The sequence below is a fragment of the Planococcus sp. SSTMD024 genome (assembly GCF_041320495.1).
Taxonomy (GTDB): Bacteria; Bacillota; Bacilli; order Bacillales_A; family Planococcaceae; genus Planococcus.
In genome coordinates this window covers 862546-918804 of sequence record NZ_JBGGNS010000022.1, presented here as the reverse complement: position 1 = coordinate 918804, position 56259 = coordinate 862546, and the positions used below count along the sequence as shown (strand labels likewise).

Here is a 56259-nt window from a genome sequence, read left to right as displayed (position 1 = left end):
CTACTGGGAACATAATAGTATCCCCTTTCAATTCTGATTAGCTGTTGCTTGTAACAAGTTTTTTGCTTCAACATTTTTACGATTGGCTAGTCCTACCAATAATTCTTTAAGCTCTATATTGTTCATTTCATGCAGCTTCTCCATTATATATTTGAGCTCCAATTCTGCTACTGGATTTGCTACACCAATAAAAATTTTAGGGAAAACTTGGTTATCCTGTATTTCATCAGAATCAAGTAGTTCCTCATACATCTTCTCACCTGGACGAATTCCTGAGAAATTAATTTGAATGTCTTCTTCGGAATAACCAGATAAGCGAATTAAGTTTTTTGCTAAATCGACTATTTTTACAGGCTCACCCATATCAAGAACAAATACTTCTCCCCCACGTGCTAATGTTCCAGCTTGGATAACCAAGCGTGAAGCTTCTGGAATTGTCATAAAGTAGCGAGTCATATCTGGATGCGTTACTGTAATAGGTCCACCCGCTGCGATTTGTTTCTTGAAAAGAGGAATAACCGATCCCCGAGAGCCAAGTACGTTGCCAAACCTTACTGCTACAAAGGTTGTTTCACTCCGCTTAGCCAAGTTTTGGACAATCATCTCCGCAAAACGCTTCGATGCTCCCATGACATTCGGAGGGTTAACTGCTTTATCAGTTGATACCATAACAAAGTTTTTCACTCCAGCCATGTGTGATGCTTCTGCAACGTTCTTCGTCCCGTATATATTGTTCTTCACAGCTTCCATTGGGTTTCCTTCCATTAAAGGAACATGTTTATGAGCTGCCGCATGGTAAACAACATCCGGTTTATATTCGTTCAGAATTCCGATAATTCGTTCACGATCCTGAATGTCGGCGATTAGAGATATAATTTTTGTTTCGTTTCCTATGGCTTTACGTAGCTCCATATCAATTAAGTATATGGAGTTTTCGCCGTGGCCAAGCAATAGAAGTTGCCTTGGACCGAAACGTGCGATTTGACGACAAATTTCGGATCCTATTGAACCGCCTGCTCCGGTCACTAAAATCGTTTTGCCTGTCAATTGATCAGCAATTTTGTTCATATCAAGCTTCACTTCTTCACGACCGAGAAGATCCTCAATTTTCACGTCTTGAATATCGGTAACAGATACTTTTCCGGTCATGACATCTTCAATAAGGGGTATAGTCTGCGTCTTTATGCCGGTATCCATACAATGCTTAATCAATTCAGCTGACTCTTGCTTACCAAGTGATGGTATAGCGACAATAATTCGTTCAATGGCATTGTCTTTAGCAATGGAATCAATTTCTTTTGTTTCACCGTGTACAACACGAACATCATAAATGTCCAAACCATGCTTATTCTTATCATCATCGACAAATAGAACCGGCAAAAATCCATTCTCAGGATTATTCAAAAGCTGGCGCGCGACGAGTGTACCGGCTTTTCCAGCTCCAATAATCATTGTACGTTTAAGTACTTGATCCGGAGATTTAAACTTGAAAGCTTTACTACGCATCATGCGCCAAGATAACCGAGATCCTCCAATTAAAAGTACGTGAAGCATCCAAGTGATAGCTAACGCACGAACTAAAATGTCACCACGATAGATAAATTGGACCAATGCAATTGCAACTATGGATAAGCTGACCGCTTTTACAATAGATGAAAGTTCGCCAATCGATGCGTATTCCCACACTTTCCGGTAAAGTCCGAAGTACATGGCAAAAACATGATGGGCGATGAAGATAGTTAACGCACTTGCTAAGAGGAATTGGTTCTGGAAAATATCTACGTATGGGTAGAGGATATAGTAGCCTACGAAGATGGAGAAAAATACTATTAACGAATCGACTACTATGAGTAAAGACATTCTGTTTTTCAGTGACATTTGGGTCCACCCTTTCACGAGGCATTACTATTTACACAAGTACTGGAAATCTGTTGCTAATTTTAACATGCATTTTCCAGTAAAGATAGAGTAGAAATGTAAAATTCATACTAAAATATTAGGTTTTAAGCAAAGATATTCCACCACTTGCCCTTTTCTATGTCTTGTGGCTCAAGAATATACAGGTCTTGGTCCAGGAGGATGCGGTCATTGTTCTCAAGTAAGATGTCAATCATCTGGTGACGGTTCTTTTTCTCAAGTACATCTAATCCCGCATTGAAATGGAATGGTCTCACATTTTCACTGTGCACATCCGAACCGTATACATGAATCATATTCGCATCAATCAATTGAAGCGCCGTCTTTTGGATGCTCTTGCCGAAGCTCCCGGAGAGTGATCCTGCTGTCACTTGTGCCATGGCGCCGTGAATCAATAGTTTCTTTAATCGTTCTGGCTTTTGGATGATTCCCTGGTTGCGTTCTGCATGGGCAATGATTGGAATATAGCCAGATGTTATCAATTGTTGGATGACTGGCACTGTATAAGCCGGAATTCCGGATGAAGGCAGCTCTAATAACACATAGCGTGATTCCGCTAAAGTCAAAGCTTCGCCATTTGCGAGTCGTTCCGGCAGTTTATCCGACAAGCGGCATTCCTGCCCACTATAAATTTCTAATGGCAAATGTGCTCCCTTTACATATTCTTTTACTGCCTTTAATTGCATATGAAGTGCAGCGATATCAGTTTTGAAATTCGGATGGTGGCCATGTGGCGTCGCGATAATTCCCGTCAAGTGCTCGTTGACTGCCATATCCAATAACCGTTTCGTGTGTTCCATTGTTTCTGCACCGTCATCTAGCGCTGGTAAAATGTGTGAATGTGTATCAATCATGTTTAGTTCCCTCCTGTTGCTAGGCAATCATTTCTCAGGTCTAGTATTCATTTTCCCATAAGAGTGCTCTATGTATTAGTTTGTGATTGATAGATTTGACAATTATGGCTAACTCCAATTCTTTCTTTGAAAAAAATGGGTGTCGCACTTAAAAGAAAAAGCAAAAGGAGGAAATCCCCCTTTTACTCTTCAGCATTGCCGTAGTATTGGTAATAATAGCTGTCTTTTGCCAGCTCAAAATTGTTCAATACGGCGCCGATCAATTTGCTATTGGACGCTTCGATTGCTTCTTTTGCTTTGGCAGCCATTTCCTTTTCCGTGCTTCCGGAATTGACCACCAGAATGGCACCGTCGCATTTATTCGCTAGCACCTGGCCGTCTGTTACGGACAACACAGGCGGCGCATCAAAAATAACGACGTCATAACGTTTCTTCAAATCTGATATAAGCATCCCCATTGCCTTGGATGCCAATAGTTCTGCCGGGTTCGGCGGAATAGGTCCGCACGTCATCAAGTCCAAACGCTCAATCGTTGTTGGACGGATTGCGTCTTCCACTGTTGCTTGACGCGTCAAGACGTTCGAGAGGCCGATGGTATTCGGCATATGGAATGTGTAGTGTGTTGTTGGTTTGCGCATATCGCCGTCTACAAGAAGGACATTTTTGCCTTCTTGTGCGAATACGGTTGCTAAGTTGGCAGATGTTGTCGATTTTCCTTCTCCTGGTGCAGCGGAAGTGACAACGATTGAGCGAAGTTCCAAGTCGGGCGATGCAAAATTAACGTTCGTCCGCAAAGTACGGAATTGTTCAGAAACGACCGAGCGAGGCGTTGTGTGTGTAACGACTTTACGGGCAGTTGCTTGCAAACTCTGTTTTTTCTTAGCCATTCAATTCCGCCGCCTTTCTTCTATTACTAGTCGTTACTTCCAGCTCCGCTTTTTCCTTGATTGGCGAAATGACACCTAGTAACGGGACTCCAAGGATATCTTCAATGTCTTGTTCTGTTTTCATCGATGTGTCGAGGTATTCACGCAAGAATGCAATACCGACACCAAGCATCAAACCGACGACTGCGGCGATTGCCATGTTCAAGATCGGGTTTGGTTCCACCGGGCTTGGATTTGCTTTCAATACCGCAGGTGACAAAATCGATACGTTATCGACGTTCATCAATTCACGGACGTCGTTTTCAAATACTTGTGCGGTCGTATTGGCGATTTCCACTGCTTGTGCCGGATCTTCGTCGCGCACGACGACGTTTACGACTTGTGAGTTTTCTGCTGTATTCACTGTAATTTTTTGAGTCAATGCTTCAGCGCTCGTATCCAAGTTCATTTGTTCGATGACTTGATCAAGAATGGCTGGGCTTTTAATGATGACCGAGTATGTATTGATCAACTGCAAGTCGGTTTGAATATTTTGATTCGTCAGTTGTGATGCTTCTGTTTGTTCTTGGTTGACGAGAATTTGTGTCGAGTTCTCATAAATCGGTGTCAGGAATAAGAACGAAACTACTCCGGCGATGGTGATGGCCAGGATCGTCGTCAGGGCAATAATTCCGAGGTTCTTCTTTAAGGTCTTGAATAAATCCTGTAAGCTGATAGTCTCTTCCATGTAGTAAATGGCTCCTTCTATTTCAATTTCATTTTAAATAATAGACAAATTTAAACAACATAAGACAGTATAGCACAGGAATATACCATTTGGACTTCCAATTTTAAAAAGTTATATAGGAACAAGGATGGATTTATGCTATCTTTAATTTATAGAAATGGCTATTTTTGAAAGGAGCAAAATATGAAATTGTATAAATTAGGGGGGCTCGTCGCAGTCCTTGCCTGCCTAGGAATCCTTGTCTATTCTTACTTATCTTGGCAGGATAAATTGCAAGGTGCCGGTTTGCCCGAAGAGATGGCAAGTGCTGAAACCAAAAACACTGATTCTGAAACTCAAACTACCCAAACCGGATTAACAAGTGACAATCCTGTGAACACGGAATTGCTCGCGAATATGGATGAACAAGTCCAGGAACTCTTCCTTAAAAAGAACTCCGAAGGCGAAGCTCTCCAACTATTGATTGCTGGATCTGAAGCTCTCGAGTCCGGTGAACCCGGCTACGCAGAACGCTTGAAGACTTCTTTGGAAGACGCATATGGTGAATCAATTGAAGTGACGATTGAAGCAGTTGGCGGCACATCTGACTCACTTCAATCCGTTGATCTGTCGGCTGGCTATGACTTGGCATTACTCGAGCCACTCACATTGATGAATAACGACCGCATCTCCATTGAAGATGAACGCCAGGATGTTTTGGACTTCTCCGATCGTTTGGAACAGGAGAATTCAGACGCACTGGTCATCTTGCACGCACCGCAGCCGATTTACGGCGCCGGTTATTACCTTGCACAAGTACAGGCGCTCGGTGAATTCGCCAATATCTACAGCTATCCGTATATTGAGCACTGGGATGCATGGCCGGACACGGACGATATCATATTGAAGGAACATTTGACCGAAGACGCCGTCCCAAATAGTAAGGGCGCTGAAACTTGGGCAACCGAATTGACTAATTATTTCATCTCAAATTAATGGAGGATCAGCATGAAAAAGAAACGCAAATGGCCCAAGTATTTATTAATTGGATTTTTACTACTCCTACTCGCTGGCGGCATCTACGTCTATAGCGTCTACTCGAATTTTACGACCACACTGGACACGATGCACGAACCGATTGAACGCGACCAACCATCCGTCGAACGGACAGAAGTCGTCGAATTCGAACAACAAGATCCGTTTTCGGTCTTGCTGCTGGGTGTAGATGAACGCGAAGACGACCGCGGCCGTTCGGACACGATGGTCGTCATGACCGTCAACCCGGAAACGCAGTCGACAAAAATGGTCTCCATCCCGCGTGATACCTACACCGAAATTGTCGGGCGCGGCACGATGGACAAAATTAACCATGCTTATGCATTCGGCGGCATTGAAATGTCGATGGATACGACTGAGAACTTGCTAGATATCCCGATCGACTATGTCGTGCAAGTGAATATGGAAGGCTTTGAAGACATCGTCGATGCAGTGGACGGCGTGACCGTCAACAACTCACTTGCGTTCGATAACTTCCCGGAAGGCGAAATCGATTTGAACGGCGAACAAGCTCTCGATTATGTCCAAATGCGCAAACAAGACCCGCGCGGCGACTTCGGGCGCCAGGACCGCCAAAAACAAGTCATCCAAGGCATCATGAGAAAAGGCGCTTCCATCAACAGCCTCTGGAACTACAAAGACATCTTTGACGCACTCGGGCAAAACGTCCGGACGAACATGAAATTCGACGAAATGGTCGACGTGCAGCGCAATTACCAGGACGCGGTCACCAATGTCGACCAACTGATCGTCGAAGACGGCTACGGCGAAACGATCAACGGCATTTGGTACTATATGATGGACGATGCGGAGCTGGGTGAAATCCAATCCACGTTGAAAGAACATATGGAATTGGAAGAAACAAGCGAATAACAAGAAAAACTGCACCAGAGCCCGAGTGGCTTTGGTGCAGTTTTTGTTTACTTTCATATTGGAGCTGCAGTTATTTCTGTCTGTTGTTCGGAGTTTCTTCTTTTTCGCAAAATCTCATCCACCACGAAAAACACAATCGCTGAAATAATTGCGAAGATGACATAGGCCTGCAAGAATAAGTATGAAATAAGCCCAAATGCGATATGGATGAAGAAGGCCAACAGGACACGGAAATTCCCAGCACGCATAGTTGCCCAGTCGGCAATGAGCGAGCTGGGGATGCTGAAGACAAAATTGCCGAATAAAAACAACAGCAAGATGTGCGACGCCATAAACAATGCCCCTGCGTCTATCCCCTGTTGCTGGCCGATCATGCTCATCACTAAGGGCACCAAGACCAAACCAAACGATGTGTAAAGGGCTGCTTTCGCTTTTCGCTTCACCCGAGCCGGCTTGTGCAGTTGTTTGCTGATTTTTGGGATGAATGTCAGTGCGATCACACCGAGGGCTAGCATCAATTCCGGTAGCGCGATGTGCGCTATCGGCATATATAGTGCAAACAAGAAAAATGGACCGTACATAATCAATTTCGTCATCGTTTTCCTCCTTGCCTTTATGTTATCAAAAAGTATGGATTCATCGGACATAAAAATGGCCACCCTCAAAGGGCAGCCATCAATTCACCGGAGTTCAGTGCTTTTTTTTTAATGAGGTCGAACTTGGCCGCCTGCAGCTCGCATTGCTGCACAAAGTAGACGAATGCCCGGCGCGGGATCCCCAGTTCTTTTGCGCCGACAGCGGGCCCCAGGTCCTTCTCGATGTAGTAATCGTACATAATGTCTTCAATCGCTTTTTTATGATCTCTCTCTAATTGTTTTTTCACCAGCTCGTAATCCTTCATGCCCCCGGACACTCCTCCCGCGATGTGCGTTTATATGCTTGCGTTCTATAAGATGTACCTATTATATCCCTTTTAATCCCTTTTGACTAGTTGTTTTTGGACATTTATACCCATTAATTTAAACTAATCAATTTATTTCTTTTTAAACCGGTTCATAGCTCCTCATTATTGAATGTTTTCGTTACATCTCCTAGCATTCTTGCTAATTTATTTGCAAAGAAAAAACCGCCCACTGAGGAAATGGGCGGTTTGTATAATCACAGGCGCTGCAACTTATCGGGTTTTAAATTGTATTCGTGAACGAAATGCATAAACACTTGCCTGGGGATCCCAAGTTCCTGGGCGCCAGTGGCGGGGCCGTAATCTTCATCGATGTAGATGGTGCGCATGATTTGCTCAATCGATTTCCCGTGTTTTTTCTCTAAGCGGTGTTGGTATTCAGCATAATCCATCCTGCTCCACCTGCTTTCTGCTTATTCAGGGAGTGACTGGAGTCCCTTCCTGTATTATCTAATTTTTAGTATACAGCAGGATTTCCGCAATTCCTAGACCAAATGATACAAGCAAACGATAAATATTTTCCATTTCCATCGCCTTGTCTTGAATGACGCTCTTTAAAGCGAACTTTCAGACAAATGCTTCTTGGCACTATTAGCCCTCTCCTTTTCTCTCCTGCGGCAATTTTCCATTCGCCAGCTCGATAAATTCTCTCATCACCGCATCGATTTCGAATTTGCGCGCTTTGTGCTTGCAGCGTTCCGCCACTTTTCGGTAGGCATTTTCCGAGACAAGGAGATTTTTCACCAGCTCGCCGATTTCATAGGTCTCCGGCGCTTCCCAGTATGATTCCCCTACTTCATAAGGCGGCAATTCATGGAAATAGCCTTCCGATAACGCTTCGGCATCATTCGTACGCGATGTGATGCCCGGAACGCCGGCGCCGCACGCCTGGATCATCACGGCGCCCGACCCGATAAAGCAAAAACTGTCTTTTAATACATCTTCCATACCTCCGCCTTTTGGCATCGAATGCAGGAAGATGTGTTCGCTCGCTTCGGATTCGGTGATGCTTTTGCGTAGGCGCGCTTCGTCTGGTCCTTCCCCGTAGATATGGTACGTGAACGCCGGATCGATCTGGATGAGCTCTTCCATCAATTCGATCACTTGCGCGTAATGGGTCGTAAAGGATTGAATCGCCCCGACCGAAACGATGCGCCGTGAATGCGGGCTGCCGAGCTGTTGTTCTATAGCGACTTGTTCCACAGGCGGCGGCATGAATTGTTCGGGCATTTCAGTTTCCAGCGCCCGTGCCGTATAGCGCCGGATGGTCGGGTTCATGAACACGAGTTTTTGATGGAAACCTTTGTCGAGCGCCTTCAGCGCGCGGATGATTTTTTTGTTGCGTTCGAGCTTATACAGTTCCGGCTGATAGACGCCGGATAAACGCACATGTGCCGGCAAGGCATACGACAACAACAAGCCGGACGGGCTGAACGAATAGACCAGGTCGTATTTGTCTGAACGCACGAGCTGATTGAATACAGACAAGTCGAGCGGCGGTTCCTTGCCGTTGTCGCGGACGATGAGCTCGAGCCCATCGATCTGCTGGAGGTGTTTGAGAAGCGGGCCGCCGCCGCTGTAGAGAAAGACGCTCACTTGATAGCCGTTGTCTACCAGCCAGCGCGACATGCGGACGATGAGCGCTTCGACGCCGCCCGCTTTCATATGTTTATGGACGAGGGCGATTTTTTGGACCTGGCCCCCCGACCTGTGATGGCTATCACTTTGAATCGTTTCAAATGGAATCATGGGACACCTCGTGGCAACTGTCGTTTGGTTTACGCGTTATACAACTTCCCATAGCCGCTTTTTCGAAAGCGTCCAGTCGATGGTTTCTTTGATGCCTTGATCGAAATGAGTTTCGGGAACGAAATCGAGCCGTCGTGTCAGTTTGTCGGTTGAAACGGCAAACCGGTGAGGCGCTTTGGCCCCGCCTGCCTGTTCCACAAAGCGGATGTAATTTTGATAGCTGTCATTTCCCGGGAAATGCCGGTCGAGCGATTCGCAGATCCGCTCCACGATTTCAAGCGTCTTGAGCGGCGTCTCGCCTCCCGCCAGATAGGTCTCGCCCGCATCACCTAAATGAAACACGGTGTCCGCGGCGCGCCAGAAATCATCGATATAAAGCCAGTCGTGGACATCTTCGCCGCCGGAATACACCGGGATGATGCTGCCGGACAGGGCTTTTTGCAAAATGATCGGGATGAGCTTATCGTCTTGCTGATGCGGACCGAACACATTCGTTGCCTGCAAGATGACCGTGTCGATTCCGTAGCTTTCGTGGAATCCTGAGACCATCAAATCCGAACTCGCTTTGCTCGCCGCATACGGGCTGATCGGATCGTACTTCAAGGTCTCATCCGCGAATCCTTTTTCTCGCGGCCCGTAGACTTGGTCGGTCGAGATGTGCAAAAAGCGCGAGCCTGCGTAACGCTCTTTCATTTCAAATGGGCCGTCCATCCATTGCTTGCGCGCGGCATCGAGCACATGGAACGTGCCGAGCACATTGGTTTCCGCAAAAATGCCCGGATTTCGCAGCGATTCGCCGACATGCGTTTTCGCCGCAAAATGGACGACATCGCTGATTTCGTAATGCTCAAATACCTGGGCGACCGCATCGCTATTGCGGATATCGATTTGATGAAAAGCATAGCGCTTGCTCGCGAACAAGGGCCGCAACAGTTCCGGCACATTCTCCACTTCCTGGTCGATCGCCACCACTTGATACGCCGGATATTTGATCAGTAGTTCATGGATAAAGCGCGAGCCTAAAAAGCCGTGCCCGCCTGTCACCAAAATCGTTCTCATATTAGATCGCTCCTCCTTTCCGTTCGGTTGGATTTTCGAACCCATTCCCATGATGCCCCCACCTCTTCTGCCGTTTTCTATAATTTACCGGCTAGAAGTTAAAAACAAGTTAAAACTTGTATTTAAAATAGTGGTTTAAGTATACAAAACTTTTAGGTATTATGGAATACTTTTGGTAAATTTAAAGTGACTTTAGAATTAATTATTGCAAGATATTATCCATTAATCTGTTATCTTGTAATCATAGGTCTAGCAATCCCTGCATTTATGTAATTAACTATTATTTCACCTTGAATTTAGCGAGTTAAATTAGTCAGAAAGGATGAGGATTCTGGTTTTCTGAAAGCGGGGCATGTGGCAGATGCGTGGAAGCAAGTGGATTAGGTATGGTATGGTGACTGGACAGAAAGGGGTTTTGGCATATCGACTCATCGATTGTTATGTATATTCTTTTCGTAGGTGCTGCGCTCGTTATGGGGGCACTGACTGCCATTATTTTCATGAACATTTACCGCAAGAGTAAACGCGGGGGCATTTTTGTTCTCGCATTGTTTCTTCTCTGGTTTGTTTATCAGATGTTCACGTTATCCAATATTTCCGTATCGCTCGCAGTGACGGTGTTGGTGATTTATCTGTTCTTCGGGATTGCGGCGTATCGGAAGTTGAAGGCTGAAGAGGCAGTGGGTTGAAATATAGTCTAGTTTGAGAGCATTTTTCTCCCACCACCCTCTAGATACAGTGAATGGGGAATGGGTTGCCATTTGTAACTGGTATTATTCGCAGTCGCCGCTTTGGGTTGAGCTCCCGCAATAAGTCAAGAAGAGCACTTGTCTTATTGCTTCGCTTCACCCGTGGCGCGGAACTGCTTGGAGATTTCTTTGTGAATTGTTAGTGAGATGTGAGGGGTTCTATATTTGGCGCATGACCGTATCGACGCATATTCGATGGGGTGACTTTCGAAAGTTTTCAAATCCACTGCACAAACAAATGGACGCAGATTGTTTTTTCATCTTTCATTACTAAATCTGATGATATAGCTACTCTATCAGTAGAGATGAAGCGGAAAGCCGCGACTCCGGGAGGAATAGCGAGGGAAGCGGCTGAAACCGGCCCCCGGGCAGCTGAAAACGCGACGTCCTGTCGCATCAGCTGCATGACCCGCATCCTGCGGGCCCAAAGCCTCGGCTTGAAGCGCAATCTCCCCCACTATCCTCTCCTATATAAAACAAAAAAACAGACCCAAGAGAAACTCTCTCGGGTCTGTTTTTCTGTTTACTGGATCGTGTAGCCGTATTTCGCGAAGCCGTTTTGCGTGACTTCGATGTACTGGATCGCAGGCTCATTCTCTGCCAAGGATTTTGCGGAGTTCGACGTCTCGAACACAAGGTTCGGGTCGCCTGCTACCGGCGCAAATTGCCAGTTGCCGTCTGCGGACGGGTCAATTGTGCCGACTTCCACGATGTAATCCTGGATCGCTTGGCGGTTCTCATACGCAAAGTCGATCGCTTCTGTCGCATTGCGGACACCCGGGAAGTTGCCGCTCGCACGGTAGTTGTTCGTCACAACTAAGAATTCCTGGTTTGGGTCGATCGCTGCGCCTTCATATTGAAGGTTCTCGATGCGTTCCGCGCCTTCGTTGACGACAGCGCCTTCGCCGTCGTATTTCGCCGGCTCGGTGATGTCGATGTCGTACGTTACGCCGTCGATAACATCGAAGTTATACGTACGGTAGTTGTCGTTGATGAATGTCTGCTCGCCCGATGCGTTCGGGTCGATTTGCTTGAACTGGCCGGCTGACATTTCGAGCCATTCCTTCAAATCTGCGCCTGTTAGTTTCAAGACGAAGACGGTGTTGTCGTAGACGTACAAGTCCGCGACATTTTTAATGGCGATTTCGCCGGTTTCGATGTTCGTGTAATAATCGCCGCCGTTGCGCCCGCCTGCTTTAAACGGTGCCGCTGCGGAAAGTAGCGGTAGATCGGCGTTCGCTGTGCCAGCGAGTTGCTGCTCGGCATACCAAAGCTGTGCATTATTGACGATCTGCACGGACGGGTCATCTTGCACGAGTGAGAAATAGCTGTTGATCGGCGCGGTCGTTTCGCCGACCGGGCTGCGGATGTATTCCACCGTGCCTTCGTGCGTTTCTTTCACGGCTTCGATGACTTGTTCTGCCACTTCATCCGTCGTGGAATCGATGGCGCGCAGTTCCGCTTCGCCGTTTACAATGCGCCAGTTCTTGCCGCGCGGCTCAAGCGTCAAATCGATGACGCCGAGATGGCTGCCGAATTTACCAGGCATGACGACCGGCGTGCCGTTGATCGTGCCGTTTTCCTGGTCGACGTTCGCCAGTTCGCTATACGATCCTGGGAACACGTCATGGTTGTGGCCCGTGATGATGGCATCCACGCCTTCCACTTCCGTTAATTGATACGTGACGTTTTCTTCGCCGACCGTATGCACTTCATCGCCCATGCCGGAGTGGGACAGAACGACGACGACGTCCGCTCCTGCTTTCTCGACTTCCGGAATGAATTTCTCGACCGTTTCGACGGCATCTTTGGCGATGACTTCGCCTTCAAGATGCGCGCGGTCCCATTCCATGATGCCCGGTGCGACGACGCCGATGACGCCGACTTGAATCGTGTGTTTCTTGCCTTTGCGGTCGGTCACTTCTTTATCCATGATCGTGTACGGTGTGAAACGGTTCTCGCCGGTTTCGGCGTCGTACACGTTGGCGTTGAGTACCGGGAACGGCGCTTCTTCGAGTGCGTTATCGAGATAGTCGAGGCCGAAGTTGAACTCGTGGTTGCCGAGTGTCGTGGCATCGAAATCCAGCGACTCAAGCGCTGCGAATGCCGGATGCAATTCGTCGTCTTCGAGCGGGTCGACGCTCACTTTGTAGCCACCGAACGGAGTGCCTTGGATCAAGTCGCCGTTATCGAACAACAAGGTGTTGTCGTTTTCTTCGCGCGCATCTTCAATCAAGACGCCGGTTTTCGCGAGCGACAAGGAATTGGATTTCGCGTCGCGGTAATAATCATAGTTGACGAAGTTTGTATGTAAATCCGAGGTGCCGAGAATCTGTAATTCGACTTCTTTCAATTTTCCTTTTTTGCCGTTCTTTTTCCATTCCTGGACGTAGTCTTTAAAGTTTTTCCCTTTGCTGTTCACGAATTTTGGCGCTTTTTCTTTCGCCATTTCGTGATGATCCCCCGCAGCAATCGCTGGTGCCCCTGTTGTCAAACTGCCTAGCGCAAGCACTGAAGCAGCGAGCGTCAAGGATAGTTTCTTGCTCATTCTTCCATCTCCTCTTAGTTCATAATGGTCAAGCAAAGTTATTATACTACTTCGGGTTTCGGAATAGAATGCGTTTACAAAAAATTGTGTCTATTGTAACAAGCTTTATTTGATGGATTTGTGTTGAAGAGAACGTGGAGTATAAATAGTCATGCGGGAGTTATAGCTAGTTGATAAGTTATGTGAGATGAGACTGACACATGATATATACATAGGATGGATTCGATTTTCAGCATGCGCTTGAGGAGTCGCAGTCGCCGCTTTGGGTTGAGCTTTCGCAATAAGCCAAGAAGAGCACTTGTCTTATTGCTTCGCTTCACCCTTGGCGCGGAACTGCTTTTAGATTTCGCTAATTGGAGATAGTCAAAAGTAAATAAATTTGTATCTCGCATCCGCCTGCTGATGAAGCTTAGTGTTTGCGGATTTCTAATCCATGAAAAAGAGCAGTCACTTGGACTGCTCCAAATCGTTTTGAGTTTTGCATAATCTTTCTATGATTACAGGCCGATAGTGTCTACCGCGTAGACGGCGTCAGCGTTGCTGAAGCCTTCAAATTCAAGCTGTTCGATGAGGCCGGCTCTCGAGAATGGCGTGTAGTCCAAGTAATCCTGCGCTTTTTTGACAGCTTGTTCTGTCCAGTCAACAGTGATGTTTTCCACAGCATACGCTGCGTCATCATTGCTGAAGCCTTCGAAGACGAGCTGTTCAATCAAGCCGGACTTGGAGAAAGCTGTGTATGCCAGGTAATCTTGGGCTTTCAAAACAGATTGAGCCCTCCAGTCAACATCGATTTTGTCGACTGCATATACAGCATCTGCGTTGCTATAGCCTTCGAATTCCAATTGTTCGACTAGGCCGCTCTTCGAGAAGGCAGTATAGCTGATGTAGTTTTTGGCGTGCTCGACCGCTTGCTGCTGGGATAGCGTTCCGGCTTCGGCAGCCGCTTTTTCGGCCGCTTCCTCTTCGGCCGCAACGCGCGCGGCTTCTTCATCAGCTTCACGGGCTGCAGCTTCTTCCGCTTCTCGTTCTGCTTCAGCCGCCGCTTGTTCTTCTGCCTCTTTTGCCGCAGCTTCCTCAGCTTCCTTTTTCGCTGCTTCTTCCGCTTCTCGAGCGGCCTCTTCTTCTGCTTCCCGTTCCGCTGCTTCTTCCGCTTCACGGGCTGCCTCTTCTTGTGCCTCGCGTTCTGCTTGCTCTTCTGCTTCGCGGGCGGCCTGTTCTTCCGCTTCACGCTCAGCATCTTCATCGGCGGCCTCTTCTTCAGGCGGCGCTTTAGCTTCCACTTCTTCCAAGGCTGCCAAGTCTTCTTCGACCGGATCCGCCGTAACTCCCACCATTACGAATGAAATCAATAACGCAGGCACAAAGTACATCACAACTTTCTTTCGATTGCGTCCGGATTGAGGCAGCCACTTCACAACAAGACCCGGTTTGATTAAGCCTATAACCAGAGCAATCCCAGAAAGCAAAAATAGTAGCAAGAATACATTGTCCATTCTTTTTCCTCCTCATTGAGTGATTGTATGGCAGAAAACTAGGGTTAACCTATTTGCACTTATTAATGCCCACTTAAATACTTATCTGATAGAACTTTTTAACTTAATTAATTATCTTAATTTTCATTATAATGAATAAATATTACTAAAACAATGTAAAAATCTATTTGTTGCAGTTTCAGGATTTCTTAAAACAAAAAAGCAGGCCGGAAAATTTTTTTCTCGGGCCTGCTTTTGTTCAGTTAAAGCATTTAGTTTTGATATTCTACATCCGTTGTATCCGCTGACAAAGCTTCAACAATGGATGTCCTCAAGTTTTTTGTCTATCTAGTACCAAGAATCAGGATCTCTGAATTGTTGGGTACCCCTGCTTATCCGTTTATGGAAAGCGTGGCTTAATTGTTTTGCATAAATTTGATACGTGCCACTTTCGTTATCGGGTGATCTGCTCCATTTGCCCAAAACAAAAGCCCCGCACCAGGCAGGACTTTTTGTTGTTCATACTATTCACTTTAGTCGCTATTGAAGGATCTTTTTCAATTCCTGCGTCTGTTCTGTTGTCAGCCTGAAGAATTCTTGGTCTTCTTTTGGGGACAAGACGTTGCGTTCATTGGACATGATCGCCCGGCCGCTGTCACGGTACCAGACGAAACGGCGCACTTCCTGCACTCCATCATCCGGGCGGTCAATGGTGAAGACAGCTTGCGGTTCGACCGACAGCCTGTCGAGCGATTCAAGCTCTGTTTCGTTTTTCAGGATTGTTCTGAGTGTCACGAGCGAAGCCCGGTCTTTGATGTCTTTTTTATAATGGACACCTTCTGTCAAGCCATCGGTAAACGGCACGCCGACCCGTATGACTTCATTATGTGTGCATGCCGATAGTACAATCGTCATCGCGATAATTATGCCCAGCCAAATCGACTTTTTGATACTATCACCCCTTTATACCCATAAACCCGCCTTTATTTACAATTAAATACAGCATATCATGGTATTCCATCCAATACGAGTTATTCTATCAAATCCATCAAATTCTTAATCAACTTCCTTAGCGAAGCACAGCCACATTATTCATCTCCCCCTTCACTCAATGAGTGAAACGGACCAACTGCTTCCAAATCCTAAGGGACCAGCCGCTTGACCACGGGCGTTTTCTGCATCAAGCGGATGACGATATACGACAAGATGAAGATGACGATCCACGACAGCGGAACGCCGACCCAGACGTTGATCGTCGTTTCATTGAAACCGAACAAGCGGTTCAAATAGGTCTGGATCAGCGGATGGATGATGTAGATGCCGAACGTGGCCGTGCTGATGCGCGTGATGAGCGGCGTCGATTTGAGATTCTTGCCGAGCTGCTGGAACGCGACGAAAACGAACAAGGAGATGAAGATTGCGTGAGGATAATAATGCTCGTAGAAAAAGTCATCGAAATCGCCTGCCTCACGCCCCGTGTTCGCGGAAACGGTGCCGTATAGCGTCACGGCGTAGCCGATGATCGCGAGTACGCCAAGCGTCGGAAGCCAGCGCTTCGGCAGCGGGTACATGACGAGATAGGCACCGAGCAGGAAATAGCCGATGTACGGCGCGAACATTTGCCCGGCGAACGCCACTTCATAGCCCGTCGCCCGGGTGATGATCGGCACGGCGGCCGAGAACAGGAACCAGAACGCAAAGAAATAATGAAACATCGTCTTGTCCATATGCTTGACGAGCAGACGCAAGAACGGCGCCATCAAGTACAGCCCCGTGATGATATAGAGAAACCAGAGATGGTAATAAATATCGTCTGAAATGAATGCACCGAGCATTTGCCCTGGCGTGTACTCCTCACCGAGCTGGAAAATATTATAGGCCATGTAGACGGCGCTCCAAAACGCAAGCGGCAACAACACTTTGCCGAGCCGCTTCCTAAGAAATTCGCCGATTGGTTCTTTCGAGTCGCGCGTCAGCAACAACGCGCCGCTCAACATGAAGAATATCGGCACGCACCAGCGAAGTGCGCTGTCGATCGCGTTTGCGTAATGCCATTCCCAATCGCCTGTGGTGTGGTTATTGATGATTTTCGAAACGACGTGGACGCCGACGACCGTAATGATCGCGACCACCCGCATCCAGTCCATATAGCCGTATCTTCGTGCCATTGGGTTGACCTCTTTTCATAATGATTCCTCGCTTATTTTAACTGAGCTGCCTTTGTAATTACCACGACAAACGCATTACACTTCGATGACAAGTCATAACAAACGGCATAATTTATCGAGTTCGTCGCTTTGCCTGTCGATCATGCGCTTCGCGACTTGCCGCAGCCGGGCGAGGTTTTCCGGCGTCACGCGGTCGAGCTGTTCGATGCCCGAATCGTCTGCGGGCAGTTTTTCCTGGAACCGGTAATAGCGCTGGTCGATGCCTTCGTCTTTCAACAAGTGGCGCAGCTGATGGTCGACCGAGTCGGAGCTGCCGTCCATCATGACTTTCAATAAGGAACGTGCCCAGCCGTAATGGAAAAAGGCCCGCCAGCCGGTCACTTCCACTTCGCGCTGCGCTTCCCCGGTGCCGAGCGACACGAGCAGAAAGTCTTCCTCTTCGTCGCCGTACAGTTCGAGCCCCTCGGTATAGGCGCTCATGCCAGGGTCATTGGCGAAGACGCCGCCGTCGATGAACGCCGCTTTCGGATAATCCGGAATCTTCGCCGGCGCGAAGTAACTCGGCGCCGCCGTCGCAGCCCGGATGATGTGGCGGATTTCGCTGTCGGGCTGGCGTTCGTTCAACTCAATGACGGTGCTTTTGAAGAAATGTGCGTGCCTTCCGTGGATGTCATAAGTCGGGATGACGGCCGGCTGCAGCAGGTCGGATAATTGAAGGCCGTTGAAGTAATGCTTGAGCACTTGTTCGAATTCGCGGTGATTGTATTGCGTGTGCAGGAATCGCCCGACGAGGCCGAACGAGCGGTGGAGAAAGGATTTCCGGAACATGCGCTCGGCTTCTTTTTCGTAGAGGCCAAGGATGTCGTTCGCCGTATAGCGCGGCTTCTTGCCGTCCGGGACCAGCAGGCCGAGTGCCAGGATGGCGCCGGTCGAAGTGCCAACGAAGATATCGAATTGTTCGGCGACGGGTTTTCCCGTCCGCCGCTCGAGCTCACACAGCACCATCGCAGGCAAAATTCCCCGTATGCCCCCGCCATCGATCGATAGAATCTTCTTCATGTGGACAGCCCCCCTTCTATAAGATATGTGTTTTGTTTCTTCTATTAGTAAATGAACGAGTAATAGGTGAAGTGAGAATGCTTGGTGTGGCATCCGGTGATACAGCGCTTGGCGCTTGGGGCATGGCTTTCGTGATGAGCCCGGGACATCACCGGTCTCCTCACTCCACCTAGCCCTTATGCGCGCCGGCGCTCGGGTCAGTTCATTGTGAAATGAGTCGATCGCTTGGATTTCATTGTTTTTATTTTGTGGTGTTACGTAGCATGTGAGACTGCTCCCAGCGCTTCACGCTGAGTCGCGGTGAGCGATTTGAATAGAAATGCACCGAGCAGCTTTTCCTGTATTGACCCCTTTTTCTGCGGTTACTCCGCTTGGCGCTTTGGGCATGGCTTTCGTGTTGAGCCCGGAACACCACCGGCCTCATCACTTCGCCTAGCCCTTGTGCGCACCGGCGCTCGGGTCAGTTCAATGTGAAATGACTGGATCAATTGGATTTCATGGTTTTTAGTTTGTGATGATACGAAGAATGCGAGACTGCTCCCGGCGCTTCACGCCGAGTCGCGGTGAGTTGTATTAAAGGTGAAGTGAGGTTTTCTAGACTCAACTTTTGATTCGTCAAAACTACTTTCTTCTATATAAGTAAGCAGAAATTCAAAAAGCTCTTTCTACCAGTAGCGCTTATCACTCAGTGAAATATGGCATTTACTGCCCCTCTAAAACTAGAGATGGAGCGTAAGGCGGTGACGCCCGAGGGATCAGCGGGTTTGAGAGACCCCGCAGGAACGGAGTGACGAGGAGGCTCGATTCCCGCCCCTGGGCAAGCTTCCGCCTGGAGCGCAATCTCCCCCACTCAAATACTTCTATTAATCCCCGTATACCCCTAACCCGCAAAAATAAAGCAATGAATGAATTGTTACAGTTGTGTAACAAAGCTTTATTGCTATAATTTTTGATTTTTCTAATAATTATATGATTAAATTGACTAAAAAACTGCTGTAAGGGGATTCCGAGTCCCGAATTGGAAATTAAAGGGTCTTAATTTTAGTATAGAATTTGTTCACCCGTAATATTCAGTGTATTCAAAACCGGAAAAAACACTCCTATTTCCCGTTTTTCAAAGAAATAAACATCCACTTCAAAATATTACCACCTTTAAAACCATTGGTATGACTGGGTTTATGAGCAGTCATTCACTTGTAATATTGCTGTAACCTAAATGAAACTGCACAGACATTGTTTTTATAGGGGGCAGTCTATATAGTAAGTGGCAGAGCAAATTAATGATAATCTTTATATCCACATAACATAAATTTAAAAAAACACTACTTCGGAGGTACTGACTAAATGAAAAAAGCATTCTTTACACTACTCGCAGCAGGCGCATTGGTCTTTTCTAGTTCAGCTACAGACGCACAAAATACAGCACAAGCACAGCCACAGACAGAAGTCGCACAGAAAGCATCTGAGCCAGCGATCGTTCAGGTTTCCAACAGCACGTATAAATTCAAATATGCAACAAACGTCCGCAGAGATGCCGGCACAAGCCACGGCGTCATCAAAGTCGCTCCTAAAGGCGCAACGGCAACTGTAACAAAAACTGCTACAATCGGCAGCGGCAAATGGTTCAAAGTCCGCACTAGCGGAACTCACGGCTGGGTACATAGCTCACTCGTGACAAAATCATCAGGATCTGGCGTTGTCCAGGCTTCTGCTAAAACAGCAAGCGTTTCTTCTTCAGCAGTCGTTTCTAAAGCACTAGCACTTAAAGGCATCCCGTACCGTTTCGGCGGCACGACGACAGCTGGGTTTGACTGCTCAGGATTCGTACAATACGCATTCAAGCAAGCAGGCAAAAGCGTGTCACGCACAACGCTTTCCCAATATGCACAGTCCACTAAAGTTTCAAGCCCACGCCCAGGAGACCTTGTCTTCTTCGCAAACACTTACCGCCCAGGGATCTCACACGTTGGGATCTACATCGGGAACAACCAGTTCGTCCACTCTGGCGGCCCGAAAGCAGAAGTGAAAAGCTTGAACGGACCATACTGGGGAGCTAAATTCCACAGCTTCAGACGTTTCTAAAATGACTATATGATTCAGGGAGTATCCGAAATCTCGGGTGCTCTTTTTTTGCGCTTTTTTTAAAATGGGCTCTATGTGTTGGACATAATTTTTCACTTTCTTCTATATAAAGTTTATAGCTATCCCTCTAATTCAAAATAAAACGAATATTAAATTCAATTTATATTGAATAATAAATTCCGTTCCTTTAGAATAAAGAAAATGCTTATAGGAGGTTGTTGTAATGAAAATCATGGATGCGGCGTTGCCGGAAGAGACGGTTCAATTGTCTATTGAGCAGTCGCCGGTGTGGGAATGGATTGTCGGGATTGCGGGCTACACGCATGGGCAATTGCGCCATACGTTTGAGATGGATCAGGAATGGACTAAGGATGCCGAAGCAATGCCTGCAACTTTGCTCGAGCTACTGGCGAAGATCGAAGAGACGAATCTGTGGTACGGCTTGCTGTTGTTGCAAAATGACTTCGGGGCCCGCTCGGTGGATGAATTTGCGGAGCGGCTTTCGGGCATGTCGGACGCGCGGTTTTACGACCGCCTGCTTCCCTATCACAGCCGGGCTGCGGAAGCGTTGCGCGGCGAAGCGGCACAGCGTCCGGAAGATGGCGGCCTGTGGGAGCCATATGCCGAGTTGTTTGAAGGGCACGCGTATCTCAGCAGCTACGTGCGGCAAGTTCACCGGCATTCACGAGCACAGCTGAGCGAGTTGTTTTTCACGGTGCTGAGTGAATGGCAAGACTGGATGGCCGAGAAGCCGTATATCGCAAAATGGCTGAAGGCGCTGGCGTTTGAAGAAAAGCAGCACCGCGGGCTTGATTCCGCGAATGCGGCGGACGAAATTGAACGCGTGGCGGGAGTCGCGTATGCCCCGGAGCCTTCCGTATGGTCGGTCAAGCTCATCCCGCACGTGTCGTACCGGCCGTGGGTGCTGACGATCCGTACGGCGGATGTGAAACTGTTTTTCTATCCGGTCAGCGAACAGCAGCTGCTCGACCCGGAAGTGCCGCCGAACGAATTGATCCAAGGGCATAAAGCGCTTGGTGACGGGCTGCGCTTGAATGTGTTGTTTCAATTGCGCAAGGCTCCGGCTTCCCTGCAGGAGCTAAGCATTCAGTTCAATATGTCGAAGACGACTTTGCATCATCAACTGGCCTTGTTGAAAGCGGCGAAATTTGTGAAAGTCGAGAAAGGCGTCTATTCGATCCGGTCCGAGAAACTCGAAGCGTTTTCCAGCCAATTGAACCGCTATTTGGGCTTATCTCAGTGACAGGCTATTCGCGGGCATTCAAGTCGCTATGGGCCGGTGAAGTCATCTCCGAATTCGGCGGTGCGGCCGGCGCCATCGTCAACGGATTGTTATTGTATGAGTTGACCGGATCGCGCGAATGGATGGGCGTTTTATGGCTCGTCTATTTCATTCCGTCTCTCCTGTTGCAGGGAGTGAGCGCGCCGTTTTTGAATCATGTGCGAAAAGACCGCATGCTGCGCCGCATCCAATTGATCCGTGCGGGTGCATACTTATTGCCGCTTGTTGGCTTTTTCATCGCCAGTGACATAGGCGTCATTACCGGGTTGGTCGCATTGCAATGCGTGCTCGGCTTATTGCAGCCAATTTTTGCGAGCTTGTCGTTTTCATTGCTCCCTGAACTTTGCACAGAAGACGAATTGGCCAATGCTAACGGGCTGCTCGACGGGACGCTGCGGCTTATGGGCTTTCTCGCGCCGGGCGTTACGGCACTGTTTTTACTTGTCTTACCGATGCAGTGGATTCATGGGGTGTCGGCGCTGTTGTTTTTCCTTAGCTTTCTCGCATTATCGAAGCTGCCTGCATTCCCGGAACAGCCACTGGCGCCTTGGACGAAGAAATTTTGGTGGACGGAATTGAAACAAGGCTACGCGAGCTTCTTTCGCCACCCTGGACTGTTCAAATTGACCGTCTTGTCAGCGACGGTGTCGTTTGCGGTCGGGGCAACGCTCGTGTTGAGTGTTCCGTTTATCCGCGGCGTCTTGGAAGGCGAAGCGTGGGAATATGGTGTTTTCAAAGGGGCGTTTCCAATTGGGTATGTAGCGGGGATGCTGCTGCTCACAAAGCTGCCGAAAAATGATCGGACGATGTATATCGGCTTGATCGGCGGCGGTTTGTCTTTTGTGTTGTTGTATTTCGTCCAATCGGTTCCGTTTGCCTGGCTGTGCGAAGCTTTCGGCGGTTTGTTGTTTCCTTTGTTCAACGCGCAAAATGCGGCGATCTTTCAGCGCGAAGCACCGCGCGACAGGCTTGCTCAGTTGAGCGCCGTGCGCCTCTTATTTTTGCGCAGCGCCATGCCGCTCGGGATCCTGTTTGCATCCGTGCCGTTTTTCGACTGGAACATCCGCTATAGCTATGTGGGGATTGGGTTGCTGATTGCGTTGCCCGGCTTGTACTACCTGTTCCGGGCTTTGCAGCGCGATAAAAGCATTGCCCTTTCAAAAAATGAAATCGGATGAACGCAAAAAGCAGCAAAGGCGATGGCCTTTGCTGCTTTTTGAGTGTTGAATAAGTCTAAAATCTACTAAACTTTTAAAAAAGTGACTGCGTTTTAACAGTTAAAAATCAAAAATCTAGCTTAGTATTTGGAGAAGCGTTCGCTCGTAAACCCTTCTGCTCAATAATGCTGCGCATTACTTCGCAAAGATAAGGTCTCACGTAGTTCGACCTCATCTTTCCTGTGGGAGCAGCGAAGCGACGGGTTTGAGAGACCCCGCAGGCAATGAATGAGCGAAGCTATTCTGAGCACATTCATTTGCGACGCATCTGCTTGCAAATCTTTTTTGCGATGCCCGAACATCGTGAGGGCTGAGCAGATGTAGGAGCACAAGGGTTTTCGATAGCGGCTGAGGAGGCTCGATTCCCGCCCCACGGAAAGCGAGCGATAAGCTTCGGAAAATACGACTTCTCACCTTTTTCAATAATCTAAAAGCAGCCGTCCTCGCCTTTGCTGCTTTAATAGATTCGGGTGAACAAGCCGGGGTAATGGATCACAAAGCCATCCTCATCCACTTCGATCAACGACTCGAAGTTCTCGGACTGGTAGCGAAAAGTCCGCGGATGGCTGGCTGTTACACAAGTATAGATTTGTTTCATCTTCCGCAGCTCCAGCGACGGAACCGCAATATAGACCATTTCAAATTCGCGTGTCTGCCCTTCATGCCAGCTTTTCCGGTTGATCGGCAAGGAATTGGAGAACGGCGTTGCGGAGATGTCGATATCGATGGCTCCGGATAGTTCCTCGAGCAATTGGCCGTCTTGACCGAACCATTGCCCTTCCCCTGACGATGTGAGCTCGAGTGCGTGGCCATCCCCGCTTTTGATGGCGAGTCGTTTCGTTGCCCACGATTCGTCCAATTCCAATTGATAGTGGGTTTTCACCGGGCCTTTTTCGTCCAAAAACAAGACCGTGCTATCAATACGGATTTCGCCATTTTCCACCGAGAGTTCCGCCAATTCACAACCGGCCGTTTCGTCATTCTCCCACATCATCTGTTTCTTCATCTCATCCACTTCCTTCCTGATTCCGGCACGTGTCTACAGTTTGCGCATATAGCGGACCGACATGTGTTCGGAGTCTTCCGGCATGCCATAAGCCGGTTCTTCGTATTGAAAAGTAAAGCCGCGCGTTTCGTAAAACGGAATCGCCATCCTGTTGCCTTTGGCGACCGACACCCATTGCGTATGAGCGCCGCGGGCTTTTTGGTCGTCGGTGATTGCTTCGAGCAATTGGGTGCCGATGCCTTGGTATTTGCGCGCCGGATCCAAATAGAGAACAAAGACTTCCGCCACTTCTTCACCTGTGAAACCGCCGCCTCCCGCTCCGACCACTTCGCCGTTCTCCACCGCGACAAACCAGCCATTCCACTCCTGACTGATGTTTTCGATTTCACTCAATATGCGTTGTTCATTATAGAACTTCTCGATGACACGTTCGATTTCATGTTGCGGCAATAAGCCGGGATAAGTGCTGCGGTTGCCGGCTGCGCAGACTGTTCGAATGCCTGCTGCGTCTTCGGCTTGTGCTTTACGAATTTCCATTATGTAATTGCCTCCTTATCTGAACAGAGATGACAAGATAAAACCGGTAATGATGCCGAGCGTAAAGAATAGAATGAGTTTTGGTGTTTTTTTCATCGGTCTCCTCCTCTTTTAGGCTTACTATGATTAGTGTATCAAACTTCAATGACTTGGATTGTGAATGTCCCATTTTTATGTAAAGATGGGATTTGTCACTTTATTCAATTGTGTTAGAAAATCGAGTCGACCAAGGAGTGATTGACCTGAATCCCTTGTTATTATCCAAGAAATTTGTACCGGTTTATTTTATTGCAGGCATTCTTTCTGCCTTGTTGTTCCGCTTCTTGGGCGCTTCTTGGATTGAAGTGTTTCTTGTAAGCTTTCCATGCTTTGTCGTCGGAATTCTTTCATTCGTCGAAAACTTCATCGTTTCACTTGGCTTAAAACGCTCCTCTTAAATGGCTGAAAGCTGAAAGGATTTTCCGTTTCCCCATCGAATTGTTATGGGACGAGAATCACTATTTTATCCGAAGGAGGAGACTCAATGATTGCAAAGATCGGACAGGTGATGGTGTATGTCCGCGACCAGGACGCGGCAGTCGCGTTTTGGACGGAGAAGCTGGGCTTTACGGTGATGCATGATGAGGATAACGACGGCATGCGCTGGATTGAGATTGCGCCACGGAAAGATGCGGAGACGAGCATCGTGTTGCACGACAAGAACTTGCTTGAGCAGATGGATACGGGCTTGAGTTTGGAGACGCCGTCGCTATTGTTTTATGCGAACAATTTCGAACAGCTGCGCAACGAGTTAGCCGGAAAAGGGGTGACGGTCGGCGATATTGTCGAGATGCCGACGGGACGCACTTTCAATTTTGCGGATGCGGAAGACAATTATTTCGCGGTGCGGGAAACGGATTAAGTCACGAAAAAGAGCTTGGAGAATCGCCTCCAAGCTCTTTTGTGTGTATTATTTTAAGTTTTTGCGGATGTACGCCGCGATCTTGCGCAATTCTTTTGCATGCGGGCGGCCGAACGGGCTCGTTTGCTGCTGCTGGTACATGATCTTGCCTTCTTCGTCGAGCAGGTAATACGCCGGCTCGCCGTGAATGCCGTGGTCTTCGTACGGTGAATCTTCACCGTGGTAATAGACGCCGTATTGGTTGAGCACGTCTTGTTTCGCATCCCCCAAGACCGGGAACGTCAAGCCGTGCTTTTCTTTCATTTCATTGAGATCTTGCTGGTTGTCTGTGGAAAGCGCTGTAAAATGGATGTCCTTGCTTTCGAAATATGACAGGCTGTCCTGGATTTCCTGCAACTCCTCGTTGCATACCGGGCACCATGAACCTCTGAAGAAAATGACGAAGCGCCAGCCTGGGCGTTCCGTTAGGTCTTGTTGAAGTGAATAGTCGCCGCCTTCCGCACGGGGCAGTAAGAACGACGGGGCTAAATCCCCTAATTGCAATCTATTCAAGTGAATGCCTCCTCTGTCTATCTAATAGTAGTTTACCCGGAATAATCGGGTTTAACCTTTCAGAGGAGTTACTCCCATTCCAATAAGCCATTCAAATCCTGAAAGATAAAATCCGGCGCCAGGCCGAGCTGTTCGACCGGTGCCCCTTTCCGGTTGATCCAGGCGGTGCGGAAGCCGAAATTCTTCGCACCCGAGATGTCCCAGCCGTTCGATGACATAAAGAGGATTTCCTCACGCTCGACCCCTAATTGATCCAGGACGTATTGATACGCGGCGGGTGCCGGCTTGAACTGCTTGATCTCATCGACACTGACGGCTTTGTCGAGCAAGTTTTTGATCCCTGCATTGTCTATCAGGGGATCAAGCATGTCGTGCGAGCCGTTCGAGAACACGACCAGTTTCTGATCCTGGAGTTGCTTCAATACCGCTTTCGATTCTTCGTAAAGCGGCAACTGCAAATAAGCGTCCATCAATTGCTGCTCGATGTCTTCAGACGATTCGAGCCCCTCGTCTTCGAGCGCGTATTTCAAGGCGCTCCGTGTGACTTTGTAAAAGCTTTCGTATTTGCCCATGAGCTGGCGCATCATGAAGTATTCGACTTGCTTTGTGCGCCAGGCCTGGCTGATGGCGTCGCCGTGCCCGGGAAACACCTCCTCGCATTGCTCTTTAATCGCGATAACGTCGAACAAGGTGCCATACACATCGAAGACGAACGCTTTGATCGATTTGTCCATACAATAGCCCTCCTCTGATTTTTGCTGAAAAATTTCGCTGCTTTTCTCTGTATCCCCTGTTAAGCAGAAAAATAACGGCATGAAAAAAAGCATCTTCTATGAGATGCCGCGGGAGTGCATTTAGTTTTCTCGTTTTTTGTTTTTCTCAAAGTCTCTAATAAACTTTTCATCCTTCTTCTTTTCAATGAAACTCCAAACGGCAAAAATCAATACGGAAATCCCGAGAACTAGAAGCGAGGCAGTGAAGACGAAATCGAAATCCATCTCTCCCACCACTTGGTCGACACCAGCCCTTTGGATGTGGTGTGTCCAGCTGCTGTCATACTCCATGACGCTGAACGATAGCATGAGCCCGAGGACAAGGCCGCCTGCTATCGATAAGAAAAACTTCTTCATCCCCCGGCCTCCCTTACTATCTTTTCCCATTCAATCAAGCAGATTTTCTGATGAAAGAAAAGTGTGGATGCGATCAGCGTCTTTCTCTTCCAAAGTATAGAGCGTATATGTATCTTCTACATCCATGACGGAACCATGACCTTCCGCTATCCATAAATAGAGTGCTTTATCACCGAACTCTACTTTGAAATCAGGGTCCGCTACATCCGCGACGCCCGCTACTTTATCGGCACGGGAAATCGATTCAGCGAATAACTCGATTGTTTGGTCATCCGTCACTTCGAACCGCGAGTTTTCTTTCACTTGCCCGAAACTTTCCATTTGATGCAAGACGATTTTGTCGGCAGGGTGTTGGCCGTCGCTCAGCAAACCATTCTGACACGCCGTTAACATGAAGGCCGTGACCAACAGCAGGGCCAGGACTTGCTGTTTTCTCATGCGCCATTCCCCCTAGCAGCTATTTCCTTGATTGCTAATATGGCCGCTTCTGCTTGCTGTTCATTTGCGACGCTAAACAAGTAATCCGCTTCACCTGGTGTAGGGATGACACCAGGATTATCGACAGATTCAGCCTGTTGGCGTGCGAGGACGTCTTTGAATGAAGAAATGGTGCGCAAGATGGCTGTACTGCGACCCGCCTGATCGATTCTTGCTCCCAAGATCTCATCGGCAATGTCGAAATGCACTAACACGGTCGTAAAGCCTTTTGCCCGGTAAAAATCCAGCAGCTTCAAACGGCCTTGCCGGTTGCGGTTGGCGTTCGACAGAATAATATGGCAATCGGTTTGGTCGACCGCATGATCGACGATGGTTTTCGTGAACGCGAATTTGATGGTATTCGGCCCTTCTTTTGGTATCAGTGCCGGATAATAGCTTTGCAGGATTTCTGCATGCGTGTCCTGATCGACGACGATGGCATTGCCGAGCCTGTTCTCGAGCACTTTCGCGAACGTCGTCTTGCCGCTATGTGTTTTCCCGACGGTGATGACCGCTATTCTGTTGATATGCATCGCCCTGTCCTTATCCAACATCGGCTCATTCCTCTATTCATTCGTCAATACGAATTCTTCGACTTGCCCGTCCCATTTAATCTCGACGTCTAGTTCTTCGTCCCGTTGGATGACCGCACAGCCCTCGCAGGCGCTTTTTCCGACCAGCACTTCGCCGTCATCGACCGTGACATTGCCGCTCGATGCGCCGGCAGTCGATTCGATTGAATAGATGATGGTCTCAGGGGCCGGCTCTTCGCCGGTGTAGACGATTTTCCCGGTCGCTTCCTTGCTGTCTTTCGAAGTGACGTCGACTGTATAGAAGACATCCCAATTATCGCCGCTCCCGTTGTAAATGTAGCGGTCGCCTTCCGCACAGCCGCTTAAGATGAGCAGTATTGCCAAAAGTGATCCGATTTTTTTCATGAGCTATCGGCCCCTCTCCTGATTAGTCGACGTGGCTTAGGAACAGTTCAAGTGTTTTCGCATGCAATTCCGCTTGTTCGGCATGGACCAAATGGGATGCAAACGGGATGGCCGACACATGGACATTGTCCTGCTTGGCCGGGTAATACAAGACGCCTTTCGTTTCGCTCGGGTTGCCTTCCCCTGCGATGTAGAGGATCGGCGCAGCAATGGCGGAAAGGTCTTTCGTTTCTTCGAATGGATACCAATCTTCATTCTGCCCCATTTCGATGAGTTTCCGCCAATCGCCTTTATGCAGCTGATCGAAATAAGCGTTTGTTTCTTCGTACTGGAAAATCTGTTGTTGGTTGCGCGCTTCCTGTTCGCGCAATTGCGCCCAGTTGTCCGGCTGTTCCGCCATGACGCCAGATATCGTCAGGCTTCTCACTTTGTCCGGGAAACGCTTGGCGAAAACGATTGCGACCAAAGCCCCGAGTGAAGCACCAACGATATGGGCCGAGCCAATTCCCATTCGTTCAAGTGTTTCTGCCAAATCCTTTGCATTGCCCTCGAAGATATCGCTAAGGTCTGTGCTGACGGAATTGCCATGCCCGCGAAGGTCCGGCACAATGACCTGGAACTGTTCCTTGAAATAATCGCGCTGGTATTCAAAATCGGTGAGCCCGGTCTGCAGCCCGCTGTGGAGGAATACGATCGGTTCCCCTTTGCCGAAACTTTCGCTGTGTAAAATCATTTTATCGCCCCTTGTCTGTCCATCCCTTGGCTATATCTCTAATTTTTCAAAATTAGATAATATTGAAAATATGGTTATTTCTAGTGTAACGCACTTTCACAGATTATTCAGTACAAAGGGGCAGTTTTTGTGCAGGAAAAATGATATAATGTAATCAATCACAAAGCGATTTCCCATGCCAAACGCCTTTGCGTCGCTATGCAAATCGGTTCATCCCTCCACGAAAACCTCTACATACTTTATAAGGAGGAGGTTCCGATGAAGCGCCACTTGTTCGTGCTGTTGCTAGCCGGTGCGTTATTGCTCGCAGGATGCGGCGAACAGAACAAAAAGCCGCAATATGAAGCGATGGAACCGGTGATTGCGGCAGGTGCCTGAGCCTGGACGGTGTGGTATTCCGATCCTCGCCGTCGAACGTAGAAAAGGGACAAAGCTGAAGCTTTGTCCCTTTTTCAGGCTGTCGAGAAAGGTAAGAAGTCGTATTTTCCGAAGCTTATCGCTCGCTTTCCGTGGGGCGGGAATCGAGCCTCCTCAGCCGCTATCGAAAACCCTTGTGCTCCTACATCTGCAAGCAGATGCGTCGCAAATGAATGTGCTCAGCATAGCTTCGCTCATTCATTGCCTGCGGGGTCTCTCAAACCCGCTGGTCCCACAGGAGTCGAGCAAACGCTTCTCCAAATACTAAGCTAGATTTTTGATTTTTAAATGTCAAAACGTAGTTACTTTTTTAAAAGTTTAGTAGATTTTAGACTTATTCAACACTCTGAAAAAGGACAAAGCCAAGGCTTTGTCCCTTTTTGTTTTGTTGTTTATGCTCATTTCAGCTTGTTTTATTTTGCATAGTTCCATAGACTCCGGCTTGTTACAATGAAAGCAGGGGGAATACGCATGTACAAATATCTATTATATATACCGGTTCTTATAATTCTGGGGTTTGTTATATGGACCAGTTTCTTAGCAACCGGACTGAAAATCGCCTTCAGCCTGATCATCTTGATATTATTTCTAACAATCAATAAATGCCTCTCCACTAAGAGTACGTTATTCCGAAAAGTTAAAGCAGCGTCTTTCGCTTCAGTTTCTCCGATTGTTCTCGCTTTCCTTCTAGATAACTTGATGGGTACTGACTCTAGTGGCACAGATTTGGCAGATTTGTATTTTATCGCTTCTGTGTTCTTAATTTTCTTATTTGGGTGCGTGGTTTACGGCATTCCTGTTTCCTTAGTGTCCGATTTCGTGACTTCCGGCGTGAAACGCTTTCGCTTTCCGCTCGCCTTTATTATCCATTTAGGATTCGGCTTATTCACATATCTATTCCTCGGAACGCTTATGTATTTCGCATTATTCGCAGCAGTGGTGTTCTTCCTGTTCGATGAATTCTTGCGAAAAAGGGACATTACGCGTTCGCTCAAGTCTTTGGCCTGACAAACGAAGCTTTACGGGCAGCCTCAGAAAGGTCGATATGCGGGAGTTCTTGATGGATCAGCTTAAAGGTTTCTTCAATGAGCGTTTCCAGTTCTTTCATGGCGTCAGACGGCTCTTGAAAAAACACCGCTTCCACGCGGGCGGCGCAGTTGTCCGGTTTGATGTCCATCAGTGCGAGTGAATTGCGCTGCCATTTGAAGCCAGGATGCGGGATGAATTGGCGATTTAAACCGAATAGCAGGCCCATGATATTGGTTTCCACAGAAACTACCACTTGATAGAACATGAGCCAGTCCTTCCGGTGAACGAGCGCTTCCCGGTTGTTCCAACGGCTTCCGAAATCGCTAAAGTGGTTAATCACCGCTTCTTGTAATTCCAGTGGATAATGCGAGACCTCTTTTTTCACTTGCTCGATGGTTGTTTCCCCATAGAGCGCCAGGCCGTGTTGGACGGCTGCGGCAATGCATTGCTTGTCTGGATCGACGTCGAGTTCCCGGGTCACTTGATGGATGGTTTGGCGAATCGTCTCGGTCAGGAAACTGCTGATTTCAAACTTTACGCCGTTTACGGTATAGGTTTCCGCCCATTCTTGGTCTTCGTATGGATGAAATTCCAATAATTTGCCGCCCAGTTGATGGATGGTTTGCTTACGTTCTTCGTCTGATGGCGCTTGTTTCCAAAAGATGAGCAACTCAATATCCGAAAATTCGTCCTGCCAATTCCTTGATACCGATCCCGCGAGCATGACCGCTTCTATAACAGGGATTTTTGCGTATTGTTCAGCCGCCCACACCGCTAATTTTTTTAGTTCCATTCCATCTCTCCGTTCGTTTCGGCTTTGGCAATCAGCCAAGTCTTGTTAGCTTTACTATATAAGTTTCTTTCCGCATTTCCTATGCTTATTACAGATGAAAAGAAAGAGCGTCCACTCATATTGAATGGACGCTCTTTTTAGTATTGCTGTTCATTTTATGCTTTCAGCAGCTTCGCATTGATCGCGACGATGACCGTGCTTAAGCTCATGAACACAGCACCGACTGCCGGGCTGACGACGATGCCCCATGGCGCCAGGACGCCGGCAGCGAGCGGGATGGCGAAAATATTATAGCCCGTTGCCCACCACAAGTTCTGGACCATTTTGCGGTACGTCTTTTTCGACAAGTCGATAAGCGCGACGACATCGTTTGGGTTGCTTTTGACGAGGACGACGTCTGCCGTTTCCATCGCGACGTCGGTTCCCGCGCCGATTGCGATGCCTAGATCAGCGGTCGCGAGTGCCGGGGCATCGTTTACGCCGTCTCCGGTCATGGCGACACGCCAGCCTTGGTCTTTGATTTTCTTGATTTGGTTCGCTTTATCATCCGGCAGCACTTCAGCGTAGACTTCATCAATGCCGAGCTGCGCGGCCACCCAGTTCGCGACTTTCTGGTTATCGCCCGTGAGCATGATCGAGTGGATGCCTTTTTCCTTCAAGGCCGCGACCGCCTGCTTCGCCGTATCGCGCACCATATCGGCAAGTGCGATCATGCCGGCAAGCTTGTCATCAACCAAGATGAAAACGACCGTTTTGCCTTGTTCTGACAAGTCGTTAAAGATTTGTTCATCATACGGCAAGTTTTCGCCTTTGATATAACCGGGACTGACGGCGTTGATTTTCCTGCCGTCCACTTGCCCCTGTATGCCTTTGCCGGTGATTGATTCGAAATCGGTGACTTTGCCGACCGTCAAATTCCGGTCTTTTGCCGATTGGACGATTCCCGTAGCAATCGGGTGTTCCGAGTTCTGCTCAATCGCTGCGGCGAGCTGTAACACTTGTTCTTCGGTATAGCCATCGCTTGCGATAATGTCGGTGACCCCAAACTCTCCCTTCGTCAAGGTTCCCGTTTTATCGAACACCACAGCGTTCAAATTGCGTGCGCCTTCAAAATCCGCGCGGTTGCGGATCAATAAGCCTTGCTTCGCTGAAATCGAGGTCGAGACCGCGACGACGAGCGGTGCTGCCAGACCGAGTGCGTGCGGGCACGTGATGACCATGACCGTCACCATGCGTTCGATGGCGATATCAAAGGCGTAGCCGAGTGTGAGCCAGGCAAACAGCGTGGCGAATCCGGCGACGAGCGCCAGGTAAAACAGCCATTTTGCGGCCCGGTTCGTCAAATCCTGCGTTCTCGATTTCGATTCCTGGGCTTCTTTGACCACCGTGATGACTTGGGACAAATACGAATCTTCCCCGGTCTTCTCGACTTCCACGATGAGCGAGCCTTCTTTATTGACCGAACCGCCGATGACCGAATCGCCGTCTTCTTTTTCAATCGGGATCGATTCACCCGTCAGCATCGATTCATCGACCGCGGAACGGCCTTCGACAATGACGCCGTCGACGGGAATCTTTTCGCCCGGCTTGACCAATACCCAATCCTTGTTGCGGATTTCGGACAAGGGCACATCTTCGACTTGTTTGTCGTCATTCAAGCGATGCGCTTCATTCGGCATCAATTTGACGAGCTGTTCAAGCGCGTTCGACGCCCCCATGATGGAGCGCATTTCAATCCAATGCCCGAGCAGCATGATGGTGACAAGCGTCGCAAGTTCCCAGTACAGCTGATTGCCATCCCAGCCGAATACGACCAGCGTGCTATAGCTGTAGGCAATAGTGATCGCAAGCGCAATCAAGGTCATCATCCCCGGCGCTTTGTCTTTCAATTCAGCGATGCCGCCTACAAGAAACGGCCAGCCGCCGTAGAAAAAGACGATTGACGACAAGACGAACAAGACATACAGATCGTTTTCGAAGCGCCAATCAACGCCGAGAAAATGCTGGATCATCGGCGAAATCGCAAGGATCGGAAGGGTCAAGGTCAGCGAGATGAAAAATCGCTTCTTGAAATCCTCCACCATGTCTTCGTGGCCGCCGTGGCCATGGTGGCCGTGTCCGCCTTCGTGACCTGCAGGCTCATGCCCAGTGTGCTCGTGTTCAGTGTGGGCATGCTCTTTCTGAACGGTCGAATCGTCTTTATGCATTTGGTAATGGCGAGTCCTCGGTGAATGATCGTCTGCATGCGGTTTCGTTTCGTCCTGTTTTGCCATGTGCTTTCACCTCTTGAATTGATTTTCGGTTCGCTTGACTGCATTATAAGCGTCAATTATCGAGAAATTATCGAGAACGGCCAGTCGCGACTTTTGGGAATTTGTGCAGTTTCTATGGAATTTCCATCGAGTTCGGTACATTCCGTTTACTTCCAGTTCGAGCGGGAAATTTCCTTACTGACAAGTTAAATTTGATAAGGAGGTTTTTGGAATGGCTCACGAACAACACCAGCAATTGCTCGAAACGCTGCACGATTGCATGGCGGCGTGCAACCATTGCTTCGATGCTTGCCTGAAGGAAGACGATGTCAAGATGATGGCGGAATGCATCCGTCTCGACCGGGAATGCGCAGACATGTGCGCGTATTTGGAACAGGCGATCACGCGCAATTCACCTTTCGTCTCCCAACTGGCGAAAGTGTGTGCGGAGATCTGCCAGGCTTGCGGCGAAGAATGCCGGAAACATGCCGAGATGCACGACCATTGCAAGAAATGCGCGGAAGCTTGCCACCACTGTGCAGAGGCTTGCCGTTCAATCGCATAAGACAAAGCAAGCCAGCGGGAATATTTTCCGGCTGGCTCTTTTGTGCGTTTATTCGGCTTTGTTCAACCATTTATAGCCGACGCCCCAAACGGTCAAGAAATGCTTGTCGACCGGAAAGCCGGATTGGCGGATTTTCTCCCGGACATTGCGGACGTGCGAATCGATCGTGCGCCCTTCCGTTTCCGAGTCATAGCCCCAAATGAGCAAAATCAATTGGTCGCGCGAAAACACTTTGCCGGGGTTTTTCAGTAATTGCCCGACCATGAAGAATTCTTTCGGCGTCAATTTGATCGGCGTGCCCAAATAGCTCAATTCGAAGCGTTCTTCGTTCCATTTCAAGCCGCCCACTTCGATGATGTTTTTCGGTGCCTGCCGCCGGAGTAATGCTTCAATGCGGGCGAGCAATTCTTCTTCGTTGAACGGCTTGGTGATGTAATCATCTGCGCCGAGCTTGAGCCCTTTGACGATGTCTTCCTGTTGTTCGCGCGCCGTCAGCATGATGATCGGCACATCCGAAAAGCTGCGGATTTTGGCGCATAGCTCAAAACCGCTCATCTCGGGCATCATGATATCAAGCAGGACAATGTCGAACGCCTGCGTTTCCAAATAGCGCAGCGCTTCCCGCGGCCCTTGCGCTTTCGTGCACTGGTAATGATGAGGCGTTAAATACAAGGACAATAAATCGAGCATGCGCTGCTCATCGTCGATCAATAGAACTTTATGCACGCCCGTCCCCCCTTTTCAATGTAATGGTGACCATCGTTCCAAGGTCTGACGCAGAATCGATGTGGATTTGGCCGCCGTGCGAGTCGACCAGTTCCTTGGCAATCGCGAGCCCAAGCCCGCTGCCGCCGGACTGCCTCGACCTGGATTTGTCGACGCGGTAGAGGCGGTCGAAGACAAACGGCAAGTCGTTTTCCGGAATGCCTTCGCCTTGGTCGGCCACGCTGATGAAGATGGAGTCTTCGTCTTGGCGCCCTTGCAAGGTGACGATGGTGTTCGGCTCGGAATGCTTGCGCGCATTGTCGAGGATATTGAGCAAGACTTGCTGGAAGCGTGCCGGGTCGATCCACGCGGTGATTTCCGGATCGCATTCGACTGCGATCGTGATGTGCTTGTCATTGAATGCCGGACGCACGAGCGCTGCGACCGAATGGCATAGCGCATCGATTGGCACCCGTTCTTTTTGGATGGAGAATTGATTGTGGTCCAGTTGTGCCAGTTCGAATAATTGCTTGATGAGCTTCGTCAAATGGCCGGTTTCCTCGCGGATGATCGCGAGGTACTCCTCCCGCTCTTGTTCGGTCAGCCCCGGGCGGCTCGCGATGTCGGCATAGCCTTTCATATAGGTAAGCGGCGTGCGCAGTTCATGGGAAATGCTTGCGAGAAAATCGTTGCGCTCTTGCTTGAGCCGGCCCAAATCATCGGATAGATGGGTGATGGCGTTGGCCAGTTCGCCGAGTTCATCGTTGCGTTCGATATGAAGCGCCACGTCGCTTTGCCCTTTGCCGAGTTGCTCCGTCGCTTCTTTCATGCGGATAAGCGGCAAGGTAATAAAGCGCGACAACAGGAAAATGGTGATGACCGTCAGCAGAACCGAAATCAAACCGCCGAGAAGGAATTGATTTCTCATGCGGTCAACCATCGCCTTGATGTGGTTCGTTTCCGCAAACATGAACACATGGCCCCGGTGCTCGCCAGCGATCGTAATCGGGCTGTCAGTCGCAATAAAGCGCTCATCTTGCCAATTGTCCTCGAGGATTTCACCTTGTTCCGGAACTTGGTCGATGTCGGTATGGCCGAGCACGTCGAGCATTTCCGGTTCGATCCGGTCGGAATGGGTCAATTCGTTGCCGTTTTCGTCCGTGATGATGACAATGAAGTCCGAAGACGATTCCATCATCGCGACATGGGACAAGGTCGTTTCATTGAAGCTGTCTTCGAGCACATCGCTATGGGTATTGCCCCTCGCGAGCAAGTTCGACATCACTTCGTCGACGCGTTCGTTAACGTAGGTGATGTAGAGCGTTGAAAACAAGAACAATTCGATGCTGACGATGAAGACGAAAAACAATAGGCCGATTTTTAATGCCAGTCGATTGAACATATACTCCCTCTTTCAGCGACTCTTTTTTCAAAAAATGATACCGTATATTCCTCAAAACTGCTCCGCTTTCCTGTGGGCGAGCGCCGAGCCTCCTCAGTCGCTCCGAAACCCTTGTGCTCCCACATCTGCACAGCAGATGCGTCGCAAATAAATGAGTTCAGCAATGCTTCACTCACTTATTCCTTGCGGGGTCTCGTCTTTCTCGCTTTCCCACGGGAGTCTACGCAGTTTTGCTCCACATATCGAATTTATGACGATGCTATGATTAGAGTTAAAAGCAGCAACATATCATCAATATAAATTTAATCATTTTATAACAGGTTCTGGATTAAACATATTATTCCTTTATATACAGCATTTCATTCAACTATAACGGAAAAGTTTCGAGTTTTTGTGCATATAAGGGGAAAACTGCTTGCTTCTGCCGTGGAAACTTTAATTATTTTACTAAACGATAAATTGTCACGTTTCCTGCACACATTATGCAGAACTTCGGGGTAGCTTAACCATATAGGGCCTAATTCAATATTTGTTTGATAGCCAGGAAGCATACAACTAAGAAATGAGGGGAAGAAAATGATTAAGAATAAGATGATGATGGGTGCAATGTCGGTTGTGGCTGCTTTGGCGCTGTCTGCGTGCAATGCGGATCCGTCGCCTACCGATATGGACGAGCAGATGGATGAGCATATGGAAGAAAACGCCGGTGACATGAACGAGCAAATGGACGAGAACATGGGCGGCGACGACGGCCATATGATGGACCATTCCGGCTCCGGCGAAGTACCGGACGATTTACAGGAAGCGCAAGATCCTAAGTATGCTGTCGGGACACAAGCAATTATCACGACCGACCACATGAGCGGAATGAGAGACGCCGAGGCAACCATCGTCGGAGCTTATGACACAACGGTCTATGCAGTGAGCTACACGCCTGCTGGGGGCGGCGACCCGGTCGAGAACCATAAATGGGTCATCCACGAGGAATTGGAAAATGCCGGCGACGATCCCTTCCAAGAAGGCGATGAAGTCGTGCTCGATGCTGACCATATGAAAGGCATGGACAGGGTGACGGCGACGATTGATTCCGCCGAACAGACGACTGTCTATATGGTCGATTTCAACACGACAGACAGTGGCGAGAAAGTGACCAACCATAAATGGGTCACAGAAGATGAATTAGCGCCTATAGAGTAACGTATAACCCAATATTAAAGGAGAGAGAGATGATGAATAATTATTTGAAATTCGGAATCATGATCGGGACATCCACGTTCATCATGTATTGGCTGATGTATTTGAATGTCTTTGAAGTTGCGCACGTCAGCTTCAGTGAGACACGCTTGTACATGGCCTTGATCATGGGCTCCGTGATGGCGATCGTCATGCTGCTGTTCATGTGGCCGATGTATAAGAACAAGAAAGCGAATGTCGGCATCCTTGCTGGCAGCGCGCTGATTTTCGCCTTATCGCTGTACCTTGTGCGCAGCCAAGTGCTCATTGAAGATACCGGCTGGATGAAAGCGATGATCCCCCACCATTCAATCGCGATTTTGACGAGTGAACGCGCGAACATTTCCGACCCGCGCGTGAGGCAATTAGCGGATGACATCATCGAAGCGCAACGCAAAGAAATCGCGGAAATGGAGCAATTGATCGAGGACTTGGAGAATGAAGAATAAGTAACGAGAAAGGCTTGCCGGAAATGTGGCAAGCCTTTCCTTTTTTATGTGCTTGGCGTTTCGCTTGGCAGCGCCACTTCAGCCGAACCACTTTCTTTGGATTGCTTGAAACTCACCGCCAGCAACAAAACCGATATCCCGAACATGGCCGCAGTTGAAGCGATGACGACCGGCTGCACTGTCACGAATTCCGAGGCAAGCCCGATGACTGCAGTCGTTGCGATGATGAGCAAGGCTTCAAAGAGCCCGTAGACGCTGACGGTCCTGCCCATGACTTCGACGGGGATATGGTTTTGCGTGAAGGTGTGAAATCCGGTATTGGCGAAGGCGAGTGAAAACGCCAAGATGAAAAATCCGATTGCGGCTCCCGCGAAGGAGCTCGAAAACGCGTATACGAGATAGCCGAGGGATACCATGACCGACCCGCCGCCGATCAATGCAGCGACACTCAATCTTTTCGTGAAGACGGTGTTGACGATTGCACCCACAATGATGCCGGCTCCTGCGACGCTCACGAGAAATCCGTATTCGCCGTCTGTCAGGCAGAGCACCCGTTTGGAGAACGTCGCTTCTTGTGAATCGATCGCTGTCGCCATAACCATCATGCAGCTGAACAAAAAGAACACTGTCATGACGAGGACATGATTTTTGCTGAAAGCGATGACCACTCTCCAGTCGGCGCGGATTATTTCCCAGGACATACGCTCGGGAAGTTCCGCCGATACTGCGTTTTCAAGTTTCGGCATGGTACTCAGGATAAGCGCGGAAACGGCGAGCGCCAGTGCATTCAAGTAAATGGCGGTCACCGGCGTGCCCATCATGAACAAAACGCCAGCGACTGCCGGGCCGATAAGAAAAGCGCCCGAGTCGATCAAGCTGCGCAAGGCGTTGAACCGCTGGTGGTTTTTCTCCGGGATGAGTTTGGTGATATAGCTCATGGAGGCTGGTTCAAACATCGAGCCCGCCATATTGATGAGCAGCACGAATGCGTAAATGAGCCATAAAGACGAGGCGAAGGGCAAAAAGGCGATGAGCACAGCCCGCAACACATCGAGCGTGATCATCAATTTGCGCTGGTTGGCCCGGTCGATAATACTGCCTGACCAGAAATTCGTCAACACCGCCGCCAGAGGCTTGACGATGTAAAGCCCCGCAACCGCAAGCGCCGATCCGGTCATATCGAGCACGATCAAGTTCAAGGCGATTAAATACACCCACGCCCCAAAGTTCGCGATGCCGATCCCTGTGAGTAATACGGCTGGTTCCCGCCACTCTTTGTCTTTCCACATTTTCTTCATCTCCGCCACCACTTCCCGTTTCTTTTGGGCAAAGAAAAAAATCCCGCCCCCAAGACAATTGTCTTGGGGACGAGATTCCGGTCGTGGTGCCACCCCTGTTCGCCCCTATGTCGCCATATGGGCCTCATTCGGTACATTGGATCTATACCTGAGCTCGGTAACGGGAGCAGACGCCGCATCATCCCCGTCCGGTTCCGATGCGGTGCTCAGAGGCTTGCTTCACTGGCGCCCTTTTGCGCCGTTTCACCACCCCGGAGCTCTCTAAGAAAAGGAATCGCCACCTACTGTTCTCTTCATCGCACTGTTTTTTGATTTTTATTAGATTACCATGCGGCGCTGGAATCGGTACATAATAAGTTTCTGCCCGTTTCACCAACATTCACTCAACCGCTACTCGTGATGCCAGAAAATAAGGGATATCCGGAGTGGTATCAAACGGGGTCACTTGGACGCGATCGCCTTCCTCAAGCTCCTCGAACGAGCTGGCGGCACCGGTGAATTTGGTGTGATCCGTAAGAAAAATCTCTTGTATCGGATCTTGCCGTGAATCACCCGACATGACTTCAACGATAAAGCTGGCTTCTTTCTTTTCTGACACTGTTCCTTCCAATCTTCCGCAGCCTGTTAAAAATAGCATTGAAATAATCAGTACGATTAGCAGCTTCTTTATGGTTCTCACTCCCGTTCCTGAAACAATTTATGTATTGCTCATTCTTTAAAGCCGTCTATCGTTTTCTTAATCGCTTTAATCACGAAATATACTAACGCAATGGCAAGAAGCAGCATTGCGAGCATGGCAACCGGGCCCATGATTCAGCCTCCTTTCGGATTACAATTAATCTGGTTTATATGGAAAATATTGATAATTAAATCTTATCATATATAATTAGTACAGAACATAGTGAATCACGAACAATTTTGCGTAAAGATATAGACCTGTTTATGGACTCCAACACAAGATAGTTAAGCAGAATCGTTTTGGGGTAAAGAATTAACTAATAGAGGCTGCGCAGCTTAGCATCGTTTGAAGACAGCGTGTCAGGTATTTACACCAAATGTATATAGGGAGGAATCGATATGCCCAAAAATAACAAGCCAGAAGACCAACGAGACCGCCTGCAGCTAAAAGACCAAAAAGAGCACGCCGGCAGCAATGTCACCGACTCGACCAACCGCGCACAAAGCGGCACGCCCGATACGCGCGGCATGGGCTTGAAAGAAATCGGCGGGGTCATTTTACTATTGGTGATTGTGTTGATTGCCTATAGTTTGTATAAAGTGTTTTTCGGGTGAGCAGGTGGATTGGCGAAAGGAATTGGGGAAAGTGAACAAGAAGATCTTGATCGTGGTGTTAAGTTTAATGGTATTTGTCACTATAGTCGGCGGGACGTTTATTTTATTGAAGAACAACCCGCCTCTCGAAGCGACCGCGGTCGCTTCAGATGAGAATCAGCATTTCGTTATTGTCGGATTTGGCAATAACGGCTGGGGAGATATCCAATTGACGAATGTGGCAATTAATGATTTTGAGCAGCCAATCGCAAGTAAAATTCAAATGAGCAATCCCGAGCTAGGGTTCGTTATGACCGACGATTTCGAGTCTGAAGAGGCGCAGCCTTACCGCTTCACCGATATCGACGAGGCTACCATTAAAACCGGAACCTCCCCTACTGAAACCCTGGAAAAGCAGAACAACGGGACCGCTTCTGAAGACGATGAGACTTACGGGCTTACGCTCAAGCACGACGAAGCCATTCAAACCGTCCACATCAAATACAGCTATTTTGGCATTAGCTTGTTTGAAGAAGTGGAGATATCTTTCTAATATGGAGTAAAAAAATCGGCGCAGCTTTTTTCAATAAGCTGCGCCGTTCTTATGTATTTCCTAATCTTCTCTCTGCTCAAACCGCCAAGCAATGTACCGCCCAATTTCACCGACAAAAAATGCGCCGAGCACCCAAGGGACTAAACTGTACCCGGCCCCGTCGGCATAAACACCCGCTATCACCAAGGCGATAATGGCGCCGATGAGGAATGACAGATGGTATGCCTTGTTTTCTTTCAAATATTCTCTCATCCCTGCCACTCCCTTTCACCGTGCACTTATTTTAAAATCGGCAAGTTCGTCTTGTTCACCCAATCCACGATAAAACGCTCTTGGTGCGGATTGATTTTTGGCAATTCGCCTGGGCTAAAGAAGCGGTGGTCATGGCTTTCTGCCCCTTCTTGGATCAGCTCGCCTGAAAACTGCTGCGAGTGAAAAATAATTTGCACGCTATAGACCTGGTCGCCGTTTTGGTATTCGGCATAGCCTTCCGTCCCTGAATACAGGCCGAACAGTTGCAAATTCTCAGCTTGGAGGCCGGTTTCTTCATGTGTTTCCCGGATGGCTGTCTCGAGAAAAGTTTCGCCAGGCTCCATAACGCCGCCAGGAATCCCCCAGACGTCTCGGTCTTTTCGATGCTGAAGCAAAATTTGGCCGTCCTGTTCCAGAATGATTCCGCAGCCGACCGTCATCAATAAATTCGAGCCGATCAGTTGCCGCATATCTTGAATATAATTCATTGCCATTCCTCCGCTAGTTATAGTTTCTCTTTATTGATGGTGTCCCCTTTAATTTTCGAAGTTGTTGCCTTGCTGGTGGCAGTTTCCTTATTCATTTCCAGCATCCATTTCATAAGCACCACACGGTCCACTAATTTCACTCCGTTGGAAGCTGCCAACTTTTTTGCCGGTTCTGTGTAGCCGCTATTAGTAACCACCCAACATTCATCCACTTTGTAATGCAGTTTCGCCGTGGAAACTTCTTGTACGGCTTTCAATCCGACATTCTTTTTCCAGCGTTTCGCTTGAACTGCGATTCTCCGCCCAGCTTTCGACAAAATGAGGTCAGCGCCGTAATCTCCGTTGGCCGGCGTCATTTGTACGTGATAGCCCCGCTCTCCAAATATTACGCGGAGATAGTCTTCGAATTCCTTACCCTGCATCTGGTCTACTTGCAGCATGCCAGACCGCTTTAATTTTCGGTCTTTTAAAATGTTGGTAATCAACGCAAGCGAAAATGCACCTAAAATAAAGACGACCAGAAACCCAGTCAATTGCGGTTCCGCTGTGGCGATGTTCCACATTAATTCCAACCCTAATTGAAATCCACCCATAAATCCCTCCATAAGATACTCCTCCATTTCTCAGTTTAATCCTTTACTACTTTAAATATACCAAAAAAATCCAAAAATAAAATAAAAAAATAGAGAAGAATTTAGGTTCTCCTCTTACATCTCTTGCTCTCTATTATTCATTAAGTCGTTGATTTTAATATCATGGCGTGAGCGGTCGTTTCGGCAGCAACACACGATCCAAAGTCTTCGCCGTCACAGGCATAATGGCGTTCAAGATAAGCCCGCCGAAACAGACGGTCAATACGGTTCCGATGCCGATCGGACCACCGAAAACAAGGGCCAGAGCCAGGAACATCAAATAAATAGCGGTTCTGGAGAAAAACAGATTGGTCTTTGCCAGTTCTTTTACGAGAAGTGTCAGGCGGTCAACCGGAATCGGCGCGAAATTCGTATGGAGATAAATGGCCGTGCCTACGCCTACTGCGATGAGACCCGCTGTAAAGTAGAGCACCTGGCTCGTGATGCTCACCGGCACAATCGCCTCACTCAATGCATGAAGCCAAAAATCGATGCCGATCCCGACGATGACCGCGGTCATGATGCCGAGAAGTTCGGGTTTTTGCCGGCCGAGCATGGCGTTGCCGACGATCATGATGGCGGCGATGATGATTTCCCAGCTGCCAACTGTGAGTCCGACATTGAAGCTAAGCCCGACCAATAAAGCGTCGAACGGCGAGGTGCCGAGGTCTGACAGAATGGTCAGCGCGATTCCAAGTGACAACAATAGCAAGCCTGCGACATAAAAGAAATATTTCATTTTTTTCGCTCCCCCTTCTTGCATTGCCGGAATGGTTCTTGTACACTCAATATAATCCATTATTGTTGCATTTGCAACATAAATTAAGGAGTTCTATTATGGCAGAAATCCTGCGTGAAATCGGCATGATTGCCCGTGCCCTTGATTCCATCAGTAACATCGAATTCAAAGAGCTCGAGCTGACGAAAGGGCAATATCTCTACCTCGTCCGCATCTGCGAAAACCCCGGCATCATCCAGGAGCAATTGCTCGAGCTCATCAAAGTCGACCGCTCCACCGCGACCCGGGCGATCCAAAAATTGGAGCGCAACGGCTTTATTGAAAAACAGAATGACCCGGACAATAAGAAAATCAAAAAGATCTACCCGACCGAAAAAGCACGCCAGGCCTACCCCTTCATCATCCGGGAAAACGAGCATTCGAATGCAGTCGCACTCGATGGCTTTACGGAACAAGAAGCGGCTGAGATCGAACGCTATTTGCGCCGCATCCGAAAGAACGTCGAAGTCGATTTCGAATCGGTCAAAAAAGGCCAGAAGCGCGATTATTAACGAGCAAAAGGAGCGAATCCACGTGGCAAGCTTACGAAACTGCACAGCAAATGACCTTCAACAACTGCAAGACATCAGCATTCTCACCTATAAGGAAACTTTCGACGAGCACAATAGCGAAGAAAACATGAACGCCTATCTTGAAGCGGCCTATAATTTACCGAAGCTCGAGAAAGAGCTCGCGACTCGCGATTCCCATTTCTATTTCGCGATGGTCGACGGTGAAGTGGCGGGCTATTTGAAAATCAATACAGGCGAAGCGCAAACGGAGCCGATGGGCAGCGACGCATTGGAAGTGGAACGCATCTACATCAAGAAGAAATTCCAGAAAAACGGCGCCGGAAAAGTGTTGATGAACCAGGCATTCGAGATGGCACATGAACTCGGCAAAGAAAAAATCTGGCTCGGCGTCTGGGAGCATAACGATAACGCCCGCGCGTTCTACGAGAAAAAAGGCTTTGTCGAAACCGGCAGCCATTCATTCTTCATGGGCGATGACGAGCAGACGGATTTGATTTTGACGAAGACACTATAAAGAGGCGAACCATTAACGTTTATAGAGGAAGTTACGTAAAACTGCTGCGAAAAGCTTTGCTCAACTCTCACTTTGTTCGAGCATCGCAAGAACATCGTTGCTCAACTCTCACTTCGATCGAGCATCGCAAATGAACAAGCTCAGCTCCCCTTCGCTTATTCATTTCCCGCGGGAGTCTGCGCAATTTTACTCCATTTTTTGAAGATGTATTAATTCGTACCTCGAGGCTGTCGAGAAAGGTAAGAAGTCGTATTTTCCGAAGCTTATCGCTCGCTTTCCGTGGGGCGGGAATCGAGCCTCCTCGTCACTCCGTTCCTGCGGGGTCTCTCAAACCCGTCGCTTCGCTGCTCCCACAGGAGTCGAGCAAACGCTTCTCCAAATACTAGGCTAGATTATTGATTTTTTTAAATGTCAAAACGCAGTCACTTTTTTAAAGTTTAGTAGATTTTAGACTTATTCAACACTCTGTGTACCTATCAGCTTTTTATTGAATAGAGTATTAAAGAGATAAGGAGGCATACCATGTACATTCCAAAACACTATAAAGTGAATGACCCGGAAGAGATTCGTGAATTCATTGAAGCCCATTCATTCGGTACGATCATCACTGCTGGAAAAGGCCGTCCGCTTGCGACGCATTTGCCTTTCCAGGTAAAAAAAGAACAAGATGGATATGTATTGCGCGGCCATTTTGCACGCGGCAATCCCCAGTGGAAAACGATCGAAGAAGCGGATGAAGTGTTGGTGACCTTCCAAGGCCCGCATTCCTACGTCACGTCTTCCTGGTACGAGGAAAAAGACATCCCGACGTGGAATTATCAGTCGGCGCATGTGTACGGCACCGGCCGATTGCTGTCGGAAGATGAACTGCGTGAAGACTTGGTGACCTTGCTCGAGAAGCACGAACAGCACCGCGACGAGCCGGTTTTGTGGGACACCCTCCCGACCGATTTGCTCGAAAAAGACATCAAAGGCATCGTCGGCTTCAAGCTCCACATCACCGATATCCAAGCTGCATTCAAGCTGAGCCAGAACCAAGCGCCTGAAGACTATCAACATGTCATCGACGGGTTGCGGCAAGAAAAAGACCCGTTGTCACACGAAGTTGCAGACGTCATGGACAAAAGGCGGCCTTAGCCTGTGAACCCTTATCGCTTGAAGTTCAGCGCCGTTTCTTATATAACTAAGGTAATTGAATTACAAAAAAAGTTTTCTAGGGTTCCGCAGCACGGCTGGCCTGGTCCGAGAGAAAACACACAGCACTCGCTGTGACACGGAGGGACAAAAGCCTGGGAGAAACTGTTTTTACAGTTCTCCCGGGCTTTTTATTTTTGAACAGTATTTTATGAAGTTTAAGTTGTAACAGCAGACTTTTCACAAAAACATCGTGAACCCTTTGCTTAGAGTCAAATTACTTTCATTCAAATTACTTTTATTTTCATGATCTTTATTAACCAAGATGAAAAGCGGAGGGCGGCGACTCCAGCGGGAACAGCGCGAGCTGAAGACCCTGGACTGAGCGCAGCGAGGGAAGCGGCTGAAGCCGTGCCCGCGGAAAGCGTCCGCCCGCAGCGATTTCAGTAGCTCTCTATTTTCTATCTTAATTTACAGGAGGAATTCCAATGAATCTACAATGGGGAAAAGTATTGATCGCGGCGTTGTTTGAAGTGGCGTGGGTGGTCGGATTAAAGCACTCGGATTCACTCGGCGACTGGCTCATTACAATCGTCGCGATCGCTGTCAGCTTCACCTTGCTGATCGATGCCGGAAACAAATTGCCGGTCGGCACCGTCTATGCGGTGTTCGTCGGGCTCGGGACGGCGGGAACAGTCTTGTCGGAGATTGTGTTCTTCAATGAACCCATCAATGCCGCAAAACTGGTACTTGTCGGCGTGCTGCTGCTCGGCGTCATCGGCTTGAAACTCGTGACACCGGACTCTACACCTGAAAGGAGTGAAGCGTGATGGCTTGGGTTTCGTTGATATTCGCAGGGATTTTCGAAATGGTCGGTGTCGCGATGATCAATAAATGGCATCACGACCGCAAATGGCAATCACTCGCCATGCTCATCGGCAGCTTTGTCGCGAGCTTCTTGTTTCTGTCGATTGCGATGGAAACACTTCCGATGGGAACGGCATACGCCATCTGGACCGGCATCGGGGCATCGGGTGGTGCGATCATCGGCATGCTGTTCTATAACGAATCAAAAGACTGGCGGCGCATTCTATTTATCGCGATGGTGCTTGGCTCTGCCGTCGGGTTGAAATTGGTTTCCTGAGTAAATGTTCGCAATACGCCCTTCAGTCCCCTACTATGGAATTAGAGATTGTTGGCAGAAACATCCTTTTTTGCCAATACACCAAGACTTGCATCATCTATTCAAAGGGAGTGGGATGGAATGGATTTCAAGAATGTTACGGTTGCAGGAAGCGGCGTGTTGGGGAGCCAAATCGCTTTTCAATCTGCGTATCATGGATTCGATGTTGCGGTATACGATATTAACGAAGAAGCGTTGACGCGCGCAAAAGAACGCTTCGAAGTGCTCAAAAAACATTTCAAAAAGGATTTGAAAGCGACAGATGAACAATTGGACGCGGCGTATGACCGCCTGTCGTTTCATACTGATTTAGGGGAATCGGTGAAGGATGCCGATTTGATGATCGAAGCGGTGCCTGAAGTGCTCGATATCAAACAGGATTTCTACACGAACTTGGCGAAAGTCGCACCGGAACAGACCGTCTTTGCGACGAATACGTCGACGATGCTGCCGAGCACTTTCGCGGACTACACGGGACGGCCCGAGAAATTCTTGGCGCTCCATTTCGCCAACGACATCTGGCGCAGCAATACCGCAGAGATCATGGGACATGGCGGCACGGACGAGTCGGTCTTTAACGATGTCGTCGCGTTTTCCCAAGCGATCGGCATGGTTGCCCTGCCGCTCCAGAAAGAACAGCCGGGCTATATTTTGAATACCTTGCTCGTGCCGTTTTTGAATTCCGCGCAGTATTTGGTCGTCAACGGCATCTCGGATCCGCATACCGTCGATAAGACGTGGATGATCGCAACCGGCGCACCAAGAGGGCCATTCGCGATTTTGGACGTCATCGGCATCAACACGCCGTATCATTTGTCCGTCGCCAAGGCGAACGCCGGCGACGCAGAAGCGGCAAAAGTCGCGGACTATTTGAAAACGGAATTCCTCGACAAAGGCCGCATGGGCATCCAGAACGGCAAAGGCTTCTATGATTACCCGAACCCTCGTTATTTGGATAAGGATTTCTTAAAAGAATAAGATAAGAAAACCCGCAAATCTCTGTGTGAACAAACACAGGTTTGCGGGTTTTTTGCGTCTTCGTTTTCGTATCTTCGTTATTATCTGGAGATGAAAGAACGAACTCAACTGAATCTCTTTCCTCGTTCTTGATTCTCGCCAAATTTAAATATTTCCTTGGTAGACGCGTTTGCCGCTATCCAAGTCGATGATTTCCAATTCTTGATTATGCTTTAGAAAAATGGTCTTGAACTGCTTGTCACCGGCTTCATTCACCAGAAATAAGATCCGGTTTCCTGGATTGTCTGTGGCCAAATGGTACGTAAGTGAATCCGTATCGACTTTCTTTTCAATCATCGCGTATTCTGCGTAGTTGGTGGCATCTACCGGCCGGTTAATTTCATGACCAGTAGAAGCTTCTTCATCAGGAGCTTGCTGCAAAAATTCACCGGAAGCGGCGTCGATCATGAACTCATATTCACGGCTTGAACTTTCCACTTCGACTTCATAAAAGCGATTGTCTTCTAACGACAACTCCACTTCCTGTACCGTTCCCTCCACTTGAGTGAACACTTCCTGCAAAGCTTCCTCAGCACTTACTTTTGGCGTACCGGCCATGTTTAATGCAGATGCCCCGACAACAGACGCTCCGCCAATGCCACCCACGATGGCAGTTCCTGCAATGGCTTTCATCCATGAATCCTTCAAAACGATTCCTCCTTTTTGTTATTACAAAATAATAATAACGAACTGAAATGAGCTTCAACTGAGGAAAAGATTAGAATTCGATGAGAAAGTTTTTGCTCCCCTCCATTCCCCTATCACGTGATTAATTGCTTTTACTGTTCACTATTTCGTTGTTGGTTGCACAACTAAAACAACAGAAGAAAGGCGACGCCGAACATTCATTTACTATAGCTTTTTTTAGTGGACGAGAAAAATTCTCTAGCCTGATTATCCAAACTACAGTACAGTGTTGTGCAGCCATAGGAACAATATTGGGACTGAGAAACGATAGATTTCAGCAAATATATCGAATATTGTAGAGACAAGGGAGGCGCATAAGGATGTTTCTAGACGAAAGAAGTGCTAGTTTACTAAAGCTCCTGCAGCATTCATCGATTCTTTCGATGAGTGAAATTGAAAGTCAAACAGGACTGACACGCAGACAGATTCAATACAGTTTGGGCAAGGTCAATGATTGGCTCCAATTCAATAATTACGCCCCTGTGCAGTACAAAAGAGAACTCGGTTATTTTTTGCCCGACAAGATTGCAGATGATGAAATCAGCGTCAAGCTGACAAAACGGAGTTATGTATTTTCGGAAAAGGACCGGGAGCAAGTCATTTACTTAATGATCCTGCTGAGCCAAGAACCGCTCTCCGTCTTTCATTTTCAATCGGCCACAGGCGTTTCACGAAATACCGTACTACATGACCTCCAGCGCTTGAAAGACATGGCCAAGGAGATGGGACTGTCCATCCAGTATTCCAAACAATCCGGTTACATCATCACGGGCGACAGCCGGACGAAACGATTCGTGATCGAGCAGTTGCTGCATGAAGTGTTGAATGGCCCAAACAGCCAAATGATTACACAGTGCATCTGGAGTGGGTTTGAAGAACGCATCTCTGCTGTGCACCACCAGCTGGAACACATTGAAGAGCAATTGGGCATCACTTTCACTGATGACCGGCTCCATGAACTCGCCTACCTGTTCTTTTCGACCGACCAACTGATCGGCAAAGGAGAAGAATTGGCACAGGACCCGAGTTGGCTGCCATTTGCTGAAACAAAAGAATATGCGCTGATCGACGCCATGGCCAGCACGTCTGCTTTCCAGTCCAGCTGGAGCCAGACGGAAAAACTCTATGCCACTTTGCATCTGGTCAGCATGAACCGGACAAAAGACCGCTCGCCCCTGCGGGATGACCAGGTGTTCCGTGAGCTTTTGCAGCAGGTCACGGAAGAGTTTGAACGGCTGACGTTTGTCCACCTTCAAGACAAAGACCAGCTGTGCGAGCAATTGTATGTCCATTTCAAACCGGCTTTTTACCGCATCAAATACGGGTTTCCCCATGTGAATCCGATGATGGAACGGGTTTCCAAGATTTATCCGGAACTTCATCATTTGACGCGTAAATCCCTCAAGATCCTGGAAAAAGGATTGGATTTGCAGCTGCCGGAAGACGAAGCTGCCTATTTCACCATCTATTTCGGCGGCTGGCTTCAGCGGCAAGGAACCCGTTTGGACGACCGGAAAAAAGCGATTGTCGTGTGCCCCCACGGCATCGGCGTCAGCAATATCCTCAACTATACGCTGCGGGAATTGTTTCCGACCATCCTGTTTTTGGATGTGTTATCTGTCCGGGACACAGCGGAGTATCCACTGGACTATGATTTGGTATTTTCCTCGGTCTTCCTGAATACCGAGGCCACTTTATTTGTGGTTCCCCCCATTCTTGAAGAGCGGGACAAGCAGAAATTGAACAAGCAAGTGATGCAGGAACTCTACGGTTACGCAGTTCCGGACTCGGATGTTGATGGATTGATGAAGCTCATTTCCCAATACGCAACAATCCACGACCCGAAGCAATTGGAAAAGGAACTGCAGGCCGCTTTGTATTCGCAAGCATCCGGGACACACAGATATGCAGTAAAGGAGGCAGAAAAACCCGTGTTAGGAGAATTACTGACGACTCAAACACTTCAATTAAAACAACAGGTTGCCACTTGGCAAGAAGCGATTCAACTGGCTGCCAGCCCGCTTGTGGAATTAGGGACAGTGAAAGAACAATATGTCAGCGCGATGATCGAATCCATTGAGAAGAACGGCCCGTATGTGGTCATCACCCCACTGGTCGCCATCCCGCACGCACGCCCTGAAGAAGGCGTGCTGTCCTTATCGATGAGCTTGTTGAAGCTCGATCAGACAGTGGATTTTGCCCCGGACAAGCCCGTTCAATTGATTATCGTCCTGGCGGCAGCGGACAGCGACTCACATCTGCGTGCCTTGATCCAACTGACCAGTTTACTGAACGATCCAGCCAATATCGACCGAATGCTCGAAGCCACGGACAAAGAACAATTATTGGAGATCATCCAAACATATTCTAAGGAGGAAACAGAATGAAAATCATGGTAGTGTGCGGAAACGGATTAGGAAGCAGCTTTATTATGGAATTGAATGTCAAGAAAGCGCTGAACGAATTGGGGAAAACAGCGGAAGTGGACCATACCGACCTGACTTCAGCCAAATCGGTGCAAGCGGATATCTTTATCGGGGCTGCCGATATCATGAGCCAATTGGAAGACGGAAACAGAACCATCATTAACTTAGAGAACATGATGAGCATTCCGGAAATCAAATCCAAACTAGAGCCTCATTTAGCATAAGTCTGGCGTAAAGGGGGAAATGCTATGTTACAAATAATCATGAACGACATCTTGGGTGAACCGGCCATTCTCATCGGCGTGTTTGCGCTCGTGGGCTTATTGCTGCAGCGCAAAAGCAGTGCGGACGTCGTATCGGGCACATTAAAGACAATAATGGGCTTTCTAATTATCGGAGCCGGCGCGACCGTCTTGATCGGCTCGCTGGACATCTTCGGGAAAATGTTCGACTATGCATTCAACGTGCAAGGCGTCATCCCGAACAATGAAGCGATTGTCGCTGCTGCACAAAGCGAGTTCGGCACGTCGACTGCCTTGATCATGGTATTCGGAATGATCACCAATATTGTTTTGGCACGCATTACGCCGTTTAAATTCATTTTCCTGACAGGCCACCATACCTTGTTTATGGCCTGCCTGCTCGCCGTCACTTTGTCAGTCGGCGGACTCGAAGGCGCTTCATTGATCATTGTCGGATCTATTATCCTGGGGCTTTGCATGGTGCTGTTTCCAGCACTGTTGCAGCCGTATGTGCGTCAAATTACGGGCAGCGACGATTTTGCTGTCGGGCATTTCGGCTCGATTGGCTATTTCGTTTCTGCCAATGTCGGCAAATGGGTCGGCAATAAAGAAAAAACGACGGAAGAGATCAAAGTCCCTAAATCACTGGGCTTTTTGAGAGACACGTCTGTAGCCGTTTCGTTGACGATGGTGTTGTTCTTCCTCGTTGTCGCTTTGTTTGCCGGACAGGACTATATTGAAACGACCCTATCAGGCGGTTCGAATTTCTTGGTCTTCTCGTTCATCCAAGCGATCACGTTTGCAGCAGGCGTCTTTATCATCCTGGCGGGTGTTCGAATGCTGATTGCTGAAATCGTGCCTGCTTTCCAGGGAATCGCTGATAAATTGGTGCCCAATACCAAACCGGCATTGGATGTTCCAACGGTCTTCCCCTTTGCGCCAAATGCCGTCATCATCGGTTTCCTGTTCAGCTTCTTCGCTGGATTGTTGGCGATGTTCATCCTTCCCGTTCTCGGATTGAGCGTGATCGTTCCTGGCCTGGTCCCGCATTTCTTCACGGGAGCCGCAGCCGGCGTCTTCGGCAACATCACAGGCGGAAGGCGCGGTGCCATGGCGGGCGCATTTGCCAACGGATTGATCATCAGCTTTATCCCGGCCATCCTATTGGTGTTGATGGGCGATATCGGATTTACCGGAACGACCTTTGGCGACTCAGACTTTGGCGTAATCGGCATCCTGATTTTGAGCATCATGAAGTTGTTAGGCTTCGCATAATCAATTAAAAAAACCATTCCAAAATCGACTGATTTTGGAATGGTTTTTTTGCTTGCGGTACTTATAAGGTTGTTTGCAGTTCTTATAAGGTTGTTTGCGGTATTTATAAGGTTGTTTGCAGTATTTATAAAGTTGTTTGCTAAAACGTATGGACATTTGGCGGTTTTAATTCATTAACTCCAAGACTTGTTCTTTCGTCGGAAGCGAAGAAATGGCTCCTTTTCCAGTAGTGGACAGCGCCCCGCTGGCGTTTGCAAAAGCCAGCAGCTGCTCGTGATGCTCACTTAATAGCGCTTCCAGATTGTCTTGCCCCGTGCCCAAATTCAATAATTGGTACAGGAAAGCGCCGGTGAACGCATCGCCCGCTCCCGTCGTATCTTCGACTTTTACCGAATATCCCGGCGATGAATATTTTTCGTTTTGCACGTACAGATCGGCACCCTTTGCGCCTTTTGTCAACACCACTGCCAATACATCCCCTGTAAACAAAGAGGCAATGGCGATGGACTGGTCCGCTATGCCGGTGATGAATTCCAGTTCGTCATCGGAAACTTTGAGGAGATGCGCCGTCGGAATGAATTCCTGAATGGTCTCCCGGCATTGCTTCGGATTGTCCCAAAGCGGCAAGCGCACATTGGGATCAAAACTGATGATCGCGCCGTGCCTCTTGGCAGCCCCGATCGCTTTTACGTGTGCTTTTTTCATCGGGCTGTCGACTAAATCGACCGAACCGAAATGCAGCACATCGCCTTGCCCGAACCAGCCGGCATCGACTTCTGAGGGTTCGAGAAGCAAATCCGCAGAAGGGTTCCGGTAAAACGAAAAGTCCCGCTCCCCGTCTTCGCGCAACGAGACGAAAGCAAGCCCGGTATTCGCTTCTTTTGTGCGCGGAATCTTATCGATTTTCACGCCCGCCTCGGCCAGCCGTTCCAGCAGAAAATCACCAAAGGCATCTTGCCCCACTTTGGTGATGAGTGAAGCGGTGCCCCCAAACTTCGCAACCGCCGCTGCCACGTTCGCAGGCGCACCGCCAGGCACTCGTGTAAACGAATCCACATCTTTTAAGGCGATGCCTTTTTGATGGGGAATAAAATCGATCAGTATTTCGCCAATCGAGAACAAGTTTCCCATTCGGCACCTCTCCCTTTTCCTGCTTTCGGTCATCAATAATCCCACTTCACCGCTTTGAACGCAGCGCGGCCGCCTGTCGCAAAAAACCGGATTTCCTGGCTTCTAATATCCGGGAAGATCCGTGCGGTAAACACTTCTTCCCCGTCGTTGACGAAGATCTCCACGGACGATGAATCGACGAACAGATGAAACTTATATACATCCCCGTCAATCCGGCATTTCCGTTCGGTGCCATGCTTGCTGCCGATCACCTTGCCCGATGCCGCACGGTCCATGATCACTTTTCCTTCGGCGGCATCAAATTTGATCACCGTTTTTTCTGTATCGCTCGCGCGGAATTCGATGCCGTATTCCACGGTGTCCCCTTGTTCAAACTCACAAATAAGCTCGTACGTAACACCGGAGAATCCCTCCACCACTTTTGTTTCGTCCATAAGTTCACCTTGTGCTTCGGTTTTGTTCTTGCGGAGTGTTTGCAGTTCCGCAATCGGCGTCTGGATGATTTTCCCGTCCCGAAGCGATAATTCCCGGAGGATGGTCAAGCAATTGGCCCATCCGTTGATGTCGGTCGGGTACTCGATTTCCGGCAGGCCCATCCAGGCGACCATGAGCCGTCTGCCGCTCGGATCCTTCATCGTATGCGGGGCATAAAAATCAAATCCGCGGTCGAGTTCGATAAAATCCCCGTGAATCAATTCCCGCCGCTCCAAATCGATTTTCTCGCCCAGCACATAACCGGCCTGGTAAATATTCTGGTAAAGATCCCCCTCTGCCTCCAGCCCTTGCGGTGAGAAAATCAGGATGCCCCGATCGCCCATCTCGAAATAATCCGGGCATTCCCACATAAAACCGAAATTGTCCAAGTTGGTGGCCAGCTCGCCTTCAAACTTCCATTCCACTAAATCGGATGAACTCAATAAACAGACAGCCCCCGTTTCATCGGTTCGCTGCGCGCCGATGACCGCATAATACCGGTCGTCCACTTTCCATAATTTCGGATCGCGGAAATGCTCGGTATAGCCCTCCGGCACTTTATCGAGCACGGATTTTTTCGATTTGATGATGTTTCCTTCATCATCCATGAGCGCGATGCAGAGATAAGGGCGTCTCACGAGATTCTCATCCCGCGTATTGCCGGTATATAACAAGTATAATTGCCCGTCATGTTCCACCGCGCTTCCCGAATAGGCACCATGGCTGTCAAAATACTCGTCCGGCTTGATGGCAATCCCGACATTCTCCCAGTTTACGAGGTCTGTCGATTTGGTGTGATACCAATACTTCAGGCCATGGAACGGGCCTAGCGGGTGCCATTGATAATACAAGTGGAACTCGCCGTTGTAAAAACAGAAACCGTTCGGGTCATTGAGCAGCCCAGACACCGGTTGGATGTGAAAGGTTTGCCGCCACGTACAGCTGTTGACCCTTAAAATCAAGTTGTCGATATCTTCCTGGCTGATCTGGTCGAGCCGAATGTAACTTTTCCCCCGCGGTAACTCCATCTTTGTCATTTCTCTCATTCTCCTTTTGGTAAAAGCAGAATTTTATATTGCCGCATCACCATAACTATTTCCCCCGCAACCCCTTCCATCATCTAAATCATTGAATGGCACCTTCTATTTCACATTAAATGGAAGCGTTTACTTATAAGAATTATAATATTTTTAGGATGTTTTATCAATGCTAGGCACTCATTAAGTCTGATATTTCTGTAAATTTGTGATAGGAGTGTGTCTAGTGTTTTATGAGAAGATGAGATCCTAAAACCCCTTAGGTTTAAGTTCAACTTTCACATAAAATAGAAGATTCTATCTTATTGAGTTTGAAGCTTCAAAGCCTTACTGAACAAGGTGTTGAATGTATTTTTTCTAAGGAATTGAATGTAACTTACTTGCTATTAAACTGCATTTGAATCAATAAAAGAACCGCCTTTTTCAAGACCGTCCTTTTCCTTCAATCAATTTTCAGTTGCTTTTTTCTTCTTCCAGGCATCCCAACGATAAAGACGAAAGCGACCCAAATCATGATAATGGCCATCACAATGACCCATGGCCAGTTGAACTCTTCAGCAAGTAAATTGTAAACGAGTGAGTAGACAAAGAGAACAACTACTAACCCAAAAGCGATGCGTCTAGCGTATTTCATAAATGCACTCCTGACTGTCCCGTGTTTCTATTCTTCTTCCCTCATGATGAGCCCGTTACACGTGATTGGCTTCGAATTTCATGCAACTGGTATCGGCGGAGCAGAAAGTAACATATCCCTCTTAAACATGGAATACATTTATGGCAGCAATAAACTGGATACGACTTAATTTGCAATAAGTTACATTCAAAAACTAGGTTGCTTTTTCTTTATTAAGAATCCCTTTTACCAAGTGCCAAATTCCAATGAGGCCTATCACAGGAAAAATAAACAGTGGATAGACGACCTCTGCCCATCCGGTAGTTTCAACAGATCCAAATGTTGCATAAACCCCTCCAACAAGCCAAGAAAAAAACGGTGCAACCACAACTATCAAAGTAATCCCCCATGCAATCTGCTTCTTTTTCTGTGACTTGTCTCTACTCCAAATGTAAGCCGCGGCCAAACCTATACTTAAAATTAGCAGAGGCAAAACAACTTTTAACATGATTATGGCTCACTTCCTCCACTTCTGATCTTCGCCAAATTTTCGGGTACATATTTATATGAATTACCCCTCTTTTCACAAGTTCCAATAACCGAATGCAACTCAATTACTAGCAAGTTACATTCACATTCACTTGGATTCTTTAAAGCTTTTATAAAGTAAACTGGATAAAACAAAGGAAAGAATAACAATAGCAGGCAGAATAATAATGCCAGAGATCAATTGAGTTTGAGTATTCAATGGGATATACGCATTCTCTAACCAGGCAACAATTTTAAAAAGTAAAAAGAAAATAAACAGGGTTATTAAATAAAAAATAAATTTTTCAGAGAGAGTTTTCAATGTCCATCTCCTTTTAAATTTATTGAATAAACAGTGGGTTTAACACTGGATTTGAATGTAGCTTACTTCATATTAAGTTACATTCAATTTC

General features: G+C 48.3%; 61 protein-coding genes, 1 riboswitch and 1 other annotated feature (1 of these 63 only partly in view). Of the genes, 22 read left to right on the top strand and 39 right to left on the bottom strand.

What is annotated here, in order from left to right:
• The 5 genes from AB9R92_RS13290 to AB9R92_RS13270 form a co-directional block, all read right to left on the bottom strand.
• Positions 1 to 13 carry the 5' end (the start) of a sugar transferase gene (locus tag AB9R92_RS13290; protein ID WP_370669902.1) on the bottom strand. 590 nt of this gene lie to the left of the window's left edge, so only the first 13 of its 603 coding nucleotides appear in the window; the start codon lies at positions 11 to 13; its stop codon lies beyond the left edge, outside the window.
• A gap of 14 nt (positions 14 to 27) precedes the next feature.
• Complete coding sequence (locus AB9R92_RS13285; protein WP_370669901.1) at positions 28 to 1878, bottom strand: polysaccharide biosynthesis protein; 1851 nt, start codon at positions 1876 to 1878, stop codon at positions 28 to 30.
• Positions 1879 to 2003: 125 nt separating this feature from the next.
• A complete protein-coding gene (locus AB9R92_RS13280) occupies positions 2004 to 2771 on the bottom strand; it encodes a tyrosine-protein phosphatase (protein WP_370669900.1) in 768 nt (255 codons plus the stop codon).
• 182 nt (positions 2772 to 2953) lie between these two features.
• A complete protein-coding gene (locus AB9R92_RS13275; RefSeq protein ID WP_370669899.1) occupies positions 2954 to 3658 on the bottom strand; it encodes a CpsD/CapB family tyrosine-protein kinase in 705 nt (234 codons plus the stop codon).
• Positions 3651 to 4385, bottom strand: coding sequence for a YveK family protein (locus AB9R92_RS13270; RefSeq protein WP_370669898.1), 735 nt, complete (start codon positions 4383 to 4385; stop codon positions 3651 to 3653). The genes AB9R92_RS13275 and AB9R92_RS13270 overlap by 8 nt, the downstream gene beginning before the upstream one ends.
• Positions 4386 to 4568: 183 nt before the next feature.
• Here AB9R92_RS13270 and AB9R92_RS13265 point away from each other — a divergent pair, with 183 nt between their 5' ends.
• Together AB9R92_RS13265 and AB9R92_RS13260 are read left to right on the top strand one after the other, a co-directional pair.
• A complete protein-coding gene (locus tag AB9R92_RS13265; protein ID WP_370669897.1) occupies positions 4569 to 5360 on the top strand; it encodes an SGNH/GDSL hydrolase family protein in 792 nt (263 codons plus the stop codon).
• A gap of 12 nt (positions 5361 to 5372) precedes the next feature.
• Complete coding sequence (locus tag AB9R92_RS13260) at positions 5373 to 6293, top strand: LCP family glycopolymer transferase (protein WP_370669896.1); 921 nt, start codon at positions 5373 to 5375, stop codon at positions 6291 to 6293.
• Between the two features lie 53 nt (positions 6294 to 6346).
• On the opposite strand, the gene AB9R92_RS13255 is transcribed toward AB9R92_RS13260, so the two are convergent.
• The 5 genes from AB9R92_RS13255 to AB9R92_RS13235 all read right to left on the bottom strand — a co-directional run bounded on the left by AB9R92_RS13255 (position 6347) and on the right by AB9R92_RS13235 (position 10062).
• Positions 6347 to 6889 (bottom strand): hypothetical protein, encoded by a 543-nt coding sequence (locus AB9R92_RS13255; protein ID WP_370669895.1) that lies wholly within the window; start codon positions 6887 to 6889, stop codon positions 6347 to 6349.
• 65 nt (positions 6890 to 6954) lie between these two features.
• Entirely contained in the window at positions 6955 to 7194 is a 240-nt protein-coding gene (locus AB9R92_RS13250; protein WP_370669894.1) for a hypothetical protein, read from the bottom strand.
• Positions 7195 to 7451: 257 nt separating this feature from the next.
• A complete protein-coding gene (locus tag AB9R92_RS13245) occupies positions 7452 to 7646 on the bottom strand; it encodes a hypothetical protein (protein WP_370669893.1) in 195 nt (64 codons plus the stop codon).
• 199 nt (positions 7647 to 7845) lie between these two features.
• Positions 7846 to 9003 (bottom strand): glycosyltransferase, encoded by a 1158-nt coding sequence (locus AB9R92_RS13240; RefSeq protein WP_370669892.1) that lies wholly within the window; start codon positions 9001 to 9003, stop codon positions 7846 to 7848.
• Between the two features lie 36 nt (positions 9004 to 9039).
• Complete coding sequence (locus AB9R92_RS13235; protein ID WP_370669891.1) at positions 9040 to 10062, bottom strand: dTDP-glucose 4,6-dehydratase; 1023 nt, start codon at positions 10060 to 10062, stop codon at positions 9040 to 9042.
• Between the two features lie 473 nt (positions 10063 to 10535).
• Between AB9R92_RS13235 and AB9R92_RS13230 the strand changes: the two genes are divergently transcribed.
• Positions 10536 to 10751, top strand: a complete 216-nt coding sequence (locus AB9R92_RS13230) for a hypothetical protein (RefSeq protein WP_370669890.1) — start codon at positions 10536 to 10538, stop codon at positions 10749 to 10751.
• Between the two features lie 583 nt (positions 10752 to 11334).
• On the opposite strand, the gene AB9R92_RS13225 is transcribed toward AB9R92_RS13230, so the two are convergent.
• From AB9R92_RS13225 to AB9R92_RS13205, 5 genes are all read right to left on the bottom strand, one after another.
• Positions 11335 to 13359, bottom strand: a complete 2025-nt coding sequence (locus AB9R92_RS13225; RefSeq protein ID WP_370669889.1) for a bifunctional 2',3'-cyclic-nucleotide 2'-phosphodiesterase/3'-nucleotidase — start codon at positions 13357 to 13359, stop codon at positions 11335 to 11337.
• A 497-nt stretch (positions 13360 to 13856) separates the two neighbouring features.
• Positions 13857 to 14852, bottom strand: a complete 996-nt coding sequence (locus tag AB9R92_RS13220; RefSeq protein WP_370669888.1) for an Ltp family lipoprotein — start codon at positions 14850 to 14852, stop codon at positions 13857 to 13859.
• A gap of 519 nt (positions 14853 to 15371) precedes the next feature.
• Positions 15372 to 15746 (bottom strand): hypothetical protein, encoded by a 375-nt coding sequence (locus AB9R92_RS13215; RefSeq protein WP_370669887.1) that lies wholly within the window; start codon positions 15744 to 15746, stop codon positions 15372 to 15374.
• 227 nt (positions 15747 to 15973) lie between these two features.
• Positions 15974 to 16999 (bottom strand): acyltransferase, encoded by a 1026-nt coding sequence (locus AB9R92_RS13210; protein ID WP_370669886.1) that lies wholly within the window; start codon positions 16997 to 16999, stop codon positions 15974 to 15976.
• Positions 17000 to 17092: 93 nt separating this feature from the next.
• Complete coding sequence (locus AB9R92_RS13205; protein ID WP_370669885.1) at positions 17093 to 18058, bottom strand: patatin-like phospholipase family protein; 966 nt, start codon at positions 18056 to 18058, stop codon at positions 17093 to 17095.
• 1344 nt (positions 18059 to 19402) lie between these two features.
• Here AB9R92_RS13205 and AB9R92_RS13200 point away from each other — a divergent pair.
• The 3 genes from AB9R92_RS13200 to AB9R92_RS13190 all read left to right on the top strand — a co-directional run bounded on the left by AB9R92_RS13200 (position 19403) and on the right by AB9R92_RS13190 (position 22621).
• Positions 19403 to 20140 carry a C40 family peptidase gene (locus tag AB9R92_RS13200; protein WP_370669884.1) on the top strand — a complete coding sequence of 246 codons (738 nt, stop codon included), beginning with the start codon at positions 19403 to 19405 and terminating at the stop codon, positions 20138 to 20140.
• Positions 20141 to 20363: 223 nt separating this feature from the next.
• Positions 20364 to 21404: an ArsR/SmtB family transcription factor gene (locus AB9R92_RS13195; RefSeq protein WP_370669883.1), complete on the top strand. Its 1041-nt coding sequence runs from the start codon at positions 20364 to 20366 to the stop codon at positions 21402 to 21404.
• Positions 21401 to 22621 (top strand): MFS transporter, encoded by a 1221-nt coding sequence (locus AB9R92_RS13190; protein ID WP_370669882.1) that lies wholly within the window; start codon positions 21401 to 21403, stop codon positions 22619 to 22621. The genes AB9R92_RS13195 and AB9R92_RS13190 overlap by 4 nt, the downstream gene beginning before the upstream one ends.
• Before the next feature lie 496 nt (positions 22622 to 23117).
• Here the strand turns inward: AB9R92_RS13190 and AB9R92_RS13185 are convergent, their stop codons facing one another.
• Both AB9R92_RS13185 and AB9R92_RS13180 read right to left on the bottom strand, forming a co-directional pair.
• A complete protein-coding gene (locus AB9R92_RS13185) occupies positions 23118 to 23666 on the bottom strand; it encodes a putative glycolipid-binding domain-containing protein (protein ID WP_370669881.1) in 549 nt (182 codons plus the stop codon).
• Positions 23667 to 23699: 33 nt separating this feature from the next.
• On the bottom strand, positions 23700 to 24203 hold the full coding sequence (locus AB9R92_RS13180; RefSeq protein ID WP_370669880.1) for a GNAT family N-acetyltransferase: 504 nt from the start codon (positions 24201 to 24203) through the stop codon (positions 23700 to 23702).
• Between the two features lie 523 nt (positions 24204 to 24726).
• Here AB9R92_RS13180 and AB9R92_RS13175 point away from each other — a divergent pair.
• Positions 24727 to 25104 (top strand): VOC family protein, encoded by a 378-nt coding sequence (locus tag AB9R92_RS13175; protein WP_370669879.1) that lies wholly within the window; start codon positions 24727 to 24729, stop codon positions 25102 to 25104.
• A gap of 48 nt (positions 25105 to 25152) precedes the next feature.
• On the opposite strand, the gene AB9R92_RS13170 is transcribed toward AB9R92_RS13175, so the two are convergent.
• The 7 genes from AB9R92_RS13170 to AB9R92_RS13140 form a co-directional block, all read right to left on the bottom strand.
• Positions 25153 to 25656: a peroxiredoxin family protein gene (locus tag AB9R92_RS13170; RefSeq protein ID WP_370669878.1), complete on the bottom strand. Its 504-nt coding sequence runs from the start codon at positions 25654 to 25656 to the stop codon at positions 25153 to 25155.
• A 68-nt stretch (positions 25657 to 25724) separates the two neighbouring features.
• The gene (locus tag AB9R92_RS13165; protein ID WP_370669877.1) at positions 25725 to 26390 is read right to left on the bottom strand and encodes a haloacid dehalogenase type II; all 666 of its coding nucleotides are present in this window, start codon (positions 26388 to 26390) and stop codon (positions 25725 to 25727) included.
• Between the two features lie 120 nt (positions 26391 to 26510).
• Entirely contained in the window at positions 26511 to 26786 is a 276-nt protein-coding gene (locus AB9R92_RS13160; RefSeq protein ID WP_370669876.1) for a hypothetical protein, read from the bottom strand.
• A gap of 30 nt (positions 26787 to 26816) precedes the next feature.
• On the bottom strand, positions 26817 to 27224 hold the full coding sequence (locus tag AB9R92_RS13155; RefSeq protein ID WP_370669875.1) for a YhfM domain-containing protein: 408 nt from the start codon (positions 27222 to 27224) through the stop codon (positions 26817 to 26819).
• Positions 27221 to 27796, bottom strand: coding sequence for an AAA family ATPase (locus tag AB9R92_RS13150; RefSeq protein WP_370669874.1), 576 nt, complete (start codon positions 27794 to 27796; stop codon positions 27221 to 27223). Before AB9R92_RS13150 ends, AB9R92_RS13155 begins: the two co-directional genes overlap by 4 nt.
• Positions 27797 to 27829: 33 nt before the next feature.
• Positions 27830 to 28201 carry a hypothetical protein gene (locus AB9R92_RS13145; protein WP_370669873.1) on the bottom strand — a complete coding sequence of 124 codons (372 nt, stop codon included), beginning with the start codon at positions 28199 to 28201 and terminating at the stop codon, positions 27830 to 27832.
• A 22-nt stretch (positions 28202 to 28223) separates the two neighbouring features.
• Positions 28224 to 28934 carry an alpha/beta fold hydrolase gene (locus AB9R92_RS13140; RefSeq protein WP_370669872.1) on the bottom strand — a complete coding sequence of 237 codons (711 nt, stop codon included), beginning with the start codon at positions 28932 to 28934 and terminating at the stop codon, positions 28224 to 28226.
• An 888-nt stretch (positions 28935 to 29822) separates the two neighbouring features.
• Here AB9R92_RS13140 and AB9R92_RS13135 point away from each other — a divergent pair.
• A complete protein-coding gene (locus AB9R92_RS13135; RefSeq protein WP_370669871.1) occupies positions 29823 to 30359 on the top strand; it encodes a hypothetical protein in 537 nt (178 codons plus the stop codon).
• On the opposite strand, the gene AB9R92_RS13130 is transcribed toward AB9R92_RS13135, so the two are convergent.
• On the bottom strand, positions 30343 to 31173 hold the full coding sequence (locus tag AB9R92_RS13130; protein WP_370669870.1) for a DUF4037 domain-containing protein: 831 nt from the start codon (positions 31171 to 31173) through the stop codon (positions 30343 to 30345). The genes AB9R92_RS13135 and AB9R92_RS13130 overlap by 17 nt on opposite strands.
• Before the next feature lie 155 nt (positions 31174 to 31328).
• A complete protein-coding gene (locus AB9R92_RS13125) occupies positions 31329 to 33380 on the bottom strand; it encodes a heavy metal translocating P-type ATPase (protein WP_370670113.1) in 2052 nt (683 codons plus the stop codon).
• Positions 33381 to 33657: 277 nt separating this feature from the next.
• Between AB9R92_RS13125 and AB9R92_RS13120 the strand changes: the two genes are divergently transcribed.
• Positions 33658 to 33990, top strand: a complete 333-nt coding sequence (locus tag AB9R92_RS13120; protein WP_370669869.1) for a four-helix bundle copper-binding protein — start codon at positions 33658 to 33660, stop codon at positions 33988 to 33990.
• 48 nt (positions 33991 to 34038) lie between these two features.
• Here the strand turns inward: AB9R92_RS13120 and AB9R92_RS13115 are convergent, their stop codons facing one another.
• Both AB9R92_RS13115 and AB9R92_RS13110 read right to left on the bottom strand, forming a co-directional pair.
• The gene (locus tag AB9R92_RS13115; RefSeq protein WP_370669868.1) at positions 34039 to 34716 is read right to left on the bottom strand and encodes a response regulator transcription factor; all 678 of its coding nucleotides are present in this window, start codon (positions 34714 to 34716) and stop codon (positions 34039 to 34041) included.
• Positions 34709 to 36097: a sensor histidine kinase gene (locus AB9R92_RS13110; RefSeq protein ID WP_370669867.1), complete on the bottom strand. Its 1389-nt coding sequence runs from the start codon at positions 36095 to 36097 to the stop codon at positions 34709 to 34711. Before AB9R92_RS13110 ends, AB9R92_RS13115 begins: the two co-directional genes overlap by 8 nt.
• A gap of 576 nt (positions 36098 to 36673) precedes the next feature.
• On the opposite strand from AB9R92_RS13110, the gene AB9R92_RS13105 reads away from it, so the two are divergent.
• Complete coding sequence (locus tag AB9R92_RS13105; protein ID WP_370669866.1) at positions 36674 to 37294, top strand: YdhK family protein; 621 nt, start codon at positions 36674 to 36676, stop codon at positions 37292 to 37294.
• Between the two features lie 32 nt (positions 37295 to 37326).
• A complete protein-coding gene (locus AB9R92_RS13100; RefSeq protein ID WP_370670112.1) occupies positions 37327 to 37779 on the top strand; it encodes a DUF305 domain-containing protein in 453 nt (150 codons plus the stop codon).
• A 44-nt stretch (positions 37780 to 37823) separates the two neighbouring features.
• Here the strand turns inward: AB9R92_RS13100 and AB9R92_RS13095 are convergent, their stop codons facing one another.
• Positions 37824 to 39077, bottom strand: coding sequence for an MFS transporter (locus AB9R92_RS13095; RefSeq protein ID WP_370669865.1), 1254 nt, complete (start codon positions 39075 to 39077; stop codon positions 37824 to 37826).
• 62 nt (positions 39078 to 39139) lie between these two features.
• Positions 39140 to 39383 (bottom strand) — a binding site (T-box leader).
• 73 nt (positions 39384 to 39456) lie between these two features.
• Positions 39457 to 39675, bottom strand: a complete 219-nt coding sequence (locus AB9R92_RS13090) for a hypothetical protein (protein WP_370669864.1) — start codon at positions 39673 to 39675, stop codon at positions 39457 to 39459.
• A gap of 479 nt (positions 39676 to 40154) precedes the next feature.
• On the opposite strand from AB9R92_RS13090, the gene AB9R92_RS13085 reads away from it, so the two are divergent.
• Both AB9R92_RS13085 and AB9R92_RS13080 read left to right on the top strand, forming a co-directional pair.
• Positions 40155 to 40370: a DUF6366 family protein gene (locus AB9R92_RS13085; RefSeq protein ID WP_370669863.1), complete on the top strand. Its 216-nt coding sequence runs from the start codon at positions 40155 to 40157 to the stop codon at positions 40368 to 40370.
• A 31-nt stretch (positions 40371 to 40401) separates the two neighbouring features.
• Positions 40402 to 40902, top strand: a complete 501-nt coding sequence (locus AB9R92_RS13080; RefSeq protein ID WP_370669862.1) for a hypothetical protein — start codon at positions 40402 to 40404, stop codon at positions 40900 to 40902.
• A gap of 60 nt (positions 40903 to 40962) precedes the next feature.
• Here AB9R92_RS13080 and AB9R92_RS13075 read toward each other — a convergent pair whose 3' ends face one another.
• From AB9R92_RS13075 to AB9R92_RS13060, 4 genes are all read right to left on the bottom strand, one after another.
• Positions 40963 to 41154 carry a hypothetical protein gene (locus AB9R92_RS13075; protein ID WP_370669861.1) on the bottom strand — a complete coding sequence of 64 codons (192 nt, stop codon included), beginning with the start codon at positions 41152 to 41154 and terminating at the stop codon, positions 40963 to 40965.
• Positions 41155 to 41180: 26 nt separating this feature from the next.
• Complete coding sequence (locus tag AB9R92_RS13070; protein ID WP_370669860.1) at positions 41181 to 41642, bottom strand: NUDIX hydrolase; 462 nt, start codon at positions 41640 to 41642, stop codon at positions 41181 to 41183.
• Positions 41643 to 41659: 17 nt separating this feature from the next.
• Positions 41660 to 42247, bottom strand: a complete 588-nt coding sequence (locus tag AB9R92_RS13065; RefSeq protein WP_370669859.1) for a restriction endonuclease — start codon at positions 42245 to 42247, stop codon at positions 41660 to 41662.
• A gap of 148 nt (positions 42248 to 42395) precedes the next feature.
• Positions 42396 to 43013 (bottom strand): YczE/YyaS/YitT family protein, encoded by a 618-nt coding sequence (locus AB9R92_RS13060; protein ID WP_370669858.1) that lies wholly within the window; start codon positions 43011 to 43013, stop codon positions 42396 to 42398.
• Between the two features lie 98 nt (positions 43014 to 43111).
• Here AB9R92_RS13060 and AB9R92_RS13055 point away from each other — a divergent pair, with 98 nt between their 5' ends.
• From AB9R92_RS13055 to AB9R92_RS13030, 6 genes are all read left to right on the top strand, one after another.
• Positions 43112 to 43564, top strand: coding sequence for a MarR family winged helix-turn-helix transcriptional regulator (locus tag AB9R92_RS13055; RefSeq protein ID WP_370669857.1), 453 nt, complete (start codon positions 43112 to 43114; stop codon positions 43562 to 43564).
• A gap of 22 nt (positions 43565 to 43586) precedes the next feature.
• Entirely contained in the window at positions 43587 to 44099 is a 513-nt protein-coding gene (gene paiA, locus AB9R92_RS13050) for a spermidine/spermine N(1)-acetyltransferase (RefSeq protein ID WP_370669856.1), read from the top strand.
• Between the two features lie 522 nt (positions 44100 to 44621).
• The gene (locus AB9R92_RS13045; RefSeq protein WP_370669855.1) at positions 44622 to 45236 is read left to right on the top strand and encodes an FMN-binding negative transcriptional regulator; all 615 of its coding nucleotides are present in this window, start codon (positions 44622 to 44624) and stop codon (positions 45234 to 45236) included.
• Between the two features lie 65 nt (positions 45237 to 45301).
• Positions 45302 to 45397, top strand: a riboswitch (guanidine-I (ykkC/yxkD leader).
• Between the two features lie 324 nt (positions 45398 to 45721).
• The gene (locus AB9R92_RS13040; RefSeq protein ID WP_370669854.1) at positions 45722 to 46063 is read left to right on the top strand and encodes a DMT family transporter; all 342 of its coding nucleotides are present in this window, start codon (positions 45722 to 45724) and stop codon (positions 46061 to 46063) included.
• Positions 46063 to 46377, top strand: a complete 315-nt coding sequence (locus AB9R92_RS13035) for a DMT family transporter (RefSeq protein WP_370669853.1) — start codon at positions 46063 to 46065, stop codon at positions 46375 to 46377. The genes AB9R92_RS13040 and AB9R92_RS13035 overlap by 1 nt, the downstream gene beginning before the upstream one ends.
• A 120-nt stretch (positions 46378 to 46497) precedes the next feature.
• The gene (locus AB9R92_RS13030) at positions 46498 to 47394 is read left to right on the top strand and encodes a 3-hydroxyacyl-CoA dehydrogenase (protein ID WP_370669852.1); all 897 of its coding nucleotides are present in this window, start codon (positions 46498 to 46500) and stop codon (positions 47392 to 47394) included.
• A gap of 144 nt (positions 47395 to 47538) precedes the next feature.
• Here the strand turns inward: AB9R92_RS13030 and AB9R92_RS13025 are convergent, their stop codons facing one another.
• Entirely contained in the window at positions 47539 to 48081 is a 543-nt protein-coding gene (locus AB9R92_RS13025) for a PepSY domain-containing protein (protein ID WP_370669851.1), read from the bottom strand.
• Between the two features lie 359 nt (positions 48082 to 48440).
• On the opposite strand from AB9R92_RS13025, the gene AB9R92_RS13020 reads away from it, so the two are divergent.
• From AB9R92_RS13020 to AB9R92_RS13010, 3 genes are read left to right on the top strand one after another with little or no spacing between them, the layout of a single operon-like run.
• The gene (locus tag AB9R92_RS13020; protein WP_370669850.1) at positions 48441 to 50507 is read left to right on the top strand and encodes a BglG family transcription antiterminator; all 2067 of its coding nucleotides are present in this window, start codon (positions 48441 to 48443) and stop codon (positions 50505 to 50507) included.
• Entirely contained in the window at positions 50504 to 50770 is a 267-nt protein-coding gene (locus AB9R92_RS13015) for a PTS sugar transporter subunit IIB (protein WP_121298218.1), read from the top strand. The genes AB9R92_RS13020 and AB9R92_RS13015 overlap by 4 nt, the downstream gene beginning before the upstream one ends.
• Before the next feature lie 24 nt (positions 50771 to 50794).
• Positions 50795 to 52063 carry a PTS ascorbate transporter subunit IIC gene (locus tag AB9R92_RS13010; RefSeq protein ID WP_370669849.1) on the top strand — a complete coding sequence of 423 codons (1269 nt, stop codon included), beginning with the start codon at positions 50795 to 50797 and terminating at the stop codon, positions 52061 to 52063.
• Positions 52064 to 52228: 165 nt separating this feature from the next.
• Here the strand turns inward: AB9R92_RS13010 and AB9R92_RS13005 are convergent, their stop codons facing one another.
• From AB9R92_RS13005 to AB9R92_RS12990, 4 genes are all read right to left on the bottom strand, one after another.
• Complete coding sequence (locus AB9R92_RS13005) at positions 52229 to 53194, bottom strand: carbohydrate kinase family protein (RefSeq protein ID WP_370669848.1); 966 nt, start codon at positions 53192 to 53194, stop codon at positions 52229 to 52231.
• Between the two features lie 32 nt (positions 53195 to 53226).
• A complete protein-coding gene (locus AB9R92_RS13000; RefSeq protein ID WP_370670111.1) occupies positions 53227 to 54696 on the bottom strand; it encodes a glycoside hydrolase family 32 protein in 1470 nt (489 codons plus the stop codon).
• Positions 54697 to 55147: 451 nt separating this feature from the next.
• Complete coding sequence (locus tag AB9R92_RS12995; protein WP_370669847.1) at positions 55148 to 55339, bottom strand: hypothetical protein; 192 nt, start codon at positions 55337 to 55339, stop codon at positions 55148 to 55150.
• Between the two features lie 193 nt (positions 55340 to 55532).
• Positions 55533 to 55826, bottom strand: a complete 294-nt coding sequence (locus AB9R92_RS12990; protein ID WP_370669846.1) for a hypothetical protein — start codon at positions 55824 to 55826, stop codon at positions 55533 to 55535.
• Positions 55827 to 56259 lie beyond the last annotated feature (433 nt).

Coding starts and splice junctions, on each gene's coding strand:
- AB9R92_RS13285 (WP_370669901.1), bottom strand. CDS start 1,878: ATGTCACTGAAAAACAGAATGTCTTTACTCATAGTAGTCGATTCGTTA.
- AB9R92_RS13280 (WP_370669900.1), bottom strand. CDS start 2,771: ATGATTGATACACATTCACACATTTTACCAGCGCTAGATGACGGTGCA.
- AB9R92_RS13275 (WP_370669899.1), bottom strand. CDS start 3,658: ATGGCTAAGAAAAAACAGAGTTTGCAAGCAACTGCCCGTAAAGTCGTT.
- AB9R92_RS13270 (WP_370669898.1), bottom strand. CDS start 4,385: ATGGAAGAGACTATCAGCTTACAGGATTTATTCAAGACCTTAAAGAAG.
- AB9R92_RS13265 (WP_370669897.1), top strand. CDS start 4,569: ATGAAATTGTATAAATTAGGGGGGCTCGTCGCAGTCCTTGCCTGCCTA.
- AB9R92_RS13260 (WP_370669896.1), top strand. CDS start 5,373: ATGAAAAAGAAACGCAAATGGCCCAAGTATTTATTAATTGGATTTTTA.
- AB9R92_RS13255 (WP_370669895.1), bottom strand. CDS start 6,889: ATGACGAAATTGATTATGTACGGTCCATTTTTCTTGTTTGCACTATAT.
- AB9R92_RS13250 (WP_370669894.1), bottom strand. CDS start 7,194: ATGAAGGATTACGAGCTGGTGAAAAAACAATTAGAGAGAGATCATAAA.
- AB9R92_RS13245 (WP_370669893.1), bottom strand. CDS start 7,646: ATGGATTATGCTGAATACCAACACCGCTTAGAGAAAAAACACGGGAAA.
- AB9R92_RS13240 (WP_370669892.1), bottom strand. CDS start 9,003: ATGATTCCATTTGAAACGATTCAAAGTGATAGCCATCACAGGTCGGGG.
- AB9R92_RS13235 (WP_370669891.1), bottom strand. CDS start 10,062: ATGAGAACGATTTTGGTGACAGGCGGGCACGGCTTTTTAGGCTCGCGC.
- AB9R92_RS13230 (WP_370669890.1), top strand. CDS start 10,536: ATGGGGGCACTGACTGCCATTATTTTCATGAACATTTACCGCAAGAGT.
- AB9R92_RS13225 (WP_370669889.1), bottom strand. CDS start 13,359: ATGAGCAAGAAACTATCCTTGACGCTCGCTGCTTCAGTGCTTGCGCTA.
- AB9R92_RS13220 (WP_370669888.1), bottom strand. CDS start 14,852: ATGGACAATGTATTCTTGCTACTATTTTTGCTTTCTGGGATTGCTCTG.
- AB9R92_RS13215 (WP_370669887.1), bottom strand. CDS start 15,746: ATGACGATTGTACTATCGGCATGCACACATAATGAAGTCATACGGGTC.
- AB9R92_RS13210 (WP_370669886.1), bottom strand. CDS start 16,999: ATGGCACGAAGATACGGCTATATGGACTGGATGCGGGTGGTCGCGATC.
- AB9R92_RS13205 (WP_370669885.1), bottom strand. CDS start 18,058: ATGAAGAAGATTCTATCGATCGATGGCGGGGGCATACGGGGAATTTTG.
- AB9R92_RS13200 (WP_370669884.1), top strand. CDS start 19,403: ATGAAAAAAGCATTCTTTACACTACTCGCAGCAGGCGCATTGGTCTTT.
- AB9R92_RS13195 (WP_370669883.1), top strand. CDS start 20,364: ATGAAAATCATGGATGCGGCGTTGCCGGAAGAGACGGTTCAATTGTCT.
- AB9R92_RS13185 (WP_370669881.1), bottom strand. CDS start 23,666: ATGAAGAAACAGATGATGTGGGAGAATGACGAAACGGCCGGTTGTGAA.
- AB9R92_RS13180 (WP_370669880.1), bottom strand. CDS start 24,203: ATGGAAATTCGTAAAGCACAAGCCGAAGACGCAGCAGGCATTCGAACA.
- AB9R92_RS13175 (WP_370669879.1), top strand. CDS start 24,727: ATGATTGCAAAGATCGGACAGGTGATGGTGTATGTCCGCGACCAGGAC.
- AB9R92_RS13165 (WP_370669877.1), bottom strand. CDS start 26,390: ATGGACAAATCGATCAAAGCGTTCGTCTTCGATGTGTATGGCACCTTG.
- AB9R92_RS13160 (WP_370669876.1), bottom strand. CDS start 26,786: ATGAAGAAGTTTTTCTTATCGATAGCAGGCGGCCTTGTCCTCGGGCTC.
- AB9R92_RS13155 (WP_370669875.1), bottom strand. CDS start 27,224: ATGAGAAAACAGCAAGTCCTGGCCCTGCTGTTGGTCACGGCCTTCATG.
- AB9R92_RS13150 (WP_370669874.1), bottom strand. CDS start 27,796: ATGCATATCAACAGAATAGCGGTCATCACCGTCGGGAAAACACATAGC.
- AB9R92_RS13145 (WP_370669873.1), bottom strand. CDS start 28,201: ATGAAAAAAATCGGATCACTTTTGGCAATACTGCTCATCTTAAGCGGC.
- AB9R92_RS13140 (WP_370669872.1), bottom strand. CDS start 28,934: ATGATTTTACACAGCGAAAGTTTCGGCAAAGGGGAACCGATCGTATTC.
- AB9R92_RS13135 (WP_370669871.1), top strand. CDS start 29,823: ATGTACAAATATCTATTATATATACCGGTTCTTATAATTCTGGGGTTT.
- AB9R92_RS13130 (WP_370669870.1), bottom strand. CDS start 31,173: ATGGAACTAAAAAAATTAGCGGTGTGGGCGGCTGAACAATACGCAAAA.
- AB9R92_RS13125 (WP_370670113.1), bottom strand. CDS start 33,380: ATGCATAAAGACGATTCGACCGTTCAGAAAGAGCATGCCCACACTGAA.
- AB9R92_RS13120 (WP_370669869.1), top strand. CDS start 33,658: ATGGCTCACGAACAACACCAGCAATTGCTCGAAACGCTGCACGATTGC.
- AB9R92_RS13110 (WP_370669867.1), bottom strand. CDS start 36,097: ATGTTCAATCGACTGGCATTAAAAATCGGCCTATTGTTTTTCGTCTTC.
- AB9R92_RS13105 (WP_370669866.1), top strand. CDS start 36,674: ATGATTAAGAATAAGATGATGATGGGTGCAATGTCGGTTGTGGCTGCT.
- AB9R92_RS13100 (WP_370670112.1), top strand. CDS start 37,327: ATGAATAATTATTTGAAATTCGGAATCATGATCGGGACATCCACGTTC.
- AB9R92_RS13095 (WP_370669865.1), bottom strand. CDS start 39,077: ATGAAGAAAATGTGGAAAGACAAAGAGTGGCGGGAACCAGCCGTATTA.
- AB9R92_RS13085 (WP_370669863.1), top strand. CDS start 40,155: ATGCCCAAAAATAACAAGCCAGAAGACCAACGAGACCGCCTGCAGCTA.
- AB9R92_RS13075 (WP_370669861.1), bottom strand. CDS start 41,154: ATGAGAGAATATTTGAAAGAAAACAAGGCATACCATCTGTCATTCCTC.
- AB9R92_RS13070 (WP_370669860.1), bottom strand. CDS start 41,642: ATGAATTATATTCAAGATATGCGGCAACTGATCGGCTCGAATTTATTG.
- AB9R92_RS13065 (WP_370669859.1), bottom strand. CDS start 42,247: ATGGAGGGATTTATGGGTGGATTTCAATTAGGGTTGGAATTAATGTGG.
- AB9R92_RS13060 (WP_370669858.1), bottom strand. CDS start 43,013: ATGAAATATTTCTTTTATGTCGCAGGCTTGCTATTGTTGTCACTTGGA.
- AB9R92_RS13055 (WP_370669857.1), top strand. CDS start 43,112: ATGGCAGAAATCCTGCGTGAAATCGGCATGATTGCCCGTGCCCTTGAT.
- AB9R92_RS13045 (WP_370669855.1), top strand. CDS start 44,622: ATGTACATTCCAAAACACTATAAAGTGAATGACCCGGAAGAGATTCGT.
- AB9R92_RS13040 (WP_370669854.1), top strand. CDS start 45,722: ATGAATCTACAATGGGGAAAAGTATTGATCGCGGCGTTGTTTGAAGTG.
- AB9R92_RS13035 (WP_370669853.1), top strand. CDS start 46,063: ATGGCTTGGGTTTCGTTGATATTCGCAGGGATTTTCGAAATGGTCGGT.
- AB9R92_RS13030 (WP_370669852.1), top strand. CDS start 46,498: ATGGATTTCAAGAATGTTACGGTTGCAGGAAGCGGCGTGTTGGGGAGC.
- AB9R92_RS13020 (WP_370669850.1), top strand. CDS start 48,441: ATGTTTCTAGACGAAAGAAGTGCTAGTTTACTAAAGCTCCTGCAGCAT.
- AB9R92_RS13015 (WP_121298218.1), top strand. CDS start 50,504: ATGAAAATCATGGTAGTGTGCGGAAACGGATTAGGAAGCAGCTTTATT.
- AB9R92_RS13010 (WP_370669849.1), top strand. CDS start 50,795: ATGTTACAAATAATCATGAACGACATCTTGGGTGAACCGGCCATTCTC.
- AB9R92_RS13005 (WP_370669848.1), bottom strand. CDS start 53,194: ATGGGAAACTTGTTCTCGATTGGCGAAATACTGATCGATTTTATTCCC.
- AB9R92_RS13000 (WP_370670111.1), bottom strand. CDS start 54,696: ATGGAGTTACCGCGGGGGAAAAGTTACATTCGGCTCGACCAGATCAGC.
- AB9R92_RS12995 (WP_370669847.1), bottom strand. CDS start 55,339: ATGAAATACGCTAGACGCATCGCTTTTGGGTTAGTAGTTGTTCTCTTT.
- AB9R92_RS12990 (WP_370669846.1), bottom strand. CDS start 55,826: ATGTTAAAAGTTGTTTTGCCTCTGCTAATTTTAAGTATAGGTTTGGCC.